This is a genomic window from Stenotrophomonas sp. LMG 10879 (assembly GCF_002750935.1).
In the GTDB taxonomy this organism is placed as follows: Bacteria; Pseudomonadota; Gammaproteobacteria; order Xanthomonadales; family Xanthomonadaceae; genus Stenotrophomonas; species Stenotrophomonas lactitubi_B.
Map to the genome: position 1 here is coordinate 1 of NZ_PEJT01000001.1, position 57,671 is coordinate 57,671.

Annotated in this window: 48 protein-coding genes, 1 tRNA gene and 1 pseudogene (1 of these 50 running past the window's edge); 38 read left to right on the top strand and 12 right to left on the bottom strand. The window is 67.6% G+C overall.

The genetic code is table 11. The features are described from left to right. Window positions 1-122: pseudogene (locus CR919_RS00005) on the top strand (IS110 family transposase); the annotation flags it as partial. A gap of 233 nt (window positions 123-355) precedes the next feature. On the opposite strand, the gene CR919_RS00010 reads toward CR919_RS00005, so the two are convergent. The 7 genes from CR919_RS00010 to CR919_RS00040 form a co-directional block, all read right to left on the bottom strand. Then, window positions 356-1,243: a DMT family transporter gene (locus tag CR919_RS00010; RefSeq protein WP_099818752.1), complete on the bottom strand. Its 888-nt coding sequence runs from the start codon at window positions 1,241-1,243 to the stop codon at window positions 356-358. Window positions 1,244-1,275: 32 nt separating this feature from the next. Continuing rightward, the gene (gene murB, locus CR919_RS00015) at window positions 1,276-2,340 is read right to left on the bottom strand and encodes a UDP-N-acetylmuramate dehydrogenase (protein WP_099818278.1); all 1,065 of its coding nucleotides are present in this window, start codon (window positions 2,338-2,340) and stop codon (window positions 1,276-1,278) included. Window positions 2,341-2,348: 8 nt separating this feature from the next. Continuing rightward, the gene (locus tag CR919_RS00020; protein ID WP_099818279.1) at window positions 2,349-3,404 is read right to left on the bottom strand and encodes a quinone-dependent dihydroorotate dehydrogenase; all 1,056 of its coding nucleotides are present in this window, start codon (window positions 3,402-3,404) and stop codon (window positions 2,349-2,351) included. 9 nt (window positions 3,405-3,413) lie between these two features. Then, window positions 3,414-4,184, bottom strand: a complete 771-nt coding sequence (locus CR919_RS00025; RefSeq protein WP_099818280.1) for a class I SAM-dependent methyltransferase — start codon at window positions 4,182-4,184, stop codon at window positions 3,414-3,416. A gap of 7 nt (window positions 4,185-4,191) precedes the next feature. Further along, window positions 4,192-4,482: a DUF4190 domain-containing protein gene (locus tag CR919_RS00030; protein WP_025874887.1), complete on the bottom strand. Its 291-nt coding sequence runs from the start codon at window positions 4,480-4,482 to the stop codon at window positions 4,192-4,194. Window positions 4,483-4,641: 159 nt separating this feature from the next. After that, a complete protein-coding gene (locus CR919_RS00035) occupies window positions 4,642-5,493 on the bottom strand; it encodes an SDR family oxidoreductase (protein ID WP_099818281.1) in 852 nt (283 codons plus the stop codon). After that, window positions 5,493-7,025, bottom strand: a complete 1,533-nt coding sequence (locus CR919_RS00040) for an aldehyde dehydrogenase family protein (RefSeq protein ID WP_032976092.1) — start codon at window positions 7,023-7,025, stop codon at window positions 5,493-5,495. Before CR919_RS00040 ends, CR919_RS00035 begins: the two co-directional genes overlap by 1 nt. A gap of 185 nt (window positions 7,026-7,210) precedes the next feature. On the opposite strand from CR919_RS00040, the gene CR919_RS00045 reads away from it, so the two are divergent. The 4 genes from CR919_RS00045 (at window position 7,211) to CR919_RS00060 (ending at window position 18,324) form a co-directional block, all read left to right on the top strand. After that, window positions 7,211-7,287, top strand: a tRNA-Arg gene (locus CR919_RS00045). A gap of 44 nt (window positions 7,288-7,331) precedes the next feature. Further along, the gene (locus CR919_RS00050; protein ID WP_099818282.1) at window positions 7,332-7,796 is read left to right on the top strand and encodes an N-acetyltransferase; all 465 of its coding nucleotides are present in this window, start codon (window positions 7,332-7,334) and stop codon (window positions 7,794-7,796) included. Between the two features lie 653 nt (window positions 7,797-8,449). After that, the gene (locus CR919_RS00055) at window positions 8,450-14,626 is read left to right on the top strand and encodes a CshA/CshB family fibrillar adhesin-related protein (protein ID WP_243379761.1); all 6,177 of its coding nucleotides are present in this window, start codon (window positions 8,450-8,452) and stop codon (window positions 14,624-14,626) included. Then, a complete protein-coding gene (locus CR919_RS00060) occupies window positions 14,623-18,324 on the top strand; it encodes a TonB-dependent receptor (protein WP_099818283.1) in 3,702 nt (1,233 codons plus the stop codon). The genes CR919_RS00055 and CR919_RS00060 overlap by 4 nt, the downstream gene beginning before the upstream one ends. A 133-nt stretch (window positions 18,325-18,457) precedes the next feature. Here CR919_RS00060 and CR919_RS00065 read toward each other — a convergent pair whose 3' ends face one another. Next, on the bottom strand, window positions 18,458-18,817 hold the full coding sequence (locus CR919_RS00065; protein ID WP_099818284.1) for a response regulator: 360 nt from the start codon (window positions 18,815-18,817) through the stop codon (window positions 18,458-18,460). Continuing rightward, window positions 18,807-19,940 carry a PAS domain-containing sensor histidine kinase gene (locus CR919_RS00070; protein ID WP_099818754.1) on the bottom strand — a complete coding sequence of 378 codons (1,134 nt, stop codon included), beginning with the start codon at window positions 19,938-19,940 and terminating at the stop codon, window positions 18,807-18,809. The genes CR919_RS00065 and CR919_RS00070 overlap by 11 nt, the downstream gene beginning before the upstream one ends. Before the next feature lie 178 nt (window positions 19,941-20,118). Between CR919_RS00070 and CR919_RS00075 the strand changes: the two genes are divergently transcribed. The 5 genes from CR919_RS00075 to CR919_RS00095 all read left to right on the top strand — a co-directional run bounded on the left by CR919_RS00075 (window position 20,119) and on the right by CR919_RS00095 (window position 26,260). Beyond that, on the top strand, window positions 20,119-23,217 hold the full coding sequence (locus CR919_RS00075; RefSeq protein WP_099818285.1) for a response regulator: 3,099 nt from the start codon (window positions 20,119-20,121) through the stop codon (window positions 23,215-23,217). Then, entirely contained in the window at window positions 23,214-24,038 is an 825-nt protein-coding gene (locus tag CR919_RS00080; protein WP_089240793.1) for a CheR family methyltransferase, read from the top strand. Before CR919_RS00075 ends, CR919_RS00080 begins: the two co-directional genes overlap by 4 nt. Beyond that, a complete protein-coding gene (locus CR919_RS00085) occupies window positions 24,038-24,613 on the top strand; it encodes a chemotaxis protein CheB (RefSeq protein WP_099818286.1) in 576 nt (191 codons plus the stop codon). The genes CR919_RS00080 and CR919_RS00085 overlap by 1 nt, the downstream gene beginning before the upstream one ends. Further along, window positions 24,610-25,749, top strand: a complete 1,140-nt coding sequence (locus CR919_RS00090; RefSeq protein ID WP_099818287.1) for a hybrid sensor histidine kinase/response regulator — start codon at window positions 24,610-24,612, stop codon at window positions 25,747-25,749. The genes CR919_RS00085 and CR919_RS00090 overlap by 4 nt, the downstream gene beginning before the upstream one ends. Window positions 25,750-25,831: 82 nt before the next feature. Further along, on the top strand, window positions 25,832-26,260 hold the full coding sequence (locus CR919_RS00095; RefSeq protein WP_099818288.1) for a BLUF domain-containing protein: 429 nt from the start codon (window positions 25,832-25,834) through the stop codon (window positions 26,258-26,260). Window positions 26,261-26,263: 3 nt separating this feature from the next. Here the strand turns inward: CR919_RS00095 and CR919_RS00100 are convergent, their stop codons facing one another. Next, entirely contained in the window at window positions 26,264-26,581 is a 318-nt protein-coding gene (locus CR919_RS00100) for a metalloregulator ArsR/SmtB family transcription factor (protein WP_099818289.1), read from the bottom strand. An 87-nt stretch (window positions 26,582-26,668) separates the two neighbouring features. On the opposite strand from CR919_RS00100, the gene CR919_RS00105 reads away from it, so the two are divergent. The 3 genes from CR919_RS00105 to CR919_RS00115 all read left to right on the top strand — a co-directional run bounded on the left by CR919_RS00105 (window position 26,669) and on the right by CR919_RS00115 (window position 28,632). Then, entirely contained in the window at window positions 26,669-27,106 is a 438-nt protein-coding gene (locus CR919_RS00105) for a YeeE/YedE thiosulfate transporter family protein (RefSeq protein WP_099818290.1), read from the top strand. After that, window positions 27,103-27,516 carry a DUF6691 family protein gene (locus CR919_RS00110; RefSeq protein WP_099818291.1) on the top strand — a complete coding sequence of 138 codons (414 nt, stop codon included), beginning with the start codon at window positions 27,103-27,105 and terminating at the stop codon, window positions 27,514-27,516. The genes CR919_RS00105 and CR919_RS00110 overlap by 4 nt, the downstream gene beginning before the upstream one ends. Before the next feature lie 63 nt (window positions 27,517-27,579). Continuing rightward, window positions 27,580-28,632: a linear amide C-N hydrolase gene (locus tag CR919_RS00115; RefSeq protein ID WP_099818292.1), complete on the top strand. Its 1,053-nt coding sequence runs from the start codon at window positions 27,580-27,582 to the stop codon at window positions 28,630-28,632. Here the strand turns inward: CR919_RS00115 and CR919_RS00120 are convergent. Next, a complete protein-coding gene (locus CR919_RS00120; protein WP_099818293.1) occupies window positions 28,629-29,411 on the bottom strand; it encodes a DUF6491 family protein in 783 nt (260 codons plus the stop codon). The two genes, CR919_RS00115 and CR919_RS00120, sit on opposite strands and share 4 nt — an antisense overlap. A gap of 80 nt (window positions 29,412-29,491) precedes the next feature. On the opposite strand from CR919_RS00120, the gene CR919_RS00125 reads away from it, so the two are divergent. From CR919_RS00125 to thrC, 6 genes are all read left to right on the top strand, one after another. Further along, entirely contained in the window at window positions 29,492-30,190 is a 699-nt protein-coding gene (locus tag CR919_RS00125; protein ID WP_099818294.1) for an AraC family transcriptional regulator, read from the top strand. A gap of 70 nt (window positions 30,191-30,260) precedes the next feature. Beyond that, the gene (locus CR919_RS00130; protein ID WP_099818295.1) at window positions 30,261-31,211 is read left to right on the top strand and encodes a DMT family transporter; all 951 of its coding nucleotides are present in this window, start codon (window positions 30,261-30,263) and stop codon (window positions 31,209-31,211) included. Between the two features lie 138 nt (window positions 31,212-31,349). After that, complete coding sequence (locus CR919_RS21145) at window positions 31,350-31,487, top strand: hypothetical protein (protein ID WP_165787220.1); 138 nt, start codon at window positions 31,350-31,352, stop codon at window positions 31,485-31,487. Window positions 31,488-31,572: 85 nt separating this feature from the next. Further along, window positions 31,573-34,077, top strand: coding sequence for a bifunctional aspartate kinase/homoserine dehydrogenase I (gene thrA, locus CR919_RS00135; protein WP_099818296.1), 2,505 nt, complete (start codon window positions 31,573-31,575; stop codon window positions 34,075-34,077). Continuing rightward, complete coding sequence (locus CR919_RS00140) at window positions 34,074-34,988, top strand: homoserine kinase (protein ID WP_099818297.1); 915 nt, start codon at window positions 34,074-34,076, stop codon at window positions 34,986-34,988. The genes thrA and CR919_RS00140 overlap by 4 nt, the downstream gene beginning before the upstream one ends. Window positions 34,989-35,017: 29 nt before the next feature. After that, window positions 35,018-36,307 (top strand): threonine synthase, encoded by a 1,290-nt coding sequence (gene thrC, locus CR919_RS00145; RefSeq protein ID WP_099818298.1) that lies wholly within the window; start codon window positions 35,018-35,020, stop codon window positions 36,305-36,307. Window positions 36,308-36,364: 57 nt separating this feature from the next. On the opposite strand, the gene CR919_RS00150 is transcribed toward thrC, so the two are convergent. Further along, a complete protein-coding gene (locus CR919_RS00150; protein ID WP_099818299.1) occupies window positions 36,365-37,117 on the bottom strand; it encodes a helix-turn-helix domain-containing protein in 753 nt (250 codons plus the stop codon). A 140-nt stretch (window positions 37,118-37,257) separates the two neighbouring features. Here CR919_RS00150 and hisS point away from each other — a divergent pair, with 140 nt between their 5' ends. The 19 genes from hisS to CR919_RS00250 form a co-directional block, all read left to right on the top strand. Continuing rightward, window positions 37,258-38,655, top strand: a complete 1,398-nt coding sequence (gene hisS / locus CR919_RS00155) for a histidine--tRNA ligase (RefSeq protein ID WP_099818300.1) — start codon at window positions 37,258-37,260, stop codon at window positions 38,653-38,655. Window positions 38,656-38,678: 23 nt separating this feature from the next. Further along, entirely contained in the window at window positions 38,679-38,948 is a 270-nt protein-coding gene (locus CR919_RS00160) for a hypothetical protein (RefSeq protein ID WP_165787221.1), read from the top strand. 408 nt (window positions 38,949-39,356) lie between these two features. Continuing rightward, window positions 39,357-39,665: a YerC/YecD family TrpR-related protein gene (locus CR919_RS00170; protein WP_025874839.1), complete on the top strand. Its 309-nt coding sequence runs from the start codon at window positions 39,357-39,359 to the stop codon at window positions 39,663-39,665. A gap of 34 nt (window positions 39,666-39,699) precedes the next feature. Next, a complete protein-coding gene (gene hisG, locus CR919_RS00175) occupies window positions 39,700-40,611 on the top strand; it encodes an ATP phosphoribosyltransferase (protein ID WP_099818302.1) in 912 nt (303 codons plus the stop codon). Next, on the top strand, window positions 40,608-41,903 hold the full coding sequence (gene hisD / locus CR919_RS00180) for a histidinol dehydrogenase (RefSeq protein ID WP_099818303.1): 1,296 nt from the start codon (window positions 40,608-40,610) through the stop codon (window positions 41,901-41,903). The genes hisG and hisD overlap by 4 nt, the downstream gene beginning before the upstream one ends. Beyond that, entirely contained in the window at window positions 41,900-42,994 is a 1,095-nt protein-coding gene (hisC, locus tag CR919_RS00185; RefSeq protein ID WP_099818304.1) for a histidinol-phosphate transaminase, read from the top strand. Before hisD ends, hisC begins: the two co-directional genes overlap by 4 nt. Continuing rightward, the gene (hisB, locus tag CR919_RS00190) at window positions 42,991-44,064 is read left to right on the top strand and encodes a bifunctional histidinol-phosphatase/imidazoleglycerol-phosphate dehydratase HisB (protein ID WP_099818305.1); all 1,074 of its coding nucleotides are present in this window, start codon (window positions 42,991-42,993) and stop codon (window positions 44,062-44,064) included. Before hisC ends, hisB begins: the two co-directional genes overlap by 4 nt. After that, window positions 44,061-44,663: an imidazole glycerol phosphate synthase subunit HisH gene (gene hisH, locus CR919_RS00195; protein WP_099818306.1), complete on the top strand. Its 603-nt coding sequence runs from the start codon at window positions 44,061-44,063 to the stop codon at window positions 44,661-44,663. Before hisB ends, hisH begins: the two co-directional genes overlap by 4 nt. Further along, on the top strand, window positions 44,660-45,394 hold the full coding sequence (gene hisA, locus CR919_RS00200; protein WP_099818307.1) for a 1-(5-phosphoribosyl)-5-[(5-phosphoribosylamino)methylideneamino]imidazole-4-carboxamide isomerase: 735 nt from the start codon (window positions 44,660-44,662) through the stop codon (window positions 45,392-45,394). The genes hisH and hisA overlap by 4 nt, the downstream gene beginning before the upstream one ends. Further along, the gene (gene hisF, locus CR919_RS00205; RefSeq protein ID WP_099818308.1) at window positions 45,388-46,164 is read left to right on the top strand and encodes an imidazole glycerol phosphate synthase subunit HisF; all 777 of its coding nucleotides are present in this window, start codon (window positions 45,388-45,390) and stop codon (window positions 46,162-46,164) included. The genes hisA and hisF overlap by 7 nt, the downstream gene beginning before the upstream one ends. Further along, window positions 46,154-46,774: a bifunctional phosphoribosyl-AMP cyclohydrolase/phosphoribosyl-ATP diphosphatase HisIE gene (gene hisIE / locus CR919_RS00210; protein ID WP_099818309.1), complete on the top strand. Its 621-nt coding sequence runs from the start codon at window positions 46,154-46,156 to the stop codon at window positions 46,772-46,774. The genes hisF and hisIE overlap by 11 nt, the downstream gene beginning before the upstream one ends. 65 nt (window positions 46,775-46,839) lie before the next feature. Beyond that, entirely contained in the window at window positions 46,840-48,429 is a 1,590-nt protein-coding gene (locus CR919_RS00215) for a calcineurin-like phosphoesterase family protein (RefSeq protein WP_099818310.1), read from the top strand. A 48-nt stretch (window positions 48,430-48,477) separates the two neighbouring features. Next, window positions 48,478-48,762 (top strand): hypothetical protein, encoded by a 285-nt coding sequence (locus CR919_RS00220; RefSeq protein ID WP_025874818.1) that lies wholly within the window; start codon window positions 48,478-48,480, stop codon window positions 48,760-48,762. An 85-nt stretch (window positions 48,763-48,847) separates the two neighbouring features. Then, complete coding sequence (locus CR919_RS00225; protein WP_099818311.1) at window positions 48,848-49,870, top strand: glucokinase; 1,023 nt, start codon at window positions 48,848-48,850, stop codon at window positions 49,868-49,870. A 52-nt stretch (window positions 49,871-49,922) separates the two neighbouring features. Further along, a complete protein-coding gene (locus CR919_RS00230; RefSeq protein WP_099818755.1) occupies window positions 49,923-50,921 on the top strand; it encodes a N(4)-(beta-N-acetylglucosaminyl)-L-asparaginase in 999 nt (332 codons plus the stop codon). Next, window positions 50,918-51,649 (top strand): copper homeostasis protein CutC, encoded by a 732-nt coding sequence (locus CR919_RS00235; protein ID WP_099818312.1) that lies wholly within the window; start codon window positions 50,918-50,920, stop codon window positions 51,647-51,649. The genes CR919_RS00230 and CR919_RS00235 overlap by 4 nt, the downstream gene beginning before the upstream one ends. Window positions 51,650-51,938: 289 nt before the next feature. After that, a complete protein-coding gene (locus tag CR919_RS00240; RefSeq protein WP_099818313.1) occupies window positions 51,939-52,397 on the top strand; it encodes a hypothetical protein in 459 nt (152 codons plus the stop codon). A gap of 287 nt (window positions 52,398-52,684) precedes the next feature. Next, window positions 52,685-55,642: a TonB-dependent receptor gene (locus tag CR919_RS00245; RefSeq protein ID WP_099818314.1), complete on the top strand. Its 2,958-nt coding sequence runs from the start codon at window positions 52,685-52,687 to the stop codon at window positions 55,640-55,642. A gap of 332 nt (window positions 55,643-55,974) precedes the next feature. Beyond that, a protein-coding gene (locus CR919_RS00250; RefSeq protein WP_099818315.1) for a heavy metal translocating P-type ATPase crosses the window boundary here: on the top strand, window positions 55,975-57,671 show its 5' portion. The gene runs 805 nt beyond the window's last position; the window shows 1,697 of its 2,502 coding nt (coding positions 1-1,697); the start codon lies at window positions 55,975-55,977; its stop codon lies beyond the right edge, outside the window.

Consider the following 57,671-nt stretch of genomic DNA (forward strand, 5'->3'; position numbering starts at 1 on the left):
ACCGCTCCCTGCGGGCGCGCGGCAAGGAGGCCAAAGTAGCCATCGTGGCGGTGATGCGGAAGATGCTGGTGATCCTCAACGCCCGCATGCGTGACGCCCAGAGCGGACCGATCCCCGCCTGACGTCAGTGCGTGCGTACATCCAGAGGCTGCCGGCCAGCGGCCGGCACTACCGTGCCCGTCTGCAGGAAGGGCCGAAGCTCCTCCTGCAAACACAGTTGCTACAGGGACGTATTTACGGCGTCCCCGCAATCCGACACCACCCCGCCATCCCACGGAATGCCGCTGTTGAAGTTGCTTCGGCTGTTGCCGTTGCTCCGGCCTCTGCGGGTGCCGGGCGCGCCCGGCCGGAACCCTTACTCTGCCGGCTTGGCAGCCGCGCTCGCGGCGACGCTCGCTGCACGCCGTGACAGCACGGCTTCGCGATGGGCGATGTAGGCGTTGGCGGCGAGGATGATGCCGGCGCCAACGATCGTCCAGCGATCAACCGTCTCGGCGAACAGCAGCCAACCGCACAAGGTCACCAGCGGCAGCTGCAGGAAGCTGATCGGGGTCAGCGCCGAAACCTCGCCCAGACGCAATGCACGCGTCCACAGCAACTGGCCGATGGTGCCCAGCACGCCGGTGGCCAGCAGCCAGACCCAGGCGATACCGGCGGGCCAGACCCAGACGAACAATGCTGGAATCAGTGACAGCGGCACCCAGAACACGTAGGTGTAGAGCACCACGGTATCGGCGCTGTCGATGCGGGTGAGCTGCTTGATCTGGATCGCTACCAGCGAGCTGAGCACGGCGGCGGCCACGGCGATCAGGCTGCCGGACGTGAAACCGGCAGTGCCTGGCCGCACGATCACCAGCACGCCGACGAAACCGACCACCACCGCCGCCCAGCGCCGTACGCGGACCTTTTCGCCCAGCCACAGCACGGCGGCGATGGTGACGAACAACGGCGTGGAGTACGACAGCGAAACGGCCTGTGCCAGTGGCAGGTGGCCCAGCGCCCAGAACGCGCACAGCATCGACCCCAGGCCGATCGCGCTGCGCATGAAATAGCGCGGCAGCTGCTGGGTCTTCAACGGGGCATGGCCAGGGCGCAGCAGCATCGGCAGCAGCGCGAGCAGGCCGAAGGCATTGCGGAAGAACGCTACTTCCTGGGTCGGCACGTAGCGGGTGGCATAGCGGATCGCCACCGCCATCAGCCCGAACGCCATGGTGCTGCCGAGCATCAGCAGCGCCGCCCGCAACGGGGTGGCGCTGACGGGTAGGGCGGGCGTGCTCACCACTGTGCGCCGAGCAGGCGGGGCTCCGGTTCGATCGGCACGCCGAACTTCTCCAGCACCGAGGCGGAGATCCGCCGTGCCAGCGCCAGCAGCTCAGTGCCGGTGGCGTTGCCGTAGTTGACCAGTACCAGCGCATGGCTGGGCGCAACGCCGGCATCACCCTCGCGGTAGCCTTTCCAGCCACAGGATTCGATCATCCAGGCGGCCGAGACCTTGCGCCGGTCGTCCCGGTCTGCCGGGAACACCGGCAGCTCGGGGAAGTGCTGCAGCAGCACCTCCACCTGTTCCAGCGGCAGCATCGGGTTCTTGAAGAAGCTGCCCGCGTTGCCCAGCACATCCGGGTCGGGCAGCTTGCGGCGACGGATCGCGATCACCGCATTGGCGACGTCCACCGCACTCGGCAGTTCCACGCCCTGTGCCTGCAGTTCTTCGCGGATGCCGGCGTAGCCCATGCGCAGGTCATGCAGCAGTGGCAGCTTCAGTTCAATGGCGGTGATCAGGTAGCGGTCCGGCTGCTGCTTGAACACGCTGTCGCGGTAGGCGAAGCCGCATTGTTCATTGTCCAGCCGTACCCAGGTCTTTTCCTGGCAGTCCCAGGCCTCCACGGTCTGGATGAACTCGCCGACCTGGGCACCATAGGCGCCGATGTTCTGGATCGGCGATGCACCGGCCGTGCCGGGAATCAGCGCCAGGTTTTCCAGCCCGGACAGGCCTTCCTGCAGCGACCACATCACCAGCCCGTGCCAGGACACGCCGGCTCCAGCGCGGATCACGGCGTGGTCGGCGCGATGTTCAAGGAAGGTGATTTCACGGTTGCCGAACACCAGCACGGTGCCGGGCAGGTCGTCGGCGATCAGCACGTTGCTGCCGCTGCCGAGCACCAGCAACGGGCCATCGGCCACGTCCGGCAGGGCCAGGACCTCCGGCAGCAGCGCGGCATCGTGCAGTTCCAGCAACTGCGCGGCGCTGGCCTGCACGTGGAAGGTGTTCAGTGCCTGCAGGGGTGCGTTGCGGGTGAGGGTCCAGCGCAGCGGGGCTGCAGTGTTGTTGGTGTCATCCATGGGGGTACTCACAGCGGTGCCACCGCGCCGCGGCTGGGCGCCTCGCGTCGGCGGCGGATCGCCTCCACACAATCGGCGACCAGCGCCGGGCCCTTGAAGATCAGGCCGCTGTAGCACTGCACCAGCGCTGCACCGGCGGCCATCTTGGCCACAGCGTCGGCACCGGACAGGATGCCGCCGACACCAACCAGCGGCACCGATTCGGGCAGGCGCGCGCGTAGGCGGCGCAGCACCAGGGTGGACTGCTCAAGCACCGGGGCACCGGAAAGGCCGCCGGCTTCATTGGCCAGCGGATCGCCGGCAACCCGGCTGTGGTCGATGGTGGTGTTGGTGGCGATCACGCCGTCCACCTGCAGTTCGCCCAGCACGCGCGCGGCGGCATCGATATCGCGCTCGCTGAGGTCCGGCGCCACCTTCACCAGCATCGGCACACGCCGGCCATGCTGCGCGGCCAGCGCTTCCTGGCGATCACGCAGCTGGCTGACCAGCTGCCGCAGCGCGGTCTCTTCCTGCAGCTCGCGCAGGCCAGCGGTGTTGGGCGAGGAGATGTTGACGGTGATGTAATCGGCCAGCGGGTACACCTTGTCCATGCAGGCGATGTAATCATCGGCGGCCTGTTCGTTGGGGGTGTCCTTGTTCTTGCCGATGTTGATGCCGAGCAGGCCGCGCCGGTTGCGCGCGCGTTCTACGTTGCGCACCAGCGCATCCACGCCCGCGTTGTTGAAGCCCATGCGGTTGATGATCGCATTGTGCGCCGGCAGCCGGAACAGGCGCGGCTTCGGGTTGCCGGCCTGCGGTCGCGGCGTGATCGTGCCGATCTCCACGAAGCCGAAGCCCAGCGCGAACAGTGCATCGATGTGCTCGCCATTCTTGTCCAGGCCAGCGGCAAGGCCGACCGGATTGGGGAACGTCAGCCCGAACACCGTGCTGGGCATCGGCGCGATGCGTGCGGCCACCAGCGGCGTGGTGCCGGTGCGATAGGCCATGTCCAAGGCGGACAGGCCCAGACCGTGGGCGCGTTCGGCATCGAGCGAGAACAGGAAGGGGCGGGCAAGCGAATACATGCGTAGGTTTCAGTCCAGCGTGCCGAGGAAGGCTCGGGTTCGATATTCAAAAGCGACCTGGCCGTCGACCGCGTGGGCGGCGAACAGGTCCTGCAGCGCAGCCAGCATCGGCGCGTGGCGCGGATGGCCGGGCTGCGGCGCGTAGGAAGAGGACAGCAGGCGCCCACGCAGGGCGTCCAGGTCCAGGTGCTGCACGTTCGGCAGCTGCACCATGCCGCGCAGGCCGGGGCCGAACCAGGCCTGCATGGTGGCGTCGTCCTGGTAGCGTTCGGCCACCGCGGTGTAGTCGGTGCCGTAGTCCAGCAGCAGTTGTTCGTAGCCGACCAGGAACGGGCTGGCATCGAGCAGGCGCGAGTTCCAGTAGATCAGTGCCAGGCCGCCTGGGCGCAGGATGCGCTGCCACTCGGCGCGCACGGCCACGGTATCGAACCAGTGGAAGGCCTGCGCGGCACTGGCCAGGTCAACGCTGGCATCGGCCAGACCGGTGGCCTCGGCGCGGCCATCGACGGCGGAGAACTGCGGATACTGCGGCGCCAGCCATTGCTCGGCGGCGGCGCGCATCGCCGCGTTGGGTTCGACGGCGACCAGTGGATGGCCGGCGGCCAGGAACTGCCGGCTGGAGATGCCGGTGCCTGCGCCGATGTCGGCGACCAGCGCGTCGGTTGCCACGGCCATCGGGCCCTGCAGCCAGTCCATCAGCGCAGCTGGATAGTCGGGGCGGTAGCGGACGTAGTCCGCGACGCGGCTGCTGAAGCGTTCAGTGCTTTCCGGGGAGGTCATCGTGCTTTCACCAGCGCAGTCCAGGTTTGGCGTCGGCGCCGGCGGCCACCATCGCGAAGATCAGGATGGCCACGAGGCCCACCGCAGCGAGGATGTTGAGCCAGCCCATGATCAACCCAGCCAGGGCCATGCCATCGCCGTCCTGTTCGCCAGCGCGGCGGCGGATTTCGGCGCGGGCCAGGTGCCCGGTGATGATCGCAACGAGGGCGGCGACACCCGGCAGCACGGTCCAGCTGCAGATGCCCGCGATCAGACTGACCACGGCCAGGGCGTTGCTCTGTCGGGGTGGCACGCTCATCGAGTCCTCCGTGGCAGTGCCGACATGATAGTGCCTCTGCCCCGGCAATCCCATGGGCAGTGCCCTGTAGAGCCGGGCCCATGCTCGGCTTACGCTTCGGCTGGTACGGCATCGCCCGCGCTGCGCGCGCAAGCCGAGCGTGGGCTCGGCTCTACAGATTCAGCCCATCAGCACCTGGCCGCCATCGACGTTGAGCACGTGGCCGGTTATCCAGCGCGCCAGCGGTGAGCACAGGAACAACGCGGCATCGGCAATCTCGCGCGGTTGGCCGAAGCGGCCGAACGGAATCTTCGCCAGGGTGCCGTGGTACAGCGCCGGGTCTTCGACACGACGTCGATCCCAGAGACCATCGGCAAATTCGATCGAACCCGGTGCAATGGCGTTGACCCGGATCCGATCCGGGGCCAGTGCCAGCGCCTGCGAGGTGGTGTAGTGCGAGAGCGCGGCCTTGGCCGCCGCATACGGTGCACCGCCGGGACGCGGCTGCTGCGCGGCGATCGAGGACAGATTGAGGATGCAGGCGTCCGGCGAGGCGCGCAGCCACGGCAACGCAAGGCGCGATGCGCGCACGGCGGCCATCAGGTCGATCTGCAGGCTGGCGGCCCAGCCGTCTTCGTCATCGGCCATGCCGTAGCCGGTGGCGTTGTTGACCAGCACATCGATGCCGCCGAGCGTGTCGGCAGCGGCCTGCAGCCAGGCGTTGATCAGGGCAGGATCACCCAGATCGGCGGCGAGGGTGTGCAGCTGCGTGCCCTGTGCCTGCGCATCGGCCTGCAGGGCGTCGAGGCCGGCCTGGCCACGCGCGCAGACCGAAACCTGCGCACCGGCGCCGGCGAATGCCAGCGCCAGTTCGCGACCGATGCCCTTGCTGCCGCCGGCGATCAACACCCGGCGGCCGCTGAAATCGAGGGTCGGAGCCCCTGTGGGGATCCGACCCTGAGTGGTCGGTACGGCATGGGTCGGATCCCCGGAGGGGCTCTGACCCAGGTGCATGGCCGGACCGTTTGCCATCACAGGTCGAACTTGATGCCCTGTGCCAGCGGCAGCGAATCCGAATAGTTGATGGTGTTGGTCTGGCGGCGCATGTAGACCTTCCATGCATCCGAGCCAGATTCGCGACCACCGCCGGTGTCCTTCTCGCCACCGAAGGCGCCACCGATTTCCGCGCCCGAGGTACCGATGTTGACGTTGGCGATGCCGCAGTCCGAACCGGCCGCCGACAGGAAGCGCTCGGCGGTCTTCAGGTTGGTGGTGAAGATCGAAGACGACAGGCCCTGCGGCACGCCGTTCTGCATGTCGATGGCTTCGTCCAGCGTGCTGTACTTCATCACGTACAGGATCGGCGCGAAGGTCTCGTGCTGCACCACTTCATCGCTGTTCTTCAGGCCGGTGACGATGGCCGGCAGCACGAAGTTGCCGGGGCGGTCGATGCGCGTGCCGCCGGTTTCGATGGTGCCGCCGCTGGCCTTGGCCTTTTCGATCGAGGCCAGGAACTGCTGCACGGCGCCGTCGCTGTTGAGCGGGCCCATCAGGTTGGCCGGGTCGGTCGGATCACCGATCTTGCCTTCCACCTGCTTGTACGCCTTGACCAGCGTGGCCAGCACGTCGTCATGGATGGATTCGTGGACGATCAGGCGACGGGTGGTGGTGCAGCGCTGGCCGGCGGTGCCGACCGCACCGAACACGATGCCGGGGATCGCCAGCTTCAGATCGGCGGTTTCGTCGAGGATGATCGCGTTGTTGCCGCCCAGTTCCAGCAGGCAACGGCCGAGGCGATGCGCAACCTTCTCGGCGACCGTGCGGCCGACCTGGGTCGAACCGGTGAAGCTGATCAGCGGCACGCGCTTGTCGGCCACCATCTTTTCCGACAGCGCGGTGCCGGCGTCGTTGATCAGGAAGAACAGGTCCGGGAAACCGGCATCGCGCAGCGCTTCATTGCAGATGCGCATGGAGGCGATGGCGGTCAGCGGGGTCTTGTTGGACGGCTTCCACAGGCAGATATCGCCGCAGATCGTGGCCAGGAACGAGTTCCATGCCCACACCGCCACCGGGAAGTTGAACGCGCTGATGATGCCGACCAGGCCGAGCGGCTGGTACTGCTCGTACATGCGGTGGCCGGGGCGCTCGGAATGCATGGTGTAGCCGTACAGCATGCGGCTCTGGCCCACGGCGAAGTCGGCGATGTCGATCATCTCCTGCACTTCGCCATCGCCTTCCGGCTTGCTCTTGCCCATTTCCAGCGCAACCAGCGAACCGAGGGCGTCCTTGTGCTTGCGCAGCGCTTCGCCGCACAGGCGCACGGCTTCACCACGACGCGGGGCCGGGGTGGTGCGCCAGACCTTGAAGGCCTCCTGGGCACGCGCGATGACGGTTTCGTACTCAGCTTCGGTGGTGGCGCGGACCTGCGCGATCGGCTCGCCGGTGGTCGGGTTGATCGGGGTGATCAGCTCACCGCCGGTAGCGCTCGACCACTCCCCGTTGCCCAGGTAGGTGCCAGCGTTGATCGCGTCCAGACCAAGGGACTTGAGCAGCTCGGAAGACATGCAGACTCCTGTGTTTCGTTACGTTGTGTTTGGTGTCGTCGCGGGCAGGTGGGGGCGCGACGAACTGAGCCGCCGATGGTAACAGAGCGACCCGAACTGCCATGGTGCGCCGCGCCAGTGGCAGTGGCGTGGCAGATGAATGCTTGGAGGGCAGGGCGGCTTGCCTGTAAACTTGGCGGCTGCATGGCCCCGTAGCTCAGCTGGATAGAGCGTCCCCCTCCTAAGGGGAAGGTCGCCCGTTCGAATCGGGCCGGGGTCACCATCCACATCGGGCGCATCGACCCGCGCCCGCAAAACGCCGGCGCCATGGATCACGTCCTGCAGCCCGTCCAGCCTTCGCATTTCGCGGTCATCGCCGGCTGGCTCGACTCGCCTGCGGCGACCCTGCGCTGGGCCGGCCCCGGTGTGCCGTTTCCCTTGCCTGCCGATGCCTTCGCCGCCGCGTTGGCGTTGCCTGCGCGCCCGGGCTGGGCACTGCTGGATGGCGAAGGCACCTGCCTGGGCTTTGGCCAGTATTGGCAGACAGCATCTGGCAGCACGCATCTCGGGCGCATCATCGTGTCGCCACAGGCACGTGGCCGTGGCCTGGGCCGGATACTGATGACCGCACTGTGCGCCGAAGCCGTTCGCCACACCGATGCAGTGCAACTGACATTGAAGGTCTATCGGGACAATCCGACCGCCGTTGCGCTGTACCGCGACCTTGGCTTCGTGGACATCGAGGACGCATCCACGCCGGAACTGCTGTTCATGGCCCGCGGTACGGCCTGAGCCGGGGAAGAGGGCTCTACACTCCCGCTGCACAACCTGTGCACGCGCTGCTGCAAGCGGACTCGGCAGTCTGGGGCTGTCCCCCTCGGTTGCCTAGGAGCGCCCCCATGAATACCCCCGGCACCCCCAAGCCTTCCTGGCGCCAGCGCAACGTGCTGCTGACCGTTGCCGCCGTGCTGCTGGTGATCGTGCTGATCCTGCTTTTCATCCCCTGGTAGCAGCACGGCCGCCGCCAGGCGCGGCGATTCCCCTTCCACTTCAATGCCGCCGGTAGCCCATGGCCCGGCGGTTTTTTGTGTGCGCCCGTCCCGGTCGCCTCGCCCCGGCTCCGAAAATGCGTGACGAATTGCCGGAAAGGGCGGTCCGGCTGCCGGATCCGTGCACGAGCCCCCGGAGGCCGGTTGCTACAACTGTGCTCGTGGGGCCGGCGCCAGATTCTGCAAAATTAAATGTGACGTACATCACACAATTGTTTGCATTGTGTTATCCTCGTCACAGTTTTGCGCACCTGACCAACAGGGTCCAGGGATGGTTGTAGTCGCCACGGAGCCGGCAGACACGCATTCGTACGCGTCTCCGGGTCCGGGAGAACCATCCCCGGCAACCCACTGAACAGCGGCTCCCTGCGGGGCCGATGACGGGGAAAAACCAACATGTGGCAGTCGACGACGTCGCGCATCAGCGCGGGCGGTGAATCCGTTCATCCTGAAAAAAGTGCACACCCCGGCCGGGCCGGACGATGGCTGGCCGCTGGCCTGCTGTTGCTGCTCTCGGTGCTGCTGCCATCGTCGGCCTGGGCTGCGGCCTACGCGACCGGCGGCACCAGCCCGTACCGCAACACGGTGCTGTGGTTGACCTGGGGCGGCGGCTCGGCGCTGGGCACGCATGGGGTGACGCTGAACAATGGCGATACCTCGTCGATCTCCATGCCCGTTGCCTCCGGCATCGACCTCAACGTCAGCTGCAGCCTGGCCAACATCAGCGGTGGTGGCATCCTGCAGAGCTACCGTCCCGGCAACTTCAGCGGCGACAGCCTGGATGACCTGTACAACGTCGGTGGCGCTGGCGGTGCCAACCAGCTGATCGCGGGCATCTCGCGCAGCACCGGCACATCCTCTTTCGAAATCAACTGCGTCTCGACACTGGGCGGTGCGCCCTATCGTCTGCGCGGCGTGGTGATGGCCGACGCCGAGTCGATCAACAACAGCGGCGAGTTCGTCGAAGCCAGCGCACTGGGCACCTGGAACGTGGTGGAGATGCGCAAGAACCTTGGCGCAGGTGCCTACAACGTGACCAAGTCCAGCAGCGGCAGCAACAGCGTGATCCGCTTCGGGCCGGGCAACGACAACAACACCGCTGCGGTCACCTTCCTCAATTTCGACAATGCCGCGCATGCGCCTGGCAACCTCGCGGTGAACATGGGCTTCTCGATGCGCGGCGGCGGCACTACCGCCATCGCCATCGGCCTGCTGGTGCCCTACGCCGACTTCGGCGATGCACCGCAGAGCTATGGCGACGCCATGCACGTGGTGGACGATCTGCAGTTCCGCCCCGATGGCCTGCCGGTCAATGCCACCCCCACCAACATCAACACCGCCGGCTATGCACCGGGTGGCCTGGCACCGCCGCTGACCGACTTCCTCGGCACCGTGGGCCCGGATACCGAGCAGAAGAGCAGCTACAGCGCCGATGCGAAGGGTGACGACAACTTCCCCGCGGGCAATCCCAACGAAGAAAATGCCTGGCCGGCGAGCTACGTGCTGACGGTGATGCAGGCCGGTACCCAGATCAGCCAACCGGTGGCGTGCGTGGGCAACGGCAGCGTGGCCGGCTGGATCGACTTCAACCGCAACGGCACCTTCGACCCGGGCGAGCGCAGCAACATCGCTGCCTGCAGTGGCGGCGGGGCCAATCTGAGCTGGACCGTCCCCGCGCAGGTAAGTGCCGGTACCAGTTACGTGCGCCTGCGCTATGCGACCAATGCGGCGCAGATCCAGCAACCGACCGGCGTGGCCGATGACGGTGAAGTGGAAGACCACCTGATCACCATCACTGCTCCCGCACTGAAGGTGGTGAAGGGCAACAATGCCACCGGCGGCATCTGGAACTACGGCCAGACCGGTACCCAGTACACGCTGACGATCAGCAACACCACCAGCGTGCCGACCGGCAATCCGCCGAACGTGCCGGCGGGTGTGATCACCGTGCGCGACCAGTTGCCGGCGGGTATCGTGCCGAACTGGACCGGAACCCTCAGCAGCGGCAGCTGGAGCTGTACGGCGAGCGGCCAGGCGGTGACCTGCACCAGCAGCCAGGTGCTGTCGACAGCCGGCACCGCGGGTGACAGCAGCAGCTTCACCCTGCCGGTGATCGTGTCCGCATCGGCAAGCGGCCTGCTGCGCAACCACGCCAGCGTTGGTGGCGGCTACGATCCGTTCAATGGTGGCAATCCGCCTGCACCGGGCGAGGCGTGCACCGACGCCAACCACTGCACCCGCAGCGATGTGACCGTGCCGGTCACCCGGGTGAGCTACGCGAAACGCTCCAACACCACCGGTCCGGTGGCGGTGGGGGCGACGGTGAGCTACACCGTCGATGTCACCATTGCCGATGGCAACAGCCGCGACGTGCTGACCCTGACCGATACCCTCGGCACCGGTCTGGACTTCGCCAGCGTGACCAATGCCGGCGCCTTCACCTGCAATGCTGCCAATCCGCTGGTGTGCACGCTGCCAGCGGGCACCGTGCCGGGTACCTACAGCCTGACCTACGCGGCCACCGTCAACGCACAGGCCAGTGGCCAGGTGGTCAATACGGTGGTGGGTACCGGCACCGACACTCCCACCTGCAGCAGCAACTGCACCACCACCACGCCGGTGGCGGCGCCGCGCATCTCGGTATCCAAGGCCAGCGCTACGGCCGGCCCGGTCGCGGTGGGCGACAGCGTTGCCTACACGGTGAGCGTGGTCGTGGCCGATGCGCGCACCACCGCTGTGACCACGCTGACCGACACCCTGGGCACCGGCCTGGACTTCGGCAGCCTGACCAATGCCGGCGGCTTCAGCTGCGTGCCCGGCAATCCGCTGGTGTGCACGCTGCCAGCCGGCACCGTGCCAGGAACCTACGCGTTCTCGTATACCGGCATCGTCAATGCACAAGCTGTTGGCCAGGTGCGCAATGCCGTTGTGCCGAGCGGTCCCGACAATCCGTCGTGTGTCGGCAGCTGTGATACCACCACGCCACTGGCCAGCCCGCAGGTGAGCTACGCCAAGCAGGCGTCCACCGGTGGACCGGTGCGGGTGGGCGACAGCATCGGCTATACGCTCAGCGTGACCGTTGCGCGTTCGCGCACCACCGATGTGGTCACCCTCACCGATACGCTGGGCAGCGGCCTGGATTTCAGCAGCGTGACCAGCGCCGGCATCTTTACCTGCAATGCGGCCAACCCGCTGGTGTGCACGCTGCCCGCCGGGACGGTGCCGGGCACCTACAGCCTGAGCTACACCGCCACGGTCAACGCGCAGGCCAGTGGCACCGTGCGCAATGCGGTGCTCGGCACCGGCACCGACACGCCTTCGTGCACGACCAACTGCGATACCACTACGCCGGTGGCGACGCCGGGCGTGAGCTACGCCAAGTCGGTGAACAGCGCCGGCCCCGTGTCAGTGGGTGACAGCCTGACCTACACCTTGACCACGGTGGTGACCAACTCGCGCACCACCGACGTGGTGACGTTGACCGATACGCTGGGCAGCGGCCTGGATTTCGGCAGCGTGACCAGCGCTGGTGCCTACACCTGCAATGCGGCCAACCCGCTGGTGTGCACGCTGCCGGCCGCTACCGCACCGGGCAGCTACAGCCTGTCGTACACCGCCGTGGTCAACGCCCAGGCCACCGGCCAGGTGACCAATGCGGTGCTGGGCAGCGGCGGTGACAACCCGAACTGCACCGTCAACTGCGATACCACCACGCCGGTGGCAGGCAGCCAGATCGACTACCGCAAGACCTCGGCCGCCGCCGGCCCGGTCAAGGTGGGCGACAGCATCGCCTACACCCTGACCGCGGTGGTCAGCCGCTCGCGCACCACTGCTGTGTTCAGCCTGACCGACACGATGGGGCAGGGCCTGGACTTCGGTTCGGTCACCGCCAGCACCGGCTTCACCTGCAACGCCGCCAATCCGTTGGTGTGCACGTTGCCGGCCGCCACCGCACCGGGGACCTACACGGTCAACTACACCGCGACGGTGAATGCACAGGCCAAGGGCAGCGTCAGCAACGCCGTGCTTGGCAGCGGCACCGGTACCAATACCTGCACCACCGATTGCACCACCACCACCCCGGTGCTGGCGGCGACGGTCACCTACCGCAAGTCCTCCAGCACCGCATCGCCGGTCAACATGGGGGATGCGGTGGACTACAGCGTCGAAGTGGTGGTCGCCAACTCGCAGACCACCGATGTGCTCACCCTCACCGATACCCTGGGCACAGGTCTGGACCTGCAGGCGGTGACCCAGCCGGGCGCCTTCACCTGCAACGCCAGCAATCCGCTGGTATGCACGCTGCCGGCAGGTACCGCACCCGGTACCTACACGCTGGGCTACCGCGCGCAGGTCAATGCGCAGGCCAGTGGCAGCGTCCGCAACGCGGTGCTGGGCCGTGGCGGCGACACCCCGAGCTGCACGGGTACCTGCAGTACCGAGCACGTGCTGGCCGAGCCGCGCGTGGTGCTGGAAAAGCTGTCCGGCCCCGCCAGTGGCAGTGAAGTGCGCCCGGGTGACCGGCTGCGCTACACCCTGCGGGCCACGGTCGAGCGCGCGTCGCTGCGGCAGCCGCTGCAGCTGCTGGATACGCCCGATGCTGGCCTGAGCGTGGACACGCTGCCGGCAGGCTGCGTGCAGCAGGGCACCGACATCGTCTGCACGCTGCCGACCGGTACGCCGGTGGGACAGCATGAATTCGTCTACCAGGCCATCGTCAACCAGGAAGCACGCACGGAAGTGCTCAACCGCCTGCGCGGCCAGTACCCGGATGGCTCGCCGCCGCCGGAGTGCACCACCTGCGAAACGCGGCACAAGGTGATCTCGGACTTCGCGCTGCGCATCACCAAGACCGCCAACCCGCGCCTGGTGAAGGTCGGCGACCTGGTGCGCTACCAGCTGGTGGTCGAGAACGTCGGCAGCAGCCATTGGCGCGACGGCGTGGTGGTCGATACACCGCCGCCGGGCTTCAGCTATGTGGATGGCTCGATGCGCGTGGCCGACGACGACGGCGCGTTCTCGCTGGGCGGCAGCCAGACTCCGCTGCGCATCGGCGCGGTCGACATTGCCGTGGGCCGCAGTGCCACCATCACCTACCTGTTGCGTGTGGGTGCGGGCGTGCGCGCCGGCAACCACATCAACCAGGCCGTGGCCACTGCCGACGACGGCGCCCCGCTGTCGAACGTGGCGACCGCTGAAGTGCGCATGGATGCCGATCCGCTGCTGGAAGACAGCCTGGTGTTCGGCACCGTGTTCGATGATCGCGATGGCGACGGCTGGCAGGACAGTGCGGAACTGACGGGCGTGCGCGTGCAGGGTGGTTTCGCACCGGCTGCCTACGTGCCGGGTTCGACCACGCTGGATCGTGGCGATGGCCCGCAGCCGTTGGCCGATGCCAGCGCGCCGTTGCTGCATGGCGTGCAGGTGGGCGTGGTGCATGGGCTTGCGTCTACCTCGGACACGGTCGAGAGCCACCAGGTGGTGATCCGCCAGCGCCTGCGCGAACTGGCCTTCACCGATGATTTCGTGCTGGAAAGCGCACAGGGCCATCGCCTGCAGCTTGATGCGCAGGGCGTGGCAACCGTGCAGCGCAGTGGCGAGGCGGCGAAGGGCCTGACCGCGGCCGAGCCGGTCGTGCATCGTGAGATCGCGCGGGTGGCCGAGGGCTATGAAGTGGCCTACGTGATCCGCAACCACGGCATCCAGGAGCAGGGCATTCCCGGCGTGCGCCTGGCCACGGTGGAGGGCCTGCTGATCGAAACCGATCCGTTCGGCCGTTACCACTTGGCCGATGTGCATGGTGGCGATGCAAGGTTGGGCCGCAACTTCATCGTCAAGCTGGATCCGGCAACGGTACCGGGTGGTTCCGAGCTGACCACCGAAAATCCGTTGCTGCGTCGGGTCACCCAGGGCGTGCCGACCCGCTTCAGCTTCGGCGTGCGCCTGCCGCCGTCGCCGCAGGCGGCCGCCGAGCGCGCCGAGCTGGCATTGGGGGAGGTGTTGTTCGCCCCGGGCAGCAGCGAACTGCGCGCCAGCTATCGCCCGGTGCTGGCGAAGATGGCCGAGGTGGTTGACCGTTACCAGGGCGGTGACGTGGTGATTGCCGCCAACGGCGAAAGCCAGGCATTGGCCTTCGCCCGTGCGGTGGCCGTGCGTGATGCGCTGCAGGCCGAAGTGGCTGAGGGTTCGCGCGCTGGCCTGACGGTGCAGTTGCGTACCGATGTGCGCGATCCGCACTCGCTGGTTGCTGGCGTTGATGCCGGTGGCGCGTTGCTCGGCAATGTGCTGTTCGACACCGACAAGGCGGTGATCCGCGAGGAATTCAAGCCGCTGCTGGCTGCGATCGCCGCGCGTCTGGAACAGATGGGAGGCGGCCAGGTCAGCCTGGTCGGCCATACCGATGTACGTGGCAGCCATGTCTACAACCAGGCGTTGGGCCTGCGCCGTGCCAATGCCGTGTTCGAAGCGCTGCGCGTGCAGCTCAGCCCCGCCGTGCAGCAGCGTCTGCGCGTGCGCAACGAGGAGACCGCCGCCACCCGCGCGGCGGCCCGCCAACAGGAGGCCCGCCGATGAGCGCCCATCACTCTGTCGTCCGGCGTCCCGCCCGCCTGCACCGCGCTGCGTTGTACCAGGCGCTGCTGTTGGGCCTGGCAGCAACCGCGCAGGCGGCGCCACCGCCGGCCAACGCCGCGTCCAGCGACACCGCGCCGATCCACTGCGAGAGCAACCAGTGCAGCGCCGACGGCGACCTGCTGTTCACCCTGCGCTCGCGCAGCTTCGATGAGCCGGTGACCGAAGGTACGTCGACGCGTTCGTCGTCGCAGATACTGCAGCCGGACCGCCGCGTCAGCGTCGCGCTGGACGAGCCGGGCAAGGCAACCGTGCGCGGTGAGTTCATGATCCGCCTGCCGGAAGGCGGCGCGATCTGGGCCACCGAAGACCCTGCGATGGGCCAGCCCGAGCTGTCGATCTCGGCGCCGGGCCTGGTGGCGTTCGACCAGGGCCGCATCGTGCGGCCGGTCGAATTCTTCGTGCGTGGCAACTACACCGCGTTCATCAAACGCCTGGAAGTGGGCATCTACCGCGGCAGCGACAGCGACCGGGTCGCGCCCCTGGCGACCTTTGAACTGCCCGTGGCTGCGGTCGGGCAGGGCAGTTGGGACGGTACGCTGCCGGCGTCCACGCCGCTGCGTCGTGGCGACCGCCTTGTCTATGTGCTGCGCGCGTACGATGCCGAAGGCAATGTCGATGAGACCTCGGCGCAGTCCATGCAGCTGGTGACGCTGGCCGAAGTGGAGCGTGGCAACCAGCAGCTGCGTGACGCCCTGGAAGATCGCCGCGGTACTTCCGTGGATGCCAACCAGGCCGCTTCGTTGTCGCTGCTGGAGCAGGTGTTCGACAGCAACGGCCTGCGTCAGCAGAACATCCCGGTGTACGGGTCGCGCGTGCGCCTGCGGGGTCGTGACCTGCCGCTTGGCGCGGCACTGAAGATCAACGGCGAAAGCTATCCGCTGGACCAGGACCGCAAATTCGCCGCCGAATACCTGATGCCGATCGGTCATCACGCGTTCGATGTGCGGGTCGAGCGACCCGACGCCCCGGCGATCGCGCGTACGCTGGAGGTGGATGTCAGCGGCCGCTATCTGTTCGGTGTCGGCCTGGCCGATGTCACGGTGTACCAGAACAAGGCCAGTGGTGCGGGCCGCGATGTTGCCCGTGGCGAGCGCGATGACGACGTGCTCAGTGACGGGCGCCTGGCGTTCTATCTGAAGGCCAAGACGCGCGGCCGCTATCTCCTGACTGCACAGGCCGATACGCAGAACCGGCCGTTGGACGAACTGTTCACCGGCTTCACCACCGCCGATCCGCAGGACCTGTTCCGCAGCCTGGACCCGGACCTGTATTACCCCACCTATGGCGACGATTCGCTGACCCAGCGCGACGTCGACAGCATGGGCCGCTTCTACCTGCGTATGGACTGGGACAAGAACCAGGCACTGTGGGGCAACTACAACACCGGCCTGAGCGGCACCGAATACGCCCAGTACGTGCGCTCGCTGTACGGTGCGGCGCTGTCGTGGCGTTCGCGCGGCGCCAATGCCTGGGGCGATGCGCAGACCGAACTGCGCCTGTTCGGCTCGCAGGCCGAGACCGCGCCGGGCCACAGCGAGTTCATCGGCACCGGCGGCAGCCTGTACTACCTGCGCCACGCCAGCATCCTGCGCGGCTCGGACCAGGTGGTACTGGAGATCCGTGACCGCACCACCGGCCGTGTCGAGCAGCGGGTGTCGCTGGTGCGCGGTGCCGACTACGAGATCGACGCGCTGCAGGGCCGCATCCTGCTGACCCGGCCGCTGGCCCAGGTCAGCCGCGAGAACCTGCGCCGGATCAGCCGCGACGTGCCGCTGGACGGCTACGAGCAGCGCCTGATCGTCGATTACGAATGGGTACCGACCGGCTTCGACAATGACGACATCACCGCCGGCGTACGTGGCAAGCACTGGTTCGGTGATCACGTGGCGGTTGGCGCCACCTATGTGGACGAACAGCGCGCCGGGCAGGACTATTCGCTGCGCGGTGCGGACCTGACCCTGCAGGCTGGGCGTGGCACCTACCTGAAGGTCGAACACAGCCGCAGCGAGGCGACCAGTGCACCGGTGTTCTTCTCCGACAACGGTGGCCTGAGCTTCACCCGGCTCAACCCCGAGGGGCCGCGCGAAGGCGAGGCGACCGCAGTGGAGGCCCGGGTGAACCTGCGCGAGCTGGGCTGGACCCAGCGCGACTGGAGTGCCGGTGCCTGGTGGCGGCAGGTCGACGGTGGTTACTCGGTGGGCCGCTTCGACACCGGCCAGCGCGTGCGTGAGCAGGGCGCCGAGCTGCTGGGCTACGTGACCGACGATTTCAGCCTGTACGCGCGTTACAGCGAAGCACGGCGCGGCAATGAATCGTTGATCCAGGCCCAGGCCACTGCCGAATGGCGGATCGGCGACAACGACCGCGTGTCGGCCGAGCTGCGCCGGGTGCAGGAGGATCGCAGTATCGGCAGCAATGCCGGTGTGCTGGCGGCAGCGCGCTACACCCATCGCATCGGCACCGCGCTGGACCTCTACGGCGGTGGCCAGTTGACCGTCGATGACGATCATGGCCGTTACGCCGACAATGATGCGGTGGTCGCCGGTGGTACCTACACCTTCGCCAACCTGTCCACGATCGGCGCCGAGGTCAGTGATGGTGATCGTGGCAGTGCCGCGCAGGTCAACGCCGAGTACAAGCTGACCCCGCAGCACAGCTTCTATGGTGCGTTCACCCAGTCCACCGACCGCAGTGAGTACGACCCGCTGTTCAGTCCGAACGCGCAGGATGGCTGGACGCTGGGCCAGCGTTGGCGCCTGTCCGACCAGGTCAACGTGTTCAATGAGAGCCAGTTCCTGAAATCCGGCCAGGAATCGGGCCTGGCGAACACCTTCGGCATGGATTTCTATCCGGCAGTGGGCTGGAACGCGGGCTTCACCCTCAGCGATGGCAAGCTGCATGCGAGCAGTGGCCAGGTCGACCGCAAGGCCGTCAGCCTGTCCGGCGGCCGTACGTCGCCGGGTACCGAGTGGCAGAGCAAGCTGGAGTGGCGTCGTGACACCGGTGCGGAGCGGCGCACGCAGTGGGTCAGCACCAACCGTCTCAGCCATCGTCTCAATGACAGCTGGCGGATCGCCGCGCGGTTCAACTACGCCGATACCGACGATGCGATCAACCCGGTGGCCGGTGCGCGCTTCATCGAAGGCAATCTCGGCTTCGCTTACCGTCCCTGGGACAATGACCGCTGGGCACTGTTCGGCCGCTACAGTTATCTGTACGACCTGTCGACGATGGGCCAGGTCAACGGCGTGGACTACGATCAGCGCACCCAGGTGCTGTCGCTGGAAGGCGTGTACCGCATCGACCAGCGCTGGGAAGTGGCGGCCAAGCTGGCCCGCCGCGAAGGCGAGGTGCGCTATGGCCGCGGCACCGGCCCGTGGTTCGATTCAGCGACGAACTTCGGCGCCGCGCAGCTGCGCTATGACCTGTACTACCAATGGCATGGCCTGCTGGAATACCGCCTGCTGGACGTGCGTGACGGCGGTCGCCGGCAGGGTTGGCTGGCGGGTGTGGACCGTGATGTCGGCCGCAACTTCCGGGTCGGCGTGGGCTACAACTTCACCGACTTCAGTGACGACCTGACCAAGTTCGACTACACCCACCGCGGCTGGTACCTGAACCTGGTGGGCCGTTATTGAGGACCGGGCCACGCCAGGCCATGCCTGGCGGGCCCGAGACGGTCGCTGCGAGTAGTGCCAGGCCATGCCTGGCAAAAACAGCAACGCTCGCTACCCGGTAGTGCCAGGCCATGCCTGGCAGAACAGCGGTCCCTCACGCCTGCTTGAGCAGCTCCACCAGCTGCCGCAACCGATACGGCTTGGGCAGGAATTCCACCTGCTCGGGCAGCGGCGGCAACTGCGAGCGCGCGTAGCCGGAGGACAGGATCATCCGTGCCTGCGGCTGGTCCCGCGCCACATGCTCGCTCAGCTCGATGCCGGACATGCCGTTGGGCATGCTGATGTCACTGAACACTACATCGAAACGCGTGCCGCCCTGCAGCAGGGCGACCGCTTCCTGCGCATCCGCGGTGGTCGCCACGTCGATGCCGAAGTCGCGCAGGGCCAGCCCGATCATCTCGCGCAGATCGGTCTGGTCCTCCACCATCAATACGCGGATCGGATCATCGGTCATGTGCGGGGTCCTCGGTAGCAGGGAGCAGCAGGCTGACCGTGGTGCCGACACCGGGCGTGGTGGACACATCAACGAAACCGCCGCTCTGGGTGGTGAATCCGAACACCTGGCTCAGGCCCAGACCGCTGCCCTTGCCGATGTCCTTGGTGGTGAAAAAGGGTTCGGTCGCGCGTTCGGCGATGTCCGGGGCCATGCCATGGCCCTCATCGCAGACGCTCAACGTCACATAGGGCCGTTGCCGTGATGTTTCGGCGTCGGGGTCCATGCGGTGTTCCAGCGCGGTGGCGATCAGTACCCGACCGCCCCCCACCGTGGCGTCCGCAGCGTTGCCGACCAGATTGGCGAGCGCTGTCTGCAGCTGCACGGTGTCACTGAGTATCGCAGGCAGGCCGGCCGCCAGCGCGGTTTCCAGGGTGACGCCGGCAGGGCAGGTGGCCTGCAGGGCGGGCAGCCAGTCGTGGATACGCGCATTGATGTCCAGCGTTTCGCGGATCAGGGTCTGCCCGGTACTGAAGGCCAGCAGCTGCCGGGTCAACAGGGCACCCCGATCGCTGGCCGCCTGCGCGGTGGTGAGCAGGGCATTGGCCCGCTCATCATCACCCATGCGTGCCGACAGCAGGTCCAGCGCATTGACGATGGTGGTCAGCAGGTTGTTGAACTCGTGGGCAAGGCCGCGGCTGAGCTGGCCGACCGTCTCGAACTGCTGGGTCTGGCGCAGCGCCCGCTGCGCGTCGCGCAGGAGCCGTTGCGCCTGCCACTGCTCGGTGATGTCGCGGGTGATCTTGACGAAGCCCACCAGCTCGCCGTTCTCGACCACCGACTCGATGACCACGCTGGCGCGGAACGGCGACCCGTCACGGCGCACCCGCCAGCCTTCGGCGGCCTGGTGCCCGCTTTCCGCGGCCAGTCGCAGCAGCCGCTGCGGCTCGCCGGCATCGCGCTCGGCCGGCAGGTAGAAGCGCCCGAAGTGGGTGCCGATGACTTCTTCCGACCGATAGCCCTTGATGCGCTCGGCACCGGGATTCCAGCTGCAGACGATGCCGTCGGGATCGAGCAGGTACAGCGCATGATCGCGCACGCTGTCGATCAGCAATCGCAGCTGTCGGGAGGGGTCCGTCAACACGGACGGCGTCGAAGCGGCAGCGACCACGATGGAATGCGTATTACCTCTGTGAGGGACGAGAACGTAGGCAGTGGAGTGTGAAGAAGACGTGCACGCAGCGCCCGTGCCATTGGTCGTATGCGGCTGAATGCGACACGGAGTAACATCACCCCCCTTTTCCAATGTGGAACCGACCTGCATGCGTCCTGGTGCGACTACGCGTGACCGCTGGATCTGGATGACCTCGGCGGTGCTGGTGGCGGCTACGGCCGCGCTGGAACTGGTGGTGCCGCTGGGCTATGCCGTATGGCTGGCCTATTTCATGGCCATCGGCGTCACTGTGTTCCAGCGCAGCGCCCGGGTGCCGTTCGTGGTGGCCGTCTGCGCCTGCGTGCTGCTGGCGGTGGGCTACAACGTGGCGCCGGCCAGCACCAACTCGTCCTTCTCGTTCGTCAACCGGACCATCGGCGGCGCCGCTTTCCTGATGATCGCGCTCATCGCATCACGCGCCATCCAGGCGCGGCGCGAGGCGATGCGCGCGCTGTGGCTGCAGGAAGCGGAGAACGCAGTGGCGCTTGGCCTGCGCGGCGAGCTGGCGCCCGAGCAGATCGCCGAGGCGGCGGTGACGGCGCTGGCGACCCAACTACGCGCGGATGTCGGAGCGCTCTATCGGCTGGAGGGGGGGCGCCTGCAGCTGACCGGTGGGCTGGCGTTGCCGACCGGCATCCCGGCCACGCTGGGCCTGCAGGAAGGGGTGGCAGGGCAGGTCGCCCGCGACCAGCTGGTGCGGCACCTGCAGGGCGGCGACGCGGCGACGCTGGAACTGCAGACGGGCCTGGGGCGCGTGCCTGTGCGCGAGCGCATCCTCGCCCCGGTCAGCAGTGACGGCGCCGTGGTCGGTGTGATCGAGCTCGGCCGCTCGCTGGTGGGCGATCAGCGCGCACTGGACGACGAGCTGCTGGAGCGCTGCGCCGAAACGATCGGCATGGCACTGCGTACCTCGATGCTGCGTGGACAATTGATGGTGCTGCTGGAGGAGTCGCAGCGCCAGGGCGAAGAGCTGCAGGCACAGCAGGAAGAACTGCGCGTGGCCAACGAAGAGCTGGAAGAGCAGAGCCGCAGCCTGATGCAGTCGCAGAGCCATCTGGAACAGCAGCAGGCCGAGCTTGAGCAGAGCAATGTGCAGCTGGAAGAGCGCACCCACGAGCTGGAGGCGCAGAAGCAGGCGCTGCTGGTCGCGCAGGGCCAGCTGGTCCGCAACAGCAACGAACTGGCCGCCACCTCGCGCTACAAGTCCGAGTTCCTGGCCAACATGTCGCACGAGCTGCGCACGCCGCTGAACAGTTCGCTGATCCTGGCCAAGCTGCTGGCCGACAACAAGGACGGCACGCTCAGCGACGAGCAGGTCAAGTACGCCCGCGCCATCCTGTCGTCCAACAACGACCTGCTGGCGCTGATCAACGACATCCTCGATCTGTCGCGCATCGAAGCGGGGCATGTCGAACTGGCCGACGAAGTGATCGTGGTCGACAGCGTGTTGCAGCGGCTGCGCGAAACCTTCGAGCCGATGGCGCGGCAGAAGGGCCTGGCGCTGCAGATCGAAGCCGATGGCCTGGCCCCCAGCCAGCTGGTGGCCGACAACCAGCGCCTGCAGCAGATCCTGAAGAACCTGCTGGCCAATGCACTGAAGTTCACCGAGCACGGCAAGGTCAGCCTGCAGGTGCGCAACGGCGGCAATGGCAGGATCCGCTTCGAGGTCTCCGACAGCGGTATCGGCATCGCACGCGACCAGCTGCAGCTGATCTTCGAGGCCTTCCGTCAGGCCGATGGCAGCACCCGCCGCCGTTACGGTGGCACCGGCCTGGGCCTGTCGATCTCGCGCGACCTTGCGGTACGCATGGGGGGTGATATCCAGGTGGACAGCGAGCCAGGCCGTGGCAGCTGCTTCATTCTCGAGCTGCCCCTGCAGGGCGCACCGATGGCGGAGGCCGGCGGAGACACCGCAGTCGCCGCGCCCGTACAGCAGGCCCCCGCCGCGACAGCGGCCCCTGCGCCTGTTGCCCAGCGGCCCAGTGCCGCGCCGGCCGCCCCGGTGGCCGATGACCGTGGCCGGCGTCGCCACGCCGGGCGACTGATCCTGGCCGTGGAAGATGATGCGGTCTTCGCCGAAGCCCTGGTGACGCTGGCGCACGAGCTCGATTTCGACTGCGTGGTAGCCACGACCGCCGAAGAAGCGCTGGCGCTGGCGGCGGACCTGCGTCCGAACGGCATCCTGCTGGACATCGGTCTGCCCGACGTGTCCGGCCTGACCGTGCTCGAACGGCTCAAGCGCAACCCCGACACCCGGCACATTCCAGTGCACGTGGTCTCCGGCATGGACCGCAGCCAGGTGGCACGCGAGCTGGGCGCGATCGGTTTCGCGATCAAGCCGACCACGCGCGAACGGTTGGTGGCGGCCATCGAGCAGCTTGAACAGACCAGCCAGCGCGACGTACGGCGCCTGCTGATCGTGGAGGACGACAACGATCTGCGCCGCAACCTGGAACTGCTGCTGGGCCGCGATCAGCTGCAGATCGCCGCAGTCGGTACGCTTGCCGCGGCGGTGGAACAGCTGAGCACGGTCACCTTCGACTGCATGGTGATGGACCTGTCGCTGCCCGACGGCAGTGGCTATGACCTGCTTGAGCATATGGCCGGCAACGATGACGTCGGCTTCCCGCCGGTCATCGTCTACACCGGGCGCGCCCTCAGCCGCGAGGAAGAACAGCGCCTGCGCCGCTACTCCAAGAGCATCATCATCAAGGGCGCGCGTTCGCCCGAGCGCCTGCTCGACGAGGTGACACTGTTCCTGCACAGCGTGGAGGCCAACCTGCCCAGCGACCAGCAGCGCCTGCTGCGCGAAGCGCGCCGCCGCGACACCGTGCTCGACGGACGCACCGTGCTGCTGGCCGAGGACGATGTGCGCAACATCTTCGCGTTGTCCAGCGTGCTGGAGCCGCTGGGGGTGACGCTGGAGATCGCCCGCAACGGCCAGGAGGCCGTTGATCGGCTGGCCCAGCGCGAGGTGGACCTGGTGTTGATGGACATCATGATGCCGGAGAAGGATGGCCTGCAGGCGATGCGCGAGATCCGCGCGCAGCGCCACCTGCAGGACCTGCCGATCATCGCGCTGACCGCAAAGGCGATGCCTGATGACCGCGAGCGCTGCCTGCAGGCCGGTGCCAACGACTACATCGCCAAGCCCATCGACGTGGACAAGCTGGTATCGCTGTGCCGGGTCTGGTGCTCGCGGCAATGAACGAGCAGGCGCTGTTCGACCTGGAGCTGAAGGTCCTGCTGGAAGCGCTGTACCAGCGCTACCACTACGACTTCCGCAGTTATGCGGTGTCCTCGCTGCGCCGTCGCGTCAGCCAGGCCATGCAGCGCTATGAGTGCGAGCGCCTGTCGGATCTGCAGCATCGGCTGCTGCACGAGCCGGAGCTGTTCGCCCAGGCCATGCAGTTCTTCACCGTGCAGGTCTCGGAGATGTTCCGTGACCCGGAATATTTCCGGCAGATGCGCGAACAGGTGGTGCCGGTGCTGCGCACCTACCCCTCGGTGAAACTGTGGGTGGCTGGCTGCAGTACCGGCGAGGAAGTGTGGTCGCTGGCAATCCTGCTGCATGAAGAAGGCCTGCTTGAGCGCAGCATCGTCTACGCCACCGATATCAACCCTGCGGCATTGGCCACGGCCGAGGCCGGCGCCTACGGCATCGACCGCCTGGCGCAGTTCAGCCGGAACTACCTTGCCGCCGGCGGCACCGCGTCACTGTCGGACTATTACACCACTGCCTACGACGGCGCGGTCTTCGACCGCCAGCTGCGCCGCAACGTGGTGTTCGCCGACCACAGCCTGGCCACCGACACGGTGTTTTCGGAAGTGCACCTGGTGTCCTGCCGCAATGTGCTGATCTATTTCAACCGCGACCTGCAGGATCGGGCGGTGGGCCTGTTCCGCGAGGCCCTGGTGCACCGTGGCTTCCTCGGCCTGGGCAGCAAGGAGTCGCTGCAGTTCGGTCGTCATCACGATGCGTTCGAAGCCTGTTCGCGGGAGCACCGCCTGTACCGGAAGGTGGCCTGATGGTGCCGGTCCCGCGCCCTGCAGTGGTGGTGATCGGCGCGTCGGCCGGTGGCGTGGCCGCCCTGCAGATCGTGCTTGGCGCGTTGCCGGCCAGCCTGCCGGTGCCGGTACTGGTAGTGCTGCACCTGCCGCGCGACCGTTCCAGCCGCATCGCCGATGTGCTGGCGCCGTACTGCACGTTGACCCTGCGCGAAGCAGAGGACAAGCAGCCGCTGCAGGCGGGAACGGTAACGTTCGCGCCGCCGGACTACCACCTGCTGGTGGAGGACGCGCAGGCCATCGCCCTGTCGATGGACGAACCGGTGCTGTTCTCGCGGCCGGCCATCGATCCGCTGTTCGAATCGGCCGCCGCCGTGTTCGGCACGCGCGTGCTGGCGATCCTGCTGACCGGTGCCAGCAGCGATGGCACTGATGGCGTGGCTGCAGTACGCGCCGCGGGTGGCCAGGCCTGGCTGCAATGCCCCGAGGAGGCCGAGGCATCGCTGATGCCGGCCTCCGCCCTGCAGCACGCCGGCGCCGACGCCGTGCTGCCCCTTGAACTGATGTGTCGTCGCCTGAAGGAGTTGTTTGCATGAACCTGCTGCCACCGGACCCTGCCCAGTCGCAGGCCCCGGTCAACCTGCTGATCGTCGACGACGTGCCGCAGAACCTGGTGGCGATGGAGGCGCTGCTGCGCCGCGAGGGCGTCAACCTGCTGCTGGCCGATTCCGGCGCGCAGGCGCTGGAACTGCTGCTGGAGCACGAGGTGGCGCTGGCGCTGCTGGACGTGCACATGCCGGAGATCGACGGTTTCATGCTGGCCGAGCTGATGCGCGGCTCGCAGCGCAGCCGCGATGTACCGATCATCTTCCTGACCGCCTCGCCGGATGATCCGCTGCGGGTGTTCAAGGGCTACGAGACCGGCGCGGTGGATTTCCTGCACAAGCCGGTAGCGCCGCAGGTGATCCTCAGCAAGGTCAACGTGTTCATCGAGCTCTACCAGCAGCGCCAGCTGCTGAAGGCACGCAACGAGGCGCTGGAGCGCGCGCTGAAGCTCAACGAGACCATGGCGGCGGTGCTGACCCACGATCTGCGCACGCCGTTGTCGGCGATCCTGCTGTGCGCCGACAAGCTGTCGCTGGAACTGCCGGCCGACAACACCGGTGCGCAGCAGACGCTGAGCTATCTGGAAGCCAGCACGCTGCGGATGGCGCGCATGGTCGAGCAGCTGCTGGACTTCTCGCGGATCCGCAGTGGTGGCCTGCGCCTGCAGAGCGGTGCCTGCGACCTGGCCGAGGTGACACGTGCGGTGCTGGTGGAAGCCGGTGCCGGTCATCGAACCGACCGCATCGCGCTGGATGTCCGGGGTGATTCGACCCTGCAGGGCGACATGGATCGCCTGGGCCAGATCATCGCCAACCTGGTCGGCAACGCACTCACCCATGGCGCCGACGCGGCGGTGCAGGTGCAGGTCGATGGCGGCGATGCTCGCGTGGTCGCGCTGCGCGTAAGCAATGCAGGCCATGTCGATGAGGCGTTGTTGCCACGATTGTTCGAACCCTTCAAGGCAAGCTTCCACCAGAGCAACGGGCTTGGGCTGGGCCTGTACATCGTTGACCAGTTCGTGCGTGCCCATGGCGGGCAGCTGAGCGCGCGCAACGACGCCGGGCAGGTGGTGTTCGAGGCGTTGCTGCCGCGTCGCAGCGATGGGCGCAGCGTGGTCGTTTCCTGAATTCTTCAGCTGACGCGTGAGCGTACTGAGACGAATTCGTCCGCAACTGCTACCGTGGCACCACTCTTGCAAAGGAAGCTCCATGCCACTGCGTGCCATCGCCTATGTCAGCCAGGCCAAACCGGATCTGTCCGCCAAGCGTCTGCAGACCCTGGTCGAGGATGCGGCGCGCTTCAACAAGATGGCCGGGGTGACCGGGGTGCTGCTGCATGACGGCGAGCGCTTCCTGCAGTACATCGAAGGACCGCCCGATGGCATCGATTCGGTGTATGAGCGCATCCTGCAGGCTGGCAGCCATGTCGACATCGTCGAGCTCGCGCGCGGCCGGGTTGGCCAGCGCCAGTTTCCGTACTGGGGGATGCGCGCGTTGCCGGTCGACGCTGCGCTGCTGCGCCAGCTTTCGGCAGGCGACTGGTCAGGATTCGCGCGCACGGCGCGTGGCGACAGTGGGTTGCCGACTGCGGTGGACCTGTTGACCGAAGTCGTGCGGCCGGCCCTCAGCGCCGGCTGACCGCTAACGCTGCGGTGCGCAGTACGCCGCGTGCAATGCCTGCAGCACCCCCAGCGCCGGACCGTCCAGCAGCCGATAGTGCAGTGTCTGTGCCTGTCGTCGCGTTGCCACCACATCCAGAGTGCGCAGCACGGCCAGATGCTGTGACAGCGCCGATGCGCTCAGCCCAGTGACGGTCAGCAGTTCCTGCACCGGTGCTTCGCCTTCCACCAGACGACACAACACCCGCAGTCGCGCCGGGTGGGCCAGCGATTTCAGCAGGGCGGCCGCCTGCGCGGCGTGCGCGGCCATCGCGGCGCTGTCCGTGGTGATGCTGGGCATGGCTTGACCGGGTAGTTCAGGAAAGTCTAATTTAGAGAAATCTAAATTGAAGGGCAAGCCGATGCGCACGATGCAGAGGGGCAGGGCATGAACCTGCCATGGGCGGCAATTGCCGGCGGCGGCCTGATCGGTGCGTCGGCGGTGCTGCTGCTGGCCACGCTCGGTCGGGTGGCGGGCATCAGTGGCATCACCGCCGGCGCCGTGGCCGCACCACGTGGTGATCGCGGCTGGCGCTGGGCGTTCCTGCTCGGACTGATGGTGGCGGCTGCGGCGGTGCTGAGCTGGCAGGCGGGCGCGGGGCAGCCTGCGCGCGCGTTGTTGCGTGACGCACTGCCGGCCTGGCAAGTGATCGGTGCCGGTTTGCTGGTCGGCTTCGGTACGCGGCTGGGCAATGGTTGCACCAGCGGCCACGGTGTCTGTGGCCTTGCCCGGGGTTCACGACGATCGCTGGTGGCGGTGCTGGTGTTCATGGCCTGCGCAATGCTCACCACGTTCCTGGTGCGCCACGGCGGAGGCCTGGCATGAGCCGCAGCTTGTGGGCCGCCTGTACTGCTGGTGGCCTGTTCGGTGCCGGCCTCGCGCTGGCCGGCATGACCGACCCGCGTCGCGTACTGGGCTTCCTCGATGTGGCTGGCGACTTCGATCCCACGCTTGCCTGGGTGCTGGCGTCGGCGCTGCTGGTCAGCGCACTGGGCCAGTTCTGGCTGCGGCGGCGGCAACGTCCATGCTGCGCCGAGCGCTTCCAGCTGCCGACGGCGCAGGCGGTCGACGGGCGGTTGCTGCTGGGCGCGGCAGTGTTCGGTATCGGCTGGGGCTGGGTCGGCTACTGCCCTGGGCCGGCGCTCGCCGCGTTCGCGGTGGGGGCGCGCGAAGCCCTGTGGTTCGTGCCCGCGATGGCAGCCGGTTTCTGGCTGCATGACCGCTGGCTGCGCTGAGGTTTCACGTTTGCCTCACCGGTGCGGGGTTCAGATCACTTTTCCCGGGGAACGGAGCACGACATGGCACGGATGAAATGGAAGGGCAGCGCGTTGTTGATGGCGGCACTGGCGACGGCGGCGCTGCCGGCGCTGGCATGCACACGCGCGGTGTATCTGGGCGACAACGGCGATGTCATCACCGCCCGCTCGATGGACTGGAAAGTGGACGTCGCCACCAATCTCTACGTATTGCCGCGTGGCATCGCGCGCACCGGAAAGGCCGGGCCGGGGTCGATCGCCTGGACTGCGCGCTACGGCAGCGTGGTGGCCACCGGCTATGACATCTCCACCACCGACGGCATGAACGAGAAGGGCCTGGTCGCCAACCTGCTGTGGCTGGTCGAGTCCGAGTATCCGGCCCAGCGCAGCGGCAAGCCTGGCCTGTCGATCTCGTTGTGGGCGCAGTACGTGCTGGATAATTTCGCGACGGTGGAGGAGGCCGTGACCGCCCTGCAGCGCGAGCCGTATTCGATCGTCACCGACAAGGTGCCGGGCGAGGACCGCCAGGCGACGCTGCACCTGTCGCTGTCCGACGCCACGGGTGACAGCGCGATCGTTGAATACATCGGCGGGCGCCAGGTGATCCACCATGACCGCCGCTACCAGGTGATGACCAATTCGCCGGTCTTCGACCAGCAGCTGGCGTTGAACAGCTACTGGCAGCAGATCGGTGGAACGGTGATGCTGCCAGGCACCAACCGTTCGGCCGACCGCTTCGCGCGCGCCTCGTTCTATATCAATGCGATTCCGAAAGCGGAAGATCCGGTGGAGGCGCTGGCCAGTGTGTTCAGCGTGATCCGCAACGTGTCGGTGCCGTTCGGCATCACCACACCGGGCGAGCCCAACATTTCGTCCACCCGCTGGCGCACGGTCGCCGACCACAAGCGGCGCCTGTACTTCTTCGAGTCGGCACTGACACCGAACACCTTCTGGGTCGATCTGAACAAGGTCGATTTCGGCGGCAAGGTGCTCAAGCTCGATCTCGGCCGCGACCAGCGCAATACGTTTGCCGGCGATGCACTGGGCCATTTCGTGCCCAGCGCACCGTTCACCTTCCTTGGCGTCGACGGCTAGTTCGATGCCTGGCTTGAGGCCGGGTACACCGCCTGGATCGTGCAGGCGCCGCGGCGCGTGTAGCGGGGCAGCGGCGCCACCGCGTCGCTGCGCTCGTCGAAGCTGGCGAAGTCGGCCGTGACCACGCGGTCGCCGGGGTTGCCGCAGATCAGGCCGTTCTGCATGCCGGACTGGAAGCTCAATTCCGGTGCGCGGTCGAGCTGGAGGCAGTGACTGCCCAGTTCGACACGGTAAAAGCGATGGCCGCCGCTGCGCAGCGGGTTGGTTTCCACCAGCATGCCCTGCGTGTCGGACGACCAGCCGCGCACGTTGCGGGTGGCGAAGCAGTACGAGGCCGAGCCGCCGAAGCCGCGGCGCACGTCCCTGCGTTCGCTGATGGTCAGCGCCGGCAAGGTGGACATGCGCAGGCGGTCGCTGTCGCGCGCAACGCTGGCGTAGTCGCGGTTCTGCACCGGAGTGACAGCGCTGACGGCACAGCTGCGACCGTCGACCACGACGCGCTCGCTGGGACGACCGCAGGCCCAGCCGGCAGGTGCTTCCAGCTTCAGCGTGGTGGCCGCGCGGACGCCGGGGCAATCTTCGGCGAAGTCGATGCGATAGGCCTGGCCGGAGGCGGCACGCAGCGCGATCGAGCGTGGTGATGCCTGCTCCACTTCCTGGACGCCGGTAGCGTCCATGCAGTGCGGGGCCGGTGGCGTGCGTTCCTGTGCGGAGGCGCTGGTGGCAAGTGCCAGACTGAGGCTGGCGGCCAGCATCAGGGATACGTGCTGTTGGGTCATGACCTGCACTCCATGCGTGGGTGACGGGCCGACTATAGCAGCGGTTTGCACGGCCCGTGTTACACGCGCACACTGGCCCGATGGGCGCCATTTTCCACCTGCGGCACTACGGCCAGGCCACCGGCCTGGATCGCCACGACTACGCGCAGTGGGTGTTGCCCCTGCAGGGTGAGCTGCAGTTCGAGATGGAGGGCAGGGGCGGCCGTCTTGACCTGTTGCAGGGTGCCTTCGTGGCTGCCGGCGAGGCGCACGACCAGCTGGCCGATGGCCCCAACGGTTTCGTGATTGTCGACTGCGGGCCGGGCGTGCTTGATGACGCAACCCAGGAGCACCTGTGCCGGCAACGCTGGCTGCACCTGCCGTTGTCGCTGCGGCAGCGGCTTGCCCGGGTGCAGGCAGGGCAGGCGGTGCCGGCGCTGTTGCCGGACCTGCTGCACATGTTCGCCCCGGCCGGCAGCGGCGCACGCCTGCAGGGCCTGTGCGCCGCCGTCGAGGCGATGCCGGGGCAGGCGTGGTCGGTCGCGCGCATGGCCACCTTCGTCGGCATCAGCGAAAGCCGTCTGCATGCCGTGTTCCGGCGTGAGTTCGGGCTCAGCCCGCAGGCCTGGCTCAGTGCCAGCCGCCTGCGTTGGGCCAAGCACCAGTTGCGGGTGAGCCCGGCATCGATCAGCGATATCGCACTTGCCGCAGGGTATTCCGAGCAGAGTGCACTGACTCGTGCGTTGCGCCGCGAATGTGGGCAGACGCCGGCAGCATGGCGGCGGGCGGGCGGCCAGTAGCCTCGGTCAATACGGCGAACCCTCTGCCGCCTACACTTCGCGGCCTGTGCTCTCCCACCAAGAACCTGCAATGCGCAACAACCCGATTGCTCTGGGCATCGTCAATGGCATCGCTGCCGGAGCGCTGTGGGGCGTGGTCTTCCTCGCCCCCGCCGTGCTGGACACCTTCAATGCACTGCAGCTTTCCGCCGGCCGCTATCTGGTCTATGGCCTGATCGCGGTGGCCCTGCTGCTGCCGCGCTGGAAGCGCTTGGCGCCGAAGCTCGGTCGCGACGAATGGATCGGCCTGTTGTGGCTGAGCCTGGCCGGCAACCTGGTGTACTTCCTGCTGTTGGCCACGGCCGTGCAGTGGGCCGGTGGCGCCGCTGCTTCGCTGATTGTCGGCCTGATTCCGGTCGTGGTTACCCTGGTGGGCGTACGCGAGCAGGGCGCGGTGCCGTTGAAGCCGCTGCTGCCGGCGCTGGGCCTGTGCATGCTCGGGGTGGCGATGGTCGGCTGGGAAGCGCTGATGTCCGAACACCTGGGCACTCCCTGGCGGCAGCGCCTGATCGGCCTGCTGTGCGCGTTCGGTGCGTTGTTCTCGTGGGCGCTGTACTCGATCGGCAACAGCCGCTGGTTGGCGCGACGGCCTGATCTCTCCAGCCACGACTGGTCGCTGCTGACCGGCGTCACCACCGGCGGCTTGTCACTGCTGCTGGTGCCGATGGCGTTCATCGGACACGGCGGGTCTCATACGGCCGCGCAGTGGAGTGGGTTCTGGACCATCAGCGCGGGCGTTGCGGTGGTCGCTTCGATTCTCGGCAATGCGTTCTGGAACCGGGCCAGTCGCCTGCTGCCGCTGACCCTCACCGGCCAGATGATCGTGTTCGAAACCCTGTTCGCGCTGCTGTATGCCTTCGCCTGGCAGCGACGTTGGCCAAGCCTGCTGGAACTGCTGGCGATCGTGCTGCTGGTCGGCGGCGTGCTGTTGTGCGCGCATGCGCACCGCACGCCACGCGCGATCACCGAACATGTCGGCTGAATCGGCGCATTGAAGCCGACGATCACCGGTTTGTCTCAATTGCAACCAAATGCCGGCACGTTGGCCGATGATCGCCGCAAGGAAATATTGCGGCGCAACACTTGACAGCGGCCATCGTGCCGGTGTTTTCTGTACGCCATGGTCCTCGATGCCGCCAACGCCCGTCTGATCGCCCCCGCTACCGCGGGCCGTTCGACTGCGCCGGTCGCCATCACCACCACCATTACCACCATCACCGTCACCACTGCCCTGGTGCGGCCCGTCGTCTTCGTGTAACTCCCGAAAACAACGGCCCCGCACCATCCAGGTGACGGGGAAACTCGACCACCTGCATGCGACGGGGCCTCCAACCGAGGTCTGCATGTCTTCCATCGCCCCCGCCCATCCGCCCGCTGCGTCCGCTCTGGCCGCGCCGTCCGCTGTCGTGCACAAGTTCGGCGGCACCTCGGTGGCCGATGCCGAGCGCTATCGCCATGTTGCCGGCCTGCTGCTGGCCCGCCCCGAGTCATTGCAGGTCAGCGTGGTTTCGGCCATGAAAGGGGTTACCGACGCGCTGATCGAGCTGGCGCACCTGGCAGCCCAGGGCGATGCCGGCTGGCAGGAAGCCTGGCATGCACTGCGCGCGCGCCATCGCGGTGCCGCGGTAGCGCTGCTCGGCGAACAGGTGGGCGACACCGTGGAGTGGATCGATGCACGCTTCGACCAGCTGGCCGAGGTGCTGGCCGCCCTGGCGGTGATCGGCGAGCTGCCACGCGAAGTGCTCGACCGCGTGCAGGGCCTGGGCGAAGTGTTCTCCGCGCAGTTGCTCGGCACTCATCTGCGTGCGCTGGGTGAGGACTGCGCGGTGCTGGATGCACGCGATGTGCTGGTGGTCGGCCATGGCGAACTGGGCGTGGATGTCGACTGGGATGCCAGTGCCGGCCGCCTGGCCGCATGGCGGCTGCAGCACCCGCAACTACGCGTGGTCGCCACCGGTTTCGTCGCCCGCGACCGCCATGATCGTGTCACCACGCTGGGCCGCAACGGCAGCGACTATTCCGGTGCGATCTTCGCCGCATTGTTCAACGCCGATGAACTGCATATCTGGACCGACGTCGACGGCGTGCTGTCGGCCGACCCGCGGCTGGTGCCGGAGGCCGTGCAGCTGCACGCGCTGAGCTACGACGAGGCCTGCGAGCTGGCCTACTTCGGGGCCAAGGTGGTGCATCCGCAGACCATGTCGCCGGCAATCCGGCTGGGCCTGCCGATCTTCATCCGCAATACGTTCCACCCCGGCCATCCGGGTACCCGCATCAGCGCCGAGCGCTCGCCACGTGGCCCGGTGAAAGGACTGACGCTGAGCGCGGATCTGGCCCTGCTGAATCTGGAAGGCACCGGTCTGATCGGCGTGCCGGGTACCGCCGAACGCGTGTTCGCCGCGCTGCGCCAGGCGCAGGTCTCGGTGGTGATGATCTCGCAGGGGTCTTCCGAACATTCGATCTGCTGTGTGGTCCGTGCGGGTGAAGCGGCGCGCGGTCGCGATGCCGTGGTGCAGGCGTTCTCGCACGAACTGGCTGCCGGCCAGGTGCAGCGCGTGCAGGTCAGCGACGGCGTCAGCGTGCTGGCTGCGGTCGGCGATGGCATGGCAGGCCAGCCGGGCGTGGCCGCACGGCTGTTCGAATCGCTGGGGCGCGCACAGGTGAACATCCTCGCGATCGCGCAGGGGTCGTCCGAACGCAACATTTCGGTGGCGGTGGCCAGCGCCGATGCGACCCGCGCGCTGCGTGCCGCGCATGCGGGGTTCTGGCTGTCGCCGCAGACGTTCGCGGTGGGCGTGATCGGTCCGGGCAATGTCGGTGCGGCGCTGCTGGACCAGCTGCTGGCCGCGCGCCCGCAACTGCTGGCCAAGGCCAACGTCGATCTGCGCCTGCGCGCGCTTGCGTCACGCTCGCGCATGCGCCTGGAGGCCGATGGCCTGCATGAAGACTGGAGGCAGGCGCTGCAGGACGCCGGACAGCCCAGCGACCTGGACCACTTCACCGAGCACCTGCTGGCCGCACATCTGCCGCATGCGGTGGTGATCGACTGCAGTGGCAGCGCCGAGGTCGCCGAGCGCTATGAAGGCTGGCTGGCCGCAGGCATCCATGTGGTGACCCCGAACAAGCAGGCCGGCGCCGGGCCGCTCGCGCGCTACCAGCGCATCCGCGCGGCGGCCGCCGCCAGTGGTGCGCGCTTCCGCTACGAGGCCACGGTGGGCGCCGGCCTGCCGGTGATCACCACGCTGCGTGACCTGGTGGATACCGGTGACGAAGTGCTGGCGATCGAAGGCATCTTCTCCGGCACGCTGGCCTGGTTGTTCAATCGCTTCGACGGCAGCCAACCGTTCTCGGAACTGGTGGCACAGGCGCGCTCGATGGGCTACACCGAGCCGGATCCGCGCGACGATCTGTCCGGTGTGGATGTTGCGCGCAAGCTGGTGATCCTGGCCCGTGAGGCCGGCCATGCACTCAGCCTGGAGCAGGTGCAGGTGGAGAGCCTGGTGCCGGCGCTGCTGCGCGAGGGAAGCGTGGACGACTTCATGGGGCGCCTGGGCGAATCGGACGACGCGCTGTCGGCACGGCTGCACGACGCCCGCGAGCGCGGTGCGGTGCTGCGCTATGTCGCGCGGCTGGGCCCGGATGGTGCCTCGGTCGGCCTGCAGGAGCTGCCGGCCGACCACGCGTTCGCCAACCTGCGGCTGACCGACAACGTGGTGCAGTTCCGTACCCGCCGCTACTGCGACAACCCGCTGGTGGTGCAGGGCCCGGGCGCGGGTCCGGAAGTGACCGCTGCCGGCGTGTTCGCCGATCTGCTGCGGGTGGCGGCCGGCGAAGGAGCGCGGCTGTGATCGCACGCGCCTTCGCGCCCGCATCGGTGGCCAACGTGGCCGTGGGCTTCGACATCCTGGGTCACGCCATCGACGGTATCGGCGATACGGTGAGCGTGCGCCGCATCGACGAACCTTTGGTACGCATCGACGCCATCCGCGGCAGTGCGGTCGAGCTGCCGCTGGAAGCGGCCGGCAACACCGCCGGCGCTGCGCTGATCGCGCTGCGGGCGGCACTGGGGCTGGGCTTCGGTTTTGCCATCGAGATCGACAAGGGCATTCCCTTCGGCTCCGGCATGGGCGGATCGGCCGCCTCCTGCGTTGCCGCGCTGGTGGCGGCCAATGCGCTGTTGGACGTGCCACTGTCGCGCGAAGCGCTGTATCCGTTTGCACTGGATGGCGAAGCGGTGGCCAGCGGTGGCCGCCATGGTGACAACGTCGGCCCGCTGTTGCTGGGGGGCGTGGCGCTGTGTACGGCTGATCGCCTGGTGCCGATTCCGGTGCCGGCCAGCTGGCACAGCCTGCTGGTGCATCCGCACGCGGTGCTGGAAACCCGGCGCGCGCGGCAGGCGCTGCAGGGCAGCTATGCGTTGGGCGAGTTCGTTGCGCAGAGCGCCAACCTGGGGCTGGTGTTGAGTGGTTGCCATCGCAGTGATGCATCGCTGGTGCGCGCCGGCCTGCGTGATGTGCTGGTCGAGCCGCGGCGGGCGGGCCTGATCGTGGGCTTCGACGCGGCGCGCGATGCGGCATTGGCGGCAGGTGCGATGGGCGCAGGCATTTCCGGCGCCGGGCCCAGCGTATTCGCCTGGTTTGAAGATGCCGACCAGGCGCGCGCGGCAGCGGAACCCGTGCGTGCGGCGTTCGCCGCGGCCGGTTTCGACAGCGATGCCTGGGTCTCGCCGCTGGATGCAGCCGGAGCCCGTTTGTGCTGACTTCTTCCTCCCTACCGGATATCGATCCCATGCAATTTGTTTCGACCCGTGGCCAGTCGCCGGCTGTTGGACTCAGTGCGGCCATCGCCGCCGGTCTTGCGCCCGATGGTGGGCTGTACGTGCCGCAGGTGCTGCCGGCACCGCGCACGCTGCAGGCCGGTGCGACCCTGGCCGACACCGCCGCAGACCTGCTGGCGCCTTTCTTCGACGGGGATGCGCTGGCCGATGCCTTGCCATCGATCTGCCGTGAGGCCTTCGATTTCCCCGTGCCGTTGAGTGCGCTGGGCAACAGTGGTGATCACGTGCTGGAGCTGTTCCATGGGCCGACGGCGGCGTTCAAGGACATCGGTGCGCGTTTCCTCGCCGGCGTGCTGTCGCGGCTGCAGACCGGCAAGGAGCGCGACCTGACCATCGTGGTGGCCACCTCCGGTGACACCGGCGCGGCGGTCGCGGCAGCCTTCCACCAGCAGCCGGGTGTGCGCGTGGTGGTGCTGTACCCAGATGGGCGGGTATCGCCGCGACAGGCGCATCAGCTCGGCTGCTTCGGCGACAACATCCAGGCGCTGCGGGTGGCCGGTTCGTTCGATGATTGCCAGGCGATGGTGAAGCAGGCACTGGCCGATCGCGATCTGCAGGCACAGGTACCGCTGAGTTCAGCCAACAGCATCAGCCTGGGCCGGCTGCTGCCGCAGATGAGCTACTACGCGCACGCGGCACTGAGCCATCACGCGCAGCATCAGCGGCGCTTGAACCTGGTGGTGCCGACCGGCAATCTCGGCAACGCGATGGCGGCGGTGCTGGCACGCGCGCTGGGCGTGCCGATCGGGCAGATCGTGCTGGCGACCAATGCCAATGCGGTGCTGCCACGCTACTTCGGTGGCGACCCGTACCAGCCCGCGTCCAGCATTGCGACCGTGGCCAACGCCATGGACGTCGGCGCGCCCAGCAATTTCGAGCGGCTGCGCTGGCTGTACCACGGCGACGACGCCGAATTGCGTGCAGCGTTCCGCGCCTTCGCAGTGGATGACGTGACCATCCGCGCGACCATCGCCAGTGCCCATGCCAGCGACGGTGAGCTGTTCTGCCCGCACACGGCCACGGCGGTGAAGGTGCTGCAGGACCTGCGCGCGGGCGGCGCCAAGGGCGATTGGGCAGTGGTCGCTACCGCGCACCCGGCCAAGTTCGAGGCGGTGGTTGAACCGTTGATCGGCGAAGCGGTGGCGGTGCCGCCGGCACTGGACGCGCTGCTGCAGCGTCCAGCGCATGCCGAGCCGCTGGCGGCCGATTACCCAGCGTTGCGCGGGGTGTTGTTGCGTTGACGGAGGCGTCTGCGTGGTTGCCGGCCGCTGGCCGGCAACCCGATACCGATCGGGCACTCAGCCCAGCACTTCACCGGCCAGACTGCGCAGGCCATCCTCGTCGAGGATCTCAACGACGTTCAGATGGGGCAGGGCGATCAGGCCCTGCTGGCGCAGCTTGGTGAAGGTGCGGCTGACCGTCTCCATGGTCAGGCCCAGATGGTCGGCAATGTCGCCGCGGCCCATCGGCAGCGAAACGCGCAGGCCATCGCCGCCCAGCTTGGCCTCGCGCGCGGCCAGGCGAAGCAGGAAATCAGCGAGTTTTTCCGCCGGTTGCAGGCGCGCCAATGCCAGCGCGGCATCCTGCGCGGCATCCAGTTCCTGGCAGGCGCGTTGCAGCAGCTTGCGCTCAAGGTGCGGATAACGGGCACGCAGGCCCTTCATCTGCGGCAGGGCGACGCGGCACACGCGGCTGTCGGCGATGGCCTCGATGTCGTAGCGATGGTGGTCGCTGCCGCTCAGGCCCAGGTAATCGCCGGGCAGCACGAAGCCATTGATCTGGCGGCGGCCGTCGGCAAGCGTGCGTACCAGCCGCAGCGCGCCGCCGGTCAATGTATAGACATGCTGGCGCTCTTCGCCGCTGCGGGCGAGGGTGCTGCCCATCGTCACCTGCTGCGACACAGTCACCTGTTCCAGGGCCTGCACCTCATCGGGCGACAGCGCAGAGCACACCGCCAGGTGGCGTACCGAGCAGTGCAGGCAGTCCAGCGTGGCGCAGGACGGCGCGGCGGGGTCGTTGGTGGCGGGCGGAGCGCCGGAAGGCCGGGACATGTTGCGTGGGCGTATCGCGGGCGGGGGAGGGCTTTATGATACTTCAAGCGGCCGTTGGACCCCGTATTCCACGGCCACGCGATGTGGGGCGCTAGAATGTCGCCCCCTCCCACGTCCCCGTTCCCGCAGGAGTTCCGCCCGTGATCAAGCCCCGTACCCCGCCCGGCACCCTTGAACTGCTGCCGCGCGAGCAGATTGCGTTCCAGCGCATGCTGGACGTCATCCGCCGCAACTACGAGCGCTTCGGGTTCCTGCCGGTGGAGACGCCGGTGTTCGAGCTGTCCGATGTGCTGCTGACCAAGTCCGGCGGCGAGACCGAGCGCCAGGTGTATTTCGTGCAGTCCACCGGCGCGTTGGCCAACGCCGCCGAATCCGGCGACCGTTCGCTGCCGGAGATGGCGCTGCGCTTCGACCTGACCGTGCCGCTGGCGCGTTACGTGGCCGAGCACGAACACGAGTTGACCTTCCCGTTCCGTCGCTACCAGATGCAGCGCGTGTACCGCGGCGAGCGTGCGCAGCGCGGCCGCTTCCGCGAGTTCTACCAGTGCGACATCGACGTGATCGGCAAGGACAGCCTGAGCGTGCGCTACGACGCCGAAGTGCTGGCGGTCATCCACGCGGTGTTCGCCGAACTGCGCATCGGTGACTTCAGCATCCAGTTGAACAACCGCAAGCTGCTGCGCGGCTTCTTCGAAAGCCTGGGTGTGGCCGAGGGCGAGCGCCAGCTGGCGGTATTGCGCGAAGTGGACAAGCTGGACAAGCGTGGCCCCGACTACGTGCGCGAGACGCTGGTGGGCGAGGGCTTCGGCATTCCGGCCGAGCAGGTCGAGAAGATCCTGGCCTTCGTCGCCGTGCGTTCGCAGGGTCATGCCGATGCGCTGGCGCAGCTGGCGGCACTGGAAGCCGGCGCCGGTTCGTCGGAGATCCTGCGTGCCGGCGTGGCCGAGCTGCGCGAAGTGCTGCAGCTGGTGCAGGCGCTGGGCGTTCCGGAAACCGCGTACTGCCTGAATTTCTCCATCGCCCGTGGCCTGGATTACTACACCGGCACGGTGTACGAGACCACGCTGACCGACCACCCGCAGATCGGTTCGATCTGTTCCGGCGGCCGCTATGAAGACCTGGCCAGCCACTACAGCAAGTCCAAGCTGCCGGGCGTGGGCATTTCCATCGGCCTGTCGCGCCTGTTCTGGCAGCTGCGCGAAGCCGGCCTGATCGAGGGCATCGAGGCCAGCAGCGTGCAGGCGCTGGTGGCGCTGATGGACGAGCAGGGCATGCCGCAGTCGCTGGACATTGCCCGCCGCCTGCGCGCCGGTGGCATCAACACCGAAGTGCAGATGGAGCCGAAGAAGATCGGCAAGCAGTTCCAGTACGCGGCCAAGGCGGGTATCCGCTTCGTGGTGCTGGCGGGCGAAGACGAACTGGCGCGCGGCGTGGTGGCGGTGAAGGACCTGCTGCGCGAGCAGCAGTTCGAGATCTCGCGCGACGAACTGGCCAGCACCCTGCAGGTGGAGCTGGAGCAGTCGCGGGTCATGGCGTGAAGCCCGCCGCAGCAGGGGCGCTGATGCTGCTCCTGCTGGCGGGCTGCCAGAGCGATCCGGTGCTGCGCAGCACCCGGATCGGCCCGGCGCAGTACCAGCTGGTGGTTGATCGCTGCCATGTGATCGACCGGGCGCAGCTGGAGCGGGATCTGCAGGCCCTGGCCGAGCGGGCGTGCCCGGGCCGGGCAGGAGCGCTGCAGAACCTGCAGTCCCATCCCAGCCGGCAGGGCAGCCTGTTCGGCGAATGCCTGCGGCGCGGCGCGCTGCAGGCGGAGGTTCACTGCGAGCCCTGAGTCGGGCCAGGCTCTTTATTTGAAAGCAGAACGCCCACCATTGGTGGGCGTTTCGCGTGCCTATACGAAGAGCAGTCGAGCATGGCTCGACTCTACAAAAGCCGTTCTCGATCACTTTCCCGGCGAGATCCACCAGATCGCGGCCAACTGTCGAAGGCGGGGTGGGTCCGGTTGAGGGGGCGTGAGCCGCATGGATGCGGCGACCGAGCTTACATGGACGTACTTGCAGCGTCCCCCTCAACCGGACCCGCCCCGCAAATCCTCAGGAAACCAGCTTTTGACGTTGCTTCGGCTTCTGCGGGTGCAGGGCGCAGCCCTGCCGTACCCCCAAAGCCCACGATTTGACGCAGCGCGCAAGAATGCGTTAATGTACTAACACGCTATTACATTGATGCAAGAGTCCTGCCCGTGAAAGCCCGCCCCGACATCGCCGCCAAAGACCCGCAAGCCGATCTGGACGCCCTGGCCCAGGCCTTTGCCGCCCTGCGCGAGCCGGAACAGGTGGTCGCCTTCCTGCGTGACCTGTGCACGCCGGCCGAGCTGGAAGCCATGGCCGACCGCTGGAAGGTGGTGCCGCTGCTGCAGCAGGGCGTGCCGTACCGCGAGATCCACGAGCGCACCGGCGTCAGCGTGACCACCACCGGACGGGTGGCACGCACGCTCGAGCATGGCCATCGAGGCTATGCCGCCGCCGTCGACCGACTTGCTTCGCGCTGATCCGCGCCCCGTTCCGAACTTCGAGACCTCCCCCATGAGTGCAACCCAGGCAGCGCCGGCGCGAGACCGGCTGCGTATCGCCATCCAGAAGAGTGGCCGGCTGGCCGAACCCGCCCGCAACCTGCTCAGCGCCTGTGGCCTGAGCTGGCGCGAGAGCCGCGACAAGCTGTTCTGCTACGGCGAGTCGCTGCCGGTGGACCTGTTGCTGGTGCGCGACGACGACATCCCCGGCCTGATTGCCGATGGCGTCTGCGACCTCGGCATCGTCGGCCGCAACGAACTGGAGGAGCAGGCCGCTGCACGTCGCCAGATCGGCCTGCCGGATAGCTACCACGCGCTGCGTGGGCTGGGTTTCGGTCAGTGCCGGTTGATGCTGGCGGTGCCGGAAGAGTGGCAATGGCAGGGGCCGGCGCAACTGGCCGGCACCCGCATCGCCACCAGCTACCCGGCCATCCTCACGCAGTGGCTGGCCGCGCAGGGCGTGGATGCGCAGGTGGTGGAGCTGTCCGGCTCGGTGGAGATCGCGCCGCGCCTGGGCACCGCCGACCTGATCTGTGACCTGGTCTCCAGCGGCGCCACCCTGCGTGCCAACCAGCTCACCCCGGTGCACAACCTGCTCGACAGCGAAGCCGTGCTGGCCGGTGCGGTGCGCGTTCCCGATGATGCCCGTGGCGCCCTGCGCAGCATGCTGCTGCGTCGCCTGGACGGGGTGGTGCAGCGGCAGGACCGCAAGCTGCTGATGTTCCGCGCCAGCGAGGACCGCGTCGACGCGCTGGCACAGCTGCTGGCCGATGCCGAACCGTTGGTGCGTTTGCCTGCCGATGGCGGTGCGTTGCGCCTGCAGACCATGTGCCCCGGCCCGTTGACCTGGCAGCGCATGGAAGAACTGGAGCGCGCCGGCGCCCAGGGCCTGATGGTACTGAGCGTGGAGCGGTCGCTGGCATGAATCGTCTTATCTGGTCGCAACTTGATGAGGCCGCGCGCAGCGCGGCGCTGACCCGCCCGGTGCAGACCGTGGCGCAGCAGACCCGTGATGCGGTGGCCGCGCTGATCGCGCAGGTACGTACACAGGGTGACGTCGCACTGCGCGCGATCACCGCGCGCTTCGATGGCGTGGACCTGCAGGATTTCGAAGTCTGCGACAGCGAGTTCGCTGCCGCCGAAGCCGCCGTGCCGGCCGCCTTGCGCCAGGCCATGGTCGAGGCGGCGGAGCGTATCACCCGCTTCCACAAGGCGGGGATGGGCCAGGGCTATGCAGTGGAAACCGCGCCGGGTGTGGTCTGCGAGCGCATGCTGCGGCCGATCGGTCGCGTTGGCCTGTACGTACCGGCCGGCAGTGCGCCGTTGCCGTCCACCGCGCTGATGCTGGGCGTGCCGGCGCAGCTGGCCGGTTGCCCGCAGGTCGTGCTGTGCACGCCGCCGCGTGCCGACGGTACGGCCGATCCTGCAGTGCTGGTGGCCGCGCGCCTGACCGGCGTGCAACGTGTGTTCAAGCTGGGCGGTGCGCAGGCAATCGCGGCGATGGCGTATGGCACCGGGAGCATCCCGGCGAGCGACAAGCTGTTCGGGCCGGGCAACAGTTTCGTCACCGAGGCCAAGCAGCAGGTGGCACAGGACGGTGCCGCCGCCATCGACATGCCAGCCGGTCCGTCGGAAGTGCTGGTGATTGCCGATGCCGGCGCCAATCCGGCGTTCGTCGCTGCCGATCTGCTGTCGCAGGCCGAGCACGGCCCGGATTCGCAGGTACTGCTGCTGACCGATGACGCGGCGATGCTGGCCGCCGTCGAGGCTGAAGTGGAACGCCAGGTGGCCTTGCTGCCGCGTCAGGACATCGCCCGCCAGGCACTGTCGGCGTCGCAGTTGATCCAGGTGGAATCGCTGGCGGATGCGTTTGCGATCAGCAACCGCTACGCGCCCGAACACCTGATCCTGGCCATGCGTGAACCGCGCGGCTGGCTGGACCAGGTGCAGGCGGCCGGTTCGGTGTTCCTCGGCGACTACACGCCGGAAGCCCTGGGCGACTACTGCAGCGGCACCAACCACGTGCTGCCCACCGCCGGTGCCGCGCGTGCCTACAGCGGTGTCAGCGTGGCCAGTTTCCAGAACCTGATCAGCGTGCAGAGCGCGAGTGCCGCCGGCTTGGCCGCGATCGGTGGCTGCGCGCGCATCATCGCCAGCGCCGAAGGGCTGGACGCGCACGAACGTGCGGTGGCGCTGCGCATGGAGGTGGCCGCATGAGCGCGGACATCGACGGCGTGCTGGCCTTGGTGCGCTCGGATCTGCAGGCCTTCGCCGGCTACAGTTCGGCGCGCAGCAGCGCTGTGCAGGGTGAAGTGTGGTTGAACGCAAACGAATCGGCGTGGGCCAATCCGGCCGATGCCACCGGCGGCAGCCGCCGCTACCCGGAGCCGCAACCGGCTGCGCTGCGTGAAGCGCTGGCGTCGCTGTACGGCGTGCAGCCGCCACAGCTGCTGGTAGGCCGTGGCAGCGACGAAGCGATCGATCTGCTGGTGCGCGCCCTGTGCGTGCCGGGCCGCGATGGCGTGCTGGTGACGCCGCCGGTATTCGGCATGTACGCGGTCTGCGCGCGTCTGCAGGGTGCGCCGTTGATTGAAGTGCCGCTGATTGATGATGGCGAGGGCCTGCGCACGGATCTGGATGCGGTGATTGCCGCTGCCAAGGGGCAGGGCGCCAAGCTCGTTTTCCTGTGCGCGCCGTCCAATCCTGCCGGCAGCGATATCGCGCTGGCGGAGATCGAGCGCGTGGCCGTTGCCCTGCGTGGGCAGGCGCTGGTGGTGGTGGATGAGGCCTATGTCGAGTACGCGCAGCGCGCCTCGGCGACCTCGCTGCTGGCCGCGCACGCCAACCTGGCGGTGCTGCGCACATTGTCGAAGGCGCACGCACTGGCTGCGGCGCGCATCGGTACCCTGATCGCCGCGCCGGAACTGATTGCCGTGCTGCGTCGTTGCCAGGCGCCATACCCGGTGCCGACGCCGTGCGCCGAGCTGGCCGTGCAGGCACTGCAGCCGGCCGCGCTGGCACGCACCGCCGAACGCGTGGCCACGGTCATTGCCGAGCGCGAGCGCCTGCGTACCGCGCTGGCAGGGTTCCCCGGCGTGCGCCGAGTGTACGCCTCAGCCGGCAACTACCTGCTGGTCCGCTTTGCCGATGCCCAGGCCGCGTTCGACGCGCTGCTCGCCGCTGGCGTGGTGGTGCGCGACCAGCGCGCTGCGCCGCAGCTGGGCGATGCGTTGCGCATCAGCGTCGGCAGCCCCGAGGAGAACGACCGCGTGCTTGCGGCCCTGTCGGCACGGAGGGCCGCGGCATGACCCCCATCCTTTTCATCGACCGCGATGGCACCCTGATCGAGGAGCCGGCGGATTTCCAGATCGATGCCTACGAGAAGCTGCGCTTCGTGCCGCAGGTGATCCCGGCACTGCTGAAGCTGCGCGATGCCGGCTACCAGTTCGTGATCGTCACGAACCAGGATGGCCTGGGCAGCGAAGGCTATCCGCGCGCCAGCTTCGATGGCCCGAACGACCTGATGCTGCAGATCTTCGAAAGCCAGGGCATCGTCTTCCGCGATGTGCTGGTCGACGCCAGCTGGCCGCACGAGAACGCACCGACCCGCAAGCCCGGCATCGGCCTGATGACCGCCTACCTGCAGGATCGCAGCATCGACTGGGCGCGCTCGGGCATGGTCGGCGACCGCATCACCGACCTGCAGTTCGCCGACAACCTCAACATCCGTGGGTTCCAACTGCGCACCGAGCAGTTCGGCGGCGAGTGGGACTGGCCGGGCATCGCCCACGCACTGGCCGATGCGCCGCGTACGGCGGTGGTCCAGCGCAATACCAGGGAAACGAAGATCCGTGTCGAACTGGATCTGGATCGCGCCGGTGATGCGCACATCCACACCGGCCTGCCATTCTTCGACCACATGCTGGAACAGATCGGCAAGCACGGTGGCTTCGCGCTGGACATCCGCGCCGAGGGCGACCTGCACATCGACGAACACCACACCATCGAAGACACCGGCCTGGCGCTGGGCCAGGCCCTGCGCGAAGCGCTGGGGGACAAGCGCGGGATCGGCCGCTACGGTTTCACCCTGCCGATGGACGAAACCCTGGCCAGTGCTGCGCTGGATTTCAGTGGCCGCCCGTATTTCGTGTTCGAAGGCGAGTTCAAGCGCGAGCGTGTGGGCGACATGCCGACCGAGCTGGTCCCGCACTTCTTCCGTTCGCTGTGCGATGCCAGCGGCCTGAACCTCAACCTGCAGGTGCGCGGCGACAACGACCACCACAAGGTCGAAGCCTGCTTCAAGGCCTTGGCACGCGCGTTGCGGCCGGCGCTTGCGCGGCAGGGCACCGCGTTGCCGACCACCAAGGGGGCGCTGTGAGCGAGGTCGTGCTGATCGATGCCGGCGGCGCCAACCTGGGCTCGGTGCGCTACGCACTGGAGCGGCTCGGTGCTACGGTGCGCCTGGTCCGCGACCCCGTGGGCCTGGCCGGCGCGCAACGGGTGATCCTGCCCGGCGTCGGTGCGGCCGGCCCCGGCATGCAGCGCCTGCATGCGCAGGGACTGGTCGAGCCGCTGCGCCAGCTGCAGGTGCCGCTGATGGGTATCTGCCTGGGCATGCAGCTGTTGTTCGATCGCTCCGAAGAGGCCGGGGTGGATACGCTTGGATTGATCCCCGGGGTGGTGCGCAAGCTGGTGCCGGCCTGTGGCATCCGCGTGCCGCACATGGGCTGGAACCGGCTGCTGCCGCTGCGCCCGTCGCTGCTGCTGCAGGGGGTGCCCGAGCGCGCCAGTGCGTACTTCGTGCACAGCTACGCTGCACCGCTGAACAGCCATACCGTCGCCGCCTGCGATCACGGCGGCCTGTTCACCGCCGTTGTCGAGCAGGGCCGCTACTTCGGCGCCCAGTTCCATCCCGAGCGGTCCGGCGATACCGGTTCGCTGATGCTGCGCAATTTCCTTGAGGGCACCGCTGCATGAGTTTCATCGTCTATCCCGCGCTGGATATCCGTGATGGCCGCGTCGTGCGGCTGCGCCAGGGTGACTACGCGCAGGAAACCCACTATGGCGACGATCCATTGCCGCGTGCGCAGGTGTTCGCCGCGCAGGGCGCACAGTGGATGCACCTGGTCGACCTGGATGCTGCACGTGCCGGTGGCTATACGCTGGCGCCGCTGTTGGGCGCGATCCGTGCGCAGACCCCGCTGCAGGTGCAGACCGGTGGCGGCGTGCGTGGCCGCGACGACGTGGCGCGCATCCTCGATGCCGGCGCCAGCCGCGTGGTGATCGGGTCATTGGCGGTGCGCGAGCCCGAACAGGTGATCGGCTGGCTGGCCGAGTTCGGCCCGGAACGGCTGACCATCGCCCTCGATGCGCGCCAGGACGCGCAGGGGCAGTGGCAGTTGCCGGTGCACGGCTGGACCGAAAACGCGGGGGTGACCCTGGATGCCCTGGCCGAACGCTACGCGCAGGCCGGCATGCGCCACCTGCTGTGCACCGACATCGCCCGCGACGGCATGCTGGCCGGCCCCAACATCAGCCTGTACCAGCATCTGGCGGCGTTGCTGCCGGGCGTGGCGGTACAGGCGTCGGGTGGTATCCGCGACGTGGCCGATGTGGCTGCCGCACAGGCCGCTGGTTGTGGCGGCGCGATCCTCGGCAAGGCCCTGCTGGAACAGCGGATGGACCTGGCGGAGGCGCTGGCATGCTGAGCCGCCGCATCATTCCCTGCCTGGACGTACGCGATGGCCGCGTGGTCAAGGGCGTGCGCTTCCGCGATCACGTCGACATGGGGGACATCGCCGAACTGGCCCAGCGCTATCGCGACCAGGGCGCCGACGAGCTGGTGTTCTATGACATCGGCGCCAGCCCGGAGGCACGCTCGGTGGACGTGGCCTGGATCGAACGCATCGCGCGCCTGATCGATATCCCGTTCTGCGTGGCCGGTGGCATCGACAGCGTGGAGACGGCGCGCCGCGTGCTGTTCGCGGGTGCGGACAAGATATCGATCAACTCGCCCGCGCTCGGTCGCCCGGAACTGATCAGCGAACTGGCTGAGGAATTCGGGGTGCAGTGCGTGGTGGTGGGTGTCGACTCCGTGCGCGAGGCCGACGGCCAGTGGCGCGTGCGCCGTTTCAGCGGCGATCCGGACAAGACCCAGGCGGTGCCGCTGCGCACGCTGGACTGGATCGTCGAGGCGCAGCGCCGGGGTGCCGGCGAGATCGTGCTGAACTGCATGGACAGCGATGGCGTGCGCCGCGGCTATGACGTGGAGCAGCTGCGGCAGGCGCGTGCGCTGTGCCAGGTGCCACTCATCGCTTCCGGTGGTGCGGGTGCGATGGAGCACTTCGCCCAGGCCTTTGACCAGGCCGACGTTGACGGTGCGCTGGCGGCCAGTGTGTTCCACAGTGGCGCCATCGCCATTGCCGACTTGAAGCGCTACCTGCGCGAGCAGCAGATCGAGGTACGAGATGTCTATTGATGTGCGGCCGTCGCCGCAGGCGCTGGAAACGCTGGACTGGGACAAGGGTGATGGGCTGTTGCCGGCCGTGGTGCAGGACGCCGACACCCTGCAGGTGCTGATGCTGGGCTACGTCAGCGCCGAGTCGCTGGCGGCGACGCTGGCGATCGGCCACATGACCTTCTTCAGCCGCAGCAAGCAGCGTCTCTGGACCAAGGGCGAGCAGTCCGGCAATGTGCTGGCGGTGCAGTCGATCAGCGTCGATTGCGATGCCGATACGCTGCTGGTGCTGGCACGCCCGGCAGGCCCCACCTGCCACACCGGGGCGGAGAGCTGTTTCGATGGTGCGCCGAAGGACTTCCTTGGCGGCCTGGACCAGTTGGTCGCGGTACGTGAGGCGCTGCGTCCTTCCGGCAGCTATACGACGTCGCTGTTCGAGGGCGGCATCCGCCGTATCGCGCAGAAGGTGGGCGAGGAAGGCGTGGAGACGGCGCTGGCCGGGGTGGCGCAGGACGATGAGGCACTGCTGGGCGAGGCCTCGGACCTGCTGTACCACCTGCTGGTGCTGCTGCGCGCGCGCGGGCTGTCGCTGGAAGATGCGCGCGACGTGCTGGAAAAGCGCCATCGTTGAACAAGGTGTGCGGACCAACGGTCCGCACCTACAATATGGCGTCTTCTTTTTCCCGGACCGCCCCCATGAAACTGCCTGCCGCCTGGCTGTGCTGCCTGTTGCTGACCTCGCCGGCCTGGGCCGCGGACACCGTGGTCAGCGGCAAGGTCTATCTGGAGCGAGACGGCAAGCCGGGCCGCGGTGCGACCGATCCGGGCCTGGCCGGCGTGCAGGTGTCCAATGGCGAAACCATCGTCAAGACCGCTGCCGACGGCAGCTACAGCCTGCCGGTGCGTGACGGCCAGACGGTCTTCGTGATCAAGCCTGATGCCTATTCCTTCCCGAAGGCCGCCGACGGCCTGCCGTCGTTCTGGCGGCACTACCGGCCGAACGGTTCCCCTGCGCTGAAGTACGGCGGCATTGCGGCCACCAGTGACGTCGCCCGCAACTGGGACTTCGCGCTGCAGAACGACCGGCATGACAGCCGCCGTGGCTTCCAGATGCTGGTGTTCACCGATTCGCAGACCGCCAGCCTGCAGGACATCGGCTACTACCAGCAGTCGATCGTGGCGCCGCTGGTGGGGCAGACCAAGGCGCGTCTGGGTACCACGCTGGGTGACATCGTCAACGACGACCTGACCCTGTACCCGGCGATCAACAAGGTCACCACCGAACTCGGCGTGCCGTGGTTCCACGTGCCCGGCAACCACGACCTGGATTTCGACGCGGCCAATGACGCGCATTCGCTGGACAGCTGGCGCAACATCTACGGCCCCGATACCTATGCGGTGGAAGAGGGCGGCGCCAGCTTCGTGTTCCTCGACGACGTGGTGTACGACCCCACTGCCAAGCCGAAGTATGTCGGCGGCCTGCGCGAGGATCAGTTCGCCTTCCTGGCTGCGTATCTGAAGGGCCTGCACAAGGACCGCCTGCTGGTGCTGGGCATGCACATTCCGCTGTTCGACGCGGCACCGGGGCGCGAGACCTTCCGCCATGCCGACCGCCAACGCCTGTTCGACCTGCTGAAGGACTTCCGCAACGTGCTGGTGCTCAGTGGCCACAGCCACACCCAGCAGCACGTCTACCACGGCAAGGCTGACGGCTGGCAGGGTGCCAGGCCGCTGCACGAGTACAACGTCGGTGCCAACTGCGGTGCGTTCTGGTCGGGTGTGAAGAATGCCGCCGGCGTACCGGACAGCACCATGAGCGATGGCACGCCGAAGGGCTATGCGCTGCTGGACGTGGCTGGCAATGGCAGCTACCGCCTGCAGTACCGGGTGGCCGGTGCAGCCGCCAGCGAGCAGATCGGCCTGCATGCGCCGAAGGTGCTGCGCAAGGGCGCGTACCCGGCGTGGGGCATCTACGCCAACGTCTACATGGGCGAGGACGCCAGCGTGGTCGAGTACCGCGTCGATGGTGGCGCCTGGCAGCCGATGAAGCAGGTCAGCCAGGCTGATCCGCGGCTCATGGTGGAGAACGTCGCCGACGATCTGGCCTCGACGTTGCGCGGCTACGACCGTTCGCCGGAAGCCACCGCTTCGCCGCACCTGTGGCGTGGTGCGTTGCCGACCGATCTGGCCGTGGGCAGCCACAAGGTCGAGGTGCGTTCCACCCAGCCCGATGGTGCGGTATTCACCGCCAGCACCAGCTACAGCCTGCAGACCGCGCAGCCCTGAGCGCGGGCAGGGCTGTCCTCACGCACTTCCATCACGAAAGGACGCAGCATGGATATCCGCTTCATGGCCGGCACCACGCCGGTCACCCTCAGCCGCCACTGGTTCACCGGCGCGATGATGCTGCAGAGCGCCAGCGAGAAGGTCTGGGTGCAGCATCCGCTGCATCCGGGCACGCACTTCTCGTTCTCGCTGGTACAGTCGTGGCAGCGTCATATCGCCGGCCACGAAGTGCTGGTGGAGCGGACCCGGCCGCTGCTGTTCGCCGGGTTCCGCCCGCAGCGCCTGCGGGTGCTGGTGGACGGCGTGCAGGTGGCCGAGCAGGAAGGCATGTGAGCCCGGGCGGCGGCATCGCCGCGCTAGGCAAAGGACGGCCGATGCCTGAGAATCGGCACGATTCAATCGATCCAAGCAGGCCAGCGTGAACGTTGCAGCAGCGTCTCCGGTTCCATCCGACCCCGCCCGCAGCGGCGTTCCACGCAGCCTGGTCGTCGCCGATGTCGGCGGTACCTTCGCCCGTCTGGCGCTGGCCGAGACCCTGCCGGGGCAGGCGCCGCGGCTGGGCAGCTACCGCACCTACGCCTGTGCCGACCACCCCAGCCTGGCGGCGATCCTCGCCGATTTCACCGCCAGCCTCGGCCAGCCGATGGCCAGTGCGGTGGTGGCCATCGCCGGCCTGCTCGACGGCGACACCCTGATCAACGCCAATCTGCCGTGGACGGTATCGCTGTCGGCAACGCGCCGCGATTCGGGCCTGCCCGACCTGCAGCTGATCAATGATTTCGAAGCGGTGGCGCTGGCCATTCCGTACCTGCAGGCCGATACGCTGGTGCCGCTGAACGGCGACGCCGATCCGGCCAAGACCTTCCCGGCGCTGGTGCTCGGGCCGGGCACCGGCCTGGGTGCGGCACTGCGCTTCGCCGATGGCGAGCGCCCGGTGCTGGCCAGCGAGATCGGCCACGCTGCGTTGGGCGCCGGCAACGCGCTGGAACTGCACGTGCTGGGCCAGTTGCTGCAGCGCTGGCCGCACGTGGACAACGAACGCGTGCTGTCCGGCAGCGGCCTGATGAACCTGTACCCCTGCCTGTGCGAACTGCGCGGCGTGGCGCCGCAATGGACCAGCACCGAAGCGCTGATCGCGGCTGCGCGGCAAGGCGACGATGCGCTGGCAGTGGAAACCCTGCAGGTGTTCTGCGCGTGGCTGGGCAGCCTGGCCGGTGACGCAGCGATCGCCGTCGGCGCGCGCTCGGTGTACCTGGCCGGTGGCATTTCCACCCATGTGCAGGACTTCCTGGCCGACGGCCGTTTCCGTGAGCGCTTCCTCAACAAAGGTGTGCTGACCGACGTGCTGCGCCAGGTGCCGGTGTGGCGGGTGGAACATGGCCAGCTGGGCGTGCTCGGTGCAGCGGCCTGGCACGCAGCGCGGACGCCCGCGCACGATTGATCGGCGCTGCCGGCATCGGGCCGGCGGGCGCAGCATGCAGACGGAGGCGAAGATGGTGGATCGCAGGCAGTTCCTGCAGGCCGGTGCACTGGCCGCGGGTGTGGCAGCGTTGCCGGTGGTGAAGGCGCGCACGCAGGGCGGGGCCAAGGTGGTATCGACCTGGGACTTCGGCGTGCCGGCCAACCAGGCCGCGTGGAAGGTGCTGGCGCAGGGCGGCAGTGCGCTGGATGCGGTGGAAGCCGGTGCACGCTGGGCCGAAAGCGAGCTGTGCAACCCCACCGTCGGCCATTGCGGCAACCCGGACCGCGACGGCGTGCTGAGCCTGGACGCCAGCATCATGGATGGTGACGGCCGCTGTGGCGCGGTCGCTGCGCTGGTCGACATCCTGCATCCGGTGTCGGTGGCCCGCAAAGTGATGGAGAAAAGCCCGCACGTGCTGCTGGTGGGCGAGGGCGCCCAGCAGTTCGCCGTGCAGCAGGGCTTCGAGCGCCAGCACCTTCTGACCCCGAAGGCCGAAGCGGCGTGGCGCGAATGGCTGAAGACCGAGAAGTACGCGCCGCAGATCAATGCCGAGCGCCGCGGTCTACCCGGCAACAGCGACAACCACGACACCATCGGCATGCTGGCACTGGACGCCAAGGGCAATCTGGCCGGTGCCTGCACCACCAGCGGCATGGCCTGGAAACTGCACGGCCGGGTGGGCGACAGCCCGATCATCGGCGCCGGCCTGTACGTGGACAACGAAGTGGGCGCCGCCACCGCCTCGGGTGTGGGCGAAGAGATGATCCGCAACGCGGCCTCGTTCCTGGTGGTCGAGCTGATGCGCCAGGGGCGCTCGCCGGCACAGGCCTGCCGCGAGGCGATCGACCGCGTGGTGCGCAAGCGCCCCGAAGCCAGCCGCACGCTGCAGGTCTGTTTCCTGGCAATGAACAAGCAGGGCGAGGTGGGTGCGTATGCGCTGCATCGCGGCTTCGTCTACGCAGTGTGCGACGCGCAGCGCCAGGATGACCTGCGCGACTCGCCGTCGATCTATGCGAGCACGCAGGCGTGAACGTGCGCCGCACGCTGGAGGTCGCCAGCAATTCGGTGGCTTCGGCGTTGGCCGCGCAGGCCGGTGGCGCAGACCGCATCGAACTGTTCGACAATCTCGCTGAGGGCGGCACTACGCCGTCGTTTGCCAGCATCGCCATAGCCCGCGAGCGGCTGCAGATTCCGTTGTTCGTGCTGGTGCGACCACGCCCGGGTGATTTCCACTACGACGCGCTGGAAACCGAGCTGATGCTGCGTGATATCGCGCAGTGCCGCGCGCTGGGCTGCGACGGCGTGGTGATCGGTGCGCTGGATGAACAGGGCGACATCGATTGGCCGCTGTGCCTGGAACTGGTGCGGGCGGCCGGCCCGCTGCAGGTGACCTTCCACCGTGCGTTCGATGCCGCCCGTGACCTGCCCTCCGCGCTGGAGCAGGTGATCGGGCTGGGCTGCCAGCGCGTGCTGACCTCGGGCGGCCAGGTCAGCGCCGAGGCCGGCGCGGATGTGCTGGCAGGTCTGGTCACGCAGGCGGCGGGGCGCATCAGTGTGATGGCCGGCGCGGGGCTGGGCCCGGCCAATATCGCCGCCGTCGCACGACGGAGCGGCTGTACCGAACTTCACGCCTCGGCCAAGGGCCTGCGGCGCTCCGCCATGCAGTTCCAGAACCCGGCATTGCGCGGTTTGGATCCGGACTGGAGCCAGACCGCCACCACGACCGTGGCCGCACTGCGGCAGGCGTTGGACGGCTGACCGTCGCCCGGGGTCGGATCCCTTCGCAGAAGGGCTCCGACCCCATTGCCGAACGCGCACCCGTTGCCGAAAAGTGACGCTTCTGACATGCGCGGATGGACAGTCCGTCCGCCAAACTGCGGAATGCAGGGGCATCCGTGTTTCCGAATGGACGATCAAGTAAGGATTGTCGACAGTGGGGTCCAACTCCCTGTGGCAACGATCCTCCTTCCGCATGCCTCGACTGCTCTTGCTACTTCTCTGTCTGCTGCCAATCGCCGCAATAGCTGCAGATGAAGGACAGCCACCAGTGTTGATCTGGAAGGCGGCCGGTCCGGAGGGAAGCAGCACCGGCGCTGTGCTGAGCGGGGTGACGCTGGCACCCTCTGCTACAGGGGCGTTCGTCGACACTCGCGTACATATGCTTGGAAACAAACGCTTTCGGGCGCTGTATCAGGTGTTCGATTCAAACCCCTCCAATCCGACGGGCCGCTGTGGCGCGGGGCGCGAGATCCATTTGTTCGTTTACGAATTGACCCGGCCGAAGCCCATCGAACGCGGCAGTGTAGTGATCAGCAGCTGCCTGGAGACCGTGTCCCTCGCCAGTCTGAACTCGGGAAGCCCCGGCAGTGAATCCGACTTTTCTTCCGTGACCTGGCAGGACGACGGGTTCACCATCGAGTGGTGGGGTATCGGACCCGGAGGCAACGCATCGAGCCACTACGCGCTCCGCGATGGGTGGTTTGTTCTAGACCCACCGGACCTTTGAAGTCGTTGAAGACGGACAAAACCGTTCCGCGCGTGTTTGTCGCAATCGTGTCATCGCTTCGTGCGTAGTTCTCTCAGCGATGTTTCTCAACCCGTTGAATTCTCTCGACACCAGGAGCCGATAGCGACATGTTGCAGCGCGTTGCTGCGTCGCCGCATGCCGGGCGTGGTTCAGCTGTGCTTTAGTTTGGATCGATCCACAGGGGAGGGTGATCGAATCGAGATGGATCGATTCAACGCCCGGGATCGCCATCCGACCGCGCGCCCACCATCCAAGAGCAACCACCCATGGCTCAGTCCGTCCGCAACCGTCGTCATCTGCTGTCCCAGGCCCTCGTGCTTGCCTTGCTGCCCTTCGCAGCGGGCGCACAGGAAGCGACTACGTCCTCCACCAGGGACCTCGATGCCGTCACCGTTACCGGCTCGCGCATCAAGCGCGCCGGCGTCGAGGGCCCTGCCCCGGTCAACGTGATCACCGCCGCACAGATCCAGAAGGAAGGCTTCGTCACCGTCTACGACGCCCTGAAGACCCTGACCGAAGCGACCGGCACCGTCGAAGCGGCATCGCAGTGGGGCTCGCACACGCCCAATGCGAGTGGCCTCAACCTGCGCGGCATGGGCCCCAACCGCAGCCTGCTGCTGGTCAACGGCCGCCGTGTGGCCGACTACCCGCTGCCCTATGGCGGCGAGACCAATTTCTCCAACTACAGCAACATTCCTGCCGCTGCCGTGGAGCGCATCGAAGTGCTGACCGGCGGCGCGTCGGCGATCTATGGATCCGACGCCATCGCCGGCGTGGTCAACGTCATCCTGAAGACCAACTACGACGGCGACGAAGTGCGCGTGCGCGGTGGTACCTCCACCGAAGGCGGCCGCGATACCTGGGATCTGTCGTGGGCGGGCGGCAAGACCGGCGACAACTGGAGCGTGACCTACGCCCTGCAGTACACCAAGCGCGATCCGCTGTTCGGCCGCGACCGGCCGCAGATGGACGACGCTGACGATGCGCTGTACCCGTCCTGGAACATGGAACAGCGCAAGGTCGGTTTCCGTCCCACCGCGGGCCTGGCGCTGATCGACCCGAGCACAGGCCAGCGCCTGGCACCGCCGGACGGCACCTGCGAGAAATTCGCTGGCGAGTACTACACCGCCGATCGGCTGGTCTACAACTACAACGCCAATACGGTGAGCAACACCGGCCGCCTGTGCGGCATGAGCGCCGACTACGCCAACTGGCTGCTGACCGGTGGCTCGGAGAACGTGTCGGGCAATCTCTATGGCACCTTCGATTTTGGTGACGGCCTGCAGGCCTGGAGCAATCTGGCGGTGTACCGGTCCGAGGCGATCTGGGGCACCAACCCACCCAGTGTTTCGTTGATCGACGATGCCAACGGTTATTACTGGGACGCCAACCGCAATCGCCCGGTGCTCGGCGTGCGCCAGTTCACCCCGGACGAAGTCGGTGGCCTGGACACGCTGCGCAATACCAACCGCGAGTTGTCGTGGGATATCAGCGCAGGCCTGCGTGGTCGCCTGGCCGATCGCTTCGACTGGAGCGCTACGGTCGGCCGTTCCTACTACCGCGTTGAGGAGCGACAGAATGTGGTGGACGAACAGAAGTCGTACGACTTCTTCCTCGGCCCACGGCTGGGCACCACCGGCGACGGTGAGGCCATCTACGCATTGAACGAGTCGCGCTGGTGGAACCCGATCACCCCGGACCAGTACTGGCAGATGGGCACCGTCGCGAAGAATCGCGCGTCCTCCTACGTCAACCAGGCCTCGGCCGACATCACCGGTGAACTGTTGCAGGGCTGGGCCGGGCCGATCTCGTTCGCGGCGGTGGCCGAAGTAGCGAAGCAGGGCTATCACCTCAGCCCGGATCCGCGCGCCGGCATCGATTTCGATCTGCAGAACGTGGATCGTGGCGGCGGTGAGCGCACCCGCTATTCGGCCGGTGTCGAGTTCAAGATCCCCTTGGCCGACAGCCTGATCGCCACCGCTGCGGCACGCTACGACCGTTACGGCAGCTACAAGGCCGACGGCGGCGGCGAGGCGCTGGATGTCGGCAGCCAGAAGGAAACCACCTGGAATGCCGGCCTGGAATGGCGTCCGTTCGAGTCGCTGCTGGTGCGCGGCTCCTACGCGACCAGCTTCCACGCGCCGGACATGCACTACCTGCTGGGCCAGGCCAGCAGCTCCGAAGTGCTGACCTACGACCGCCTGCGCTGCATCGAGAGCGGCGCGTATCTGGTCAACAACTGCGGCGTGGGCAATACCGATGTCTGGTACGCGTTCGACGTGAACCGTCGGGGTACGCCGCTGCTGCGCTCGGAGACCGGCAATTCGTGGACGGTCGGCTTCGTCTGGGACGTACTGCCGAACCTGTCGATGAGCGCGGATTACTGGGCGATCAAGCTGGAAGACATGATCGTCGACGTCGGTGCGGACGAAGTGCTGGCCAGCGAGGCCGGCTGCCTGACCGGCAAGAACATGGACGGTACGCCGTGGGCGAATCCGGCGGGTGAGGCTTACTGCGCCGGCATCCTGGCCCGGGTGAATCGTGACAGCAGCGGACGGTTGGTGTCGATCGAGCGCGGGCCGTTCAACCTGGCCAGCCGCGAAGTGCGTGGTATCGATCTGAGCGCGCGCTATCGGCTGGAGACGGCCGCATGGGGCAGCTTCCAGCTGGGGGTGAACTACACCAACCAGATCTCCACGAAGGAGCAGCGCTACGCCAACGACCCGAACCCCGAGCGCCGCGACCGTGACCTGCGCAGCAAGCTGCGCGCGAGCCTGGCCTGGCAGGGAGGAAACTGGAACGCGAACGTGTATGCCGACCGCATCGGCTCGGTGCCGGGTGTGCGCTACCACTGGGGCACCGACCGCCTGGACAACCCTGGCGGCTGCCTGCCGTTCGCCGATGGCTACGTACCCAGCGACAGCCCGTCGCTGAACTGCCTGGAGCCAGCCACGCGTCCGGATGGATCGGCCAATACGAACCCGAACGCCGGGCAGCAGACGGCGCGCTATTACGGCCGGGTCGGGCCGTTCATTACCTGGAACTTCAACGTCGGCTACCAGGTGACCGAGTTCATGAAGGTCAATCTGTACGTGAACAACGCGTTCAACGCCACCAGCTGGAACCACAAGGACCCGTACAAGGTCGACTACGATTTCGCTCCGACGCGTCTGTTGGGAGCGGTGGGGCGCGAGTTCGCGCTGGAGTATGTGTTCACGTTCTGAGGGACGGCGGCGCCGGGGCATGACCCGGCGCCAGCCACAGGGTGACGGGCAGCCACGCATGGCGTGGCTCTACTGGGCGCGCGGGACGCCGGGCGGCCACGCTTGGCGTGGCTTTACTGGGCGTGCGGGATGCCGGGCAGCCACGCATGGCGTGGCTCTACTGGGCGTTCGGGATGCCGGGTGGCCAGGCATGGCGTGGCTCTAACCAGGCTTTGCAGTAGATCCACGCCATGCGTGGATGGGCCCTTGGCCGGGCGGGGTGGATTTGACCTTCCCACGATGGCAAGGTCTAGGCTGGTCATCTCTCCAGATGGAACCAGGGAAACCAGGCCATGAGCACCTCAAGCGTTACCGCCGTCCCCGGGACGGCTTCCACCCTCAGCCTGCCGATCGAAGGCATGACCTGCGCCAGCTGTGTTGGCCGGGTCGAAGCGGCCCTGGCCAAGGTCGAGGGAGTCGCCAGCGTGTCGGTCAACCTGGCCACCGAGCGTGCGGACATCCGCTCCTCTGGCCGGGTCGACCGCGACGCCCTGATCCAGGCGGTGGAAAGCGTGGGCTATGAGGTGTCGGCTGCGACCACCGAACTGGCCGTGGAAGGCATGACCTGCGCGTCCTGCGTCGGCCGCGTGGAGCGTGCGCTGTTGGCGGTGCCGGGCGTCAGCCAGGCCAGCGTCAACCTGGCCACCGAACGTGCGACCGTGCGCGGCGTCGCCGGCATCGACGCATTGGTGGCGGCGATCGACAAGGTGGGCTACGCAGCGCACGCGATTGATGGCGTCGCCCAGGTCGATGAGGAAGCGGCGGAAAAGAAGGATGCCGAGCGGGTGGCGCTGAAACGCGACCTGATCCTGGCCAGCGTGCTGGCAGCCCCGGTGTTCGTGCTGGAAATGGGCTCGCACCTGATTCCCGGCATGCATCACTGGGTGATGTCCACGATCGGCCTCCAGGCAAGCTGGTACCTGCAGTTCGTGCTGACCACGCTGGTCCTGGCCATTCCCGGCCGGCGCTTCTACCAGAAGGGCTTCCCGGCGCTGCTGCGCCTGGCGCCGGACATGAACTCGCTGGTGGCGGTGGGTACCGCTGCGGCATTCGGCTATTCGGTGGTGGCCACCTTCATGCCGCGCCTGCTGCCGGCGGGCACGGTGAATGTCTACTACGAAGCGGCGGCAGTGATCGTCGCGCTGATCCTGCTCGGCCGCTTCCTGGAAGTGCGCGCGAAAGGCCGCACGTCAGAGGCGATCAAGCGCCTGGTCAACCTGCAGGCCAAGGTGGCGCACGTCAGCCGTGAGGGTCGCATTGTCGACATCCCGATCAACGAGGTACTGTTGGGCGATCTGCTGGAAGTGCGTCCGGGCGAGCGCGTGCCGGTGGATGGTGAGGTGACTGAAGGTCGCAGTTTCGTCGACGAGTCGATGATCACCGGCGAGCCGATCCCGGTGGAAAAGTCGGCCGGCAGCAACGTGGTCGGCGGCACCGTCAACCAGAAGGGCGCACTGACCCTGCGTGCGACGGCGGTGGGCGGGCAGACCATGCTGGCGCAGATCATCCGACTGGTTGAACAGGCACAGGGTTCCAAGCTGCCGATCCAGGCCGTGGTCGACAAGGTGACGCTGTGGTTCGTGCCGGCGGTGATGCTGGCGGCCCTCGCTACGTTCCTGGTGTGGCTGATCTTCGGGCCGTCGCCGGCGCTGACCTTCGCGCTGGTCAACGCCGTGGCCGTGCTGATCATTGCCTGCCCGTGCGCGATGGGGCTGGCGACGCCGACCTCGATCATGGTCGGCACCGGCCGCGGTGCCGAGATGGGCGTGCTGTTCCGCAAGGGCGAGGCGCTGCAGTTGTTGAAGGACGCCAAGGTGGTGGCGGTGGACAAGACCGGCACGCTGACCGAAGGCCGCCCGCTGCTGACCGACCTGGAGATCGCCGACGGCTTCGATCGCGCGCAGGTACTGGCCCGGGTGGCAGCGGTGGAATCGCGCTCGGAACATCCGATCGCCCGCGCCATCGTCGAGGCGGCGACAGAGCAGGGCAT

What these genes read in the sequence shown, in the direction of transcription:
- CR919_RS00105 (WP_099818290.1), top strand. Translation starts at nt 26,669, where the DNA reads ATGAACCTGCCATGGGCGGCAATTGCCGGCGGCGGCCTGATCGGTGCG.
- CR919_RS00220 (WP_025874818.1), top strand. Translation starts at nt 48,478, where the DNA reads ATGGATATCCGCTTCATGGCCGGCACCACGCCGGTCACCCTCAGCCGC.
- hisG (WP_099818302.1), top strand. Translation starts at nt 39,700, where the DNA reads ATGAGTGCAACCCAGGCAGCGCCGGCGCGAGACCGGCTGCGTATCGCC.
- CR919_RS00125 (WP_099818294.1), top strand. Translation starts at nt 29,492, where the DNA reads ATGGGCGCCATTTTCCACCTGCGGCACTACGGCCAGGCCACCGGCCTG.
- CR919_RS00090 (WP_099818287.1), top strand. Translation starts at nt 24,610, where the DNA reads ATGAACCTGCTGCCACCGGACCCTGCCCAGTCGCAGGCCCCGGTCAAC.
- CR919_RS00035 (WP_099818281.1), bottom strand. Translation starts at nt 5,493, where the DNA reads ATGGCAAACGGTCCGGCCATGCACCTGGGTCAGAGCCCCTCCGGGGAT.
- CR919_RS00080 (WP_089240793.1), top strand. Translation starts at nt 23,214, where the DNA reads ATGAACGAGCAGGCGCTGTTCGACCTGGAGCTGAAGGTCCTGCTGGAA.
- hisD (WP_099818303.1), top strand. Translation starts at nt 40,608, where the DNA reads ATGAATCGTCTTATCTGGTCGCAACTTGATGAGGCCGCGCGCAGCGCG.
- CR919_RS00160 (WP_165787221.1), top strand. Translation starts at nt 38,679, where the DNA reads ATGCTGCTCCTGCTGGCGGGCTGCCAGAGCGATCCGGTGCTGCGCAGC.
- CR919_RS00095 (WP_099818288.1), top strand. Translation starts at nt 25,832, where the DNA reads ATGCCACTGCGTGCCATCGCCTATGTCAGCCAGGCCAAACCGGATCTG.
- CR919_RS00025 (WP_099818280.1), bottom strand. Translation starts at nt 4,184, where the DNA reads ATGACCTCCCCGGAAAGCACTGAACGCTTCAGCAGCCGCGTCGCGGAC.
- CR919_RS00050 (WP_099818282.1), top strand. Translation starts at nt 7,332, where the DNA reads ATGGATCACGTCCTGCAGCCCGTCCAGCCTTCGCATTTCGCGGTCATC.
- thrA (WP_099818296.1), top strand. Translation starts at nt 31,573, where the DNA reads ATGTCTTCCATCGCCCCCGCCCATCCGCCCGCTGCGTCCGCTCTGGCC.
- CR919_RS00060 (WP_099818283.1), top strand. Translation starts at nt 14,623, where the DNA reads ATGAGCGCCCATCACTCTGTCGTCCGGCGTCCCGCCCGCCTGCACCGC.
- CR919_RS00040 (WP_032976092.1), bottom strand. Translation starts at nt 7,025, where the DNA reads ATGTCTTCCGAGCTGCTCAAGTCCCTTGGTCTGGACGCGATCAACGCT.
- CR919_RS00215 (WP_099818310.1), top strand. Translation starts at nt 46,840, where the DNA reads ATGAAACTGCCTGCCGCCTGGCTGTGCTGCCTGTTGCTGACCTCGCCG.
- hisA (WP_099818307.1), top strand. Translation starts at nt 44,660, where the DNA reads ATGAGTTTCATCGTCTATCCCGCGCTGGATATCCGTGATGGCCGCGTC.
- CR919_RS00055 (WP_243379761.1), top strand. Translation starts at nt 8,450, where the DNA reads ATGTGGCAGTCGACGACGTCGCGCATCAGCGCGGGCGGTGAATCCGTT.
- hisIE (WP_099818309.1), top strand. Translation starts at nt 46,154, where the DNA reads ATGTCTATTGATGTGCGGCCGTCGCCGCAGGCGCTGGAAACGCTGGAC.
- CR919_RS00150 (WP_099818299.1), bottom strand. Translation starts at nt 37,117, where the DNA reads ATGTCCCGGCCTTCCGGCGCTCCGCCCGCCACCAACGACCCCGCCGCG.
- CR919_RS21145 (WP_165787220.1), top strand. Translation starts at nt 31,350, where the DNA reads ATGGTCCTCGATGCCGCCAACGCCCGTCTGATCGCCCCCGCTACCGCG.
- thrC (WP_099818298.1), top strand. Translation starts at nt 35,018, where the DNA reads ATGCAATTTGTTTCGACCCGTGGCCAGTCGCCGGCTGTTGGACTCAGT.
- hisB (WP_099818305.1), top strand. Translation starts at nt 42,991, where the DNA reads ATGACCCCCATCCTTTTCATCGACCGCGATGGCACCCTGATCGAGGAG.
- CR919_RS00230 (WP_099818755.1), top strand. Translation starts at nt 49,923, where the DNA reads ATGGTGGATCGCAGGCAGTTCCTGCAGGCCGGTGCACTGGCCGCGGGT.
- CR919_RS00075 (WP_099818285.1), top strand. Translation starts at nt 20,119, where the DNA reads ATGCGTCCTGGTGCGACTACGCGTGACCGCTGGATCTGGATGACCTCG.
- CR919_RS00110 (WP_099818291.1), top strand. Translation starts at nt 27,103, where the DNA reads ATGAGCCGCAGCTTGTGGGCCGCCTGTACTGCTGGTGGCCTGTTCGGT.
- hisF (WP_099818308.1), top strand. Translation starts at nt 45,388, where the DNA reads ATGCTGAGCCGCCGCATCATTCCCTGCCTGGACGTACGCGATGGCCGC.
- hisC (WP_099818304.1), top strand. Translation starts at nt 41,900, where the DNA reads ATGAGCGCGGACATCGACGGCGTGCTGGCCTTGGTGCGCTCGGATCTG.
- CR919_RS00130 (WP_099818295.1), top strand. Translation starts at nt 30,261, where the DNA reads ATGCGCAACAACCCGATTGCTCTGGGCATCGTCAATGGCATCGCTGCC.
- CR919_RS00065 (WP_099818284.1), bottom strand. Translation starts at nt 18,817, where the DNA reads ATGACCGATGATCCGATCCGCGTATTGATGGTGGAGGACCAGACCGAT.
- CR919_RS00100 (WP_099818289.1), bottom strand. Translation starts at nt 26,581, where the DNA reads ATGCCCAGCATCACCACGGACAGCGCCGCGATGGCCGCGCACGCCGCG.
- CR919_RS00120 (WP_099818293.1), bottom strand. Translation starts at nt 29,411, where the DNA reads ATGACCCAACAGCACGTATCCCTGATGCTGGCCGCCAGCCTCAGTCTG.
- CR919_RS00020 (WP_099818279.1), bottom strand. Translation starts at nt 3,404, where the DNA reads ATGTATTCGCTTGCCCGCCCCTTCCTGTTCTCGCTCGATGCCGAACGC.
- CR919_RS00115 (WP_099818292.1), top strand. Translation starts at nt 27,580, where the DNA reads ATGGCACGGATGAAATGGAAGGGCAGCGCGTTGTTGATGGCGGCACTG.
- murB (WP_099818278.1), bottom strand. Translation starts at nt 2,340, where the DNA reads ATGGATGACACCAACAACACTGCAGCCCCGCTGCGCTGGACCCTCACC.
- CR919_RS00085 (WP_099818286.1), top strand. Translation starts at nt 24,038, where the DNA reads ATGGTGCCGGTCCCGCGCCCTGCAGTGGTGGTGATCGGCGCGTCGGCC.
- CR919_RS00030 (WP_025874887.1), bottom strand. Translation starts at nt 4,482, where the DNA reads ATGAGCGTGCCACCCCGACAGAGCAACGCCCTGGCCGTGGTCAGTCTG.
- CR919_RS00245 (WP_099818314.1), top strand. Translation starts at nt 52,685, where the DNA reads ATGGCTCAGTCCGTCCGCAACCGTCGTCATCTGCTGTCCCAGGCCCTC.